Annotated in this window: 48 protein-coding genes, 1 tRNA gene and 1 pseudogene (2 of these 50 cut by a window edge); 41 read left to right on the top strand and 9 right to left on the bottom strand. The window is 42.7% G+C overall.

Going from position 1 to position 57,671, the window contains the following annotated elements:
- Nucleotides 1-463 carry the 5' portion of a LysR family transcriptional regulator gene (locus L2096_RS09510; RefSeq protein ID WP_004936290.1) on the bottom strand. The gene continues 398 nt to the left of window position 1, outside the view, so only the first 463 of its 861 coding nucleotides appear in the window; it begins with the start codon at nt 461-463; its stop codon lies off the left edge, out of view.
- Nucleotides 464-621: 158 nt separating this feature from the next.
- On the opposite strand from L2096_RS09510, the gene L2096_RS09505 reads away from it, so the two are divergent.
- From L2096_RS09505 to L2096_RS16140, 25 genes and pseudogenes are all read left to right on the top strand, one after another.
- The gene (locus tag L2096_RS09505) at nt 622-1,530 is read left to right on the top strand and encodes a DMT family transporter (protein WP_119025510.1); all 909 of its coding nucleotides are present in this window, start codon (nt 622-624) and stop codon (nt 1,528-1,530) included.
- A 253-nt stretch (nt 1,531-1,783) separates the two neighbouring features.
- A complete protein-coding gene (locus L2096_RS09500) occupies nt 1,784-3,814 on the top strand; it encodes an NADPH-dependent 2,4-dienoyl-CoA reductase (RefSeq protein ID WP_250365299.1) in 2,031 nt (676 codons plus the stop codon).
- An 85-nt stretch (nt 3,815-3,899) separates the two neighbouring features.
- Nucleotides 3,900-3,989, top strand: a tRNA-Ser gene (locus tag L2096_RS09495).
- 401 nt (nt 3,990-4,390) lie between these two features.
- Nucleotides 4,391-5,327: pseudogene (locus L2096_RS09490) on the top strand (IS5 family transposase).
- A 290-nt stretch (nt 5,328-5,617) separates the two neighbouring features.
- Nucleotides 5,618-6,382, top strand: coding sequence for an SDR family NAD(P)-dependent oxidoreductase (locus L2096_RS09485; RefSeq protein WP_151795747.1), 765 nt, complete (start codon nt 5,618-5,620; stop codon nt 6,380-6,382).
- A complete protein-coding gene (locus L2096_RS09480; protein WP_250365298.1) occupies nt 6,379-7,572 on the top strand; it encodes an acyl-CoA dehydrogenase family protein in 1,194 nt (397 codons plus the stop codon). Before L2096_RS09485 ends, L2096_RS09480 begins: the two co-directional genes overlap by 4 nt.
- A 3-nt stretch (nt 7,573-7,575) precedes the next feature.
- Complete coding sequence (locus L2096_RS09475; RefSeq protein WP_250365297.1) at nt 7,576-8,640, top strand: phosphotransferase family protein; 1,065 nt, start codon at nt 7,576-7,578, stop codon at nt 8,638-8,640.
- On the top strand, nt 8,637-9,425 hold the full coding sequence (locus L2096_RS09470; RefSeq protein ID WP_250365296.1) for an enoyl-CoA hydratase/isomerase family protein: 789 nt from the start codon (nt 8,637-8,639) through the stop codon (nt 9,423-9,425). Before L2096_RS09475 ends, L2096_RS09470 begins: the two co-directional genes overlap by 4 nt.
- Before the next feature lie 2 nt (nt 9,426-9,427).
- Nucleotides 9,428-10,591, top strand: a complete 1,164-nt coding sequence (locus L2096_RS09465) for an acetyl-CoA C-acetyltransferase (RefSeq protein ID WP_250365295.1) — start codon at nt 9,428-9,430, stop codon at nt 10,589-10,591.
- Nucleotides 10,588-11,562, top strand: coding sequence for an NAD(P)H-dependent flavin oxidoreductase (locus tag L2096_RS09460; RefSeq protein WP_119689656.1), 975 nt, complete (start codon nt 10,588-10,590; stop codon nt 11,560-11,562). Before L2096_RS09465 ends, L2096_RS09460 begins: the two co-directional genes overlap by 4 nt.
- 32 nt (nt 11,563-11,594) lie before the next feature.
- Nucleotides 11,595-12,371: an enoyl-CoA hydratase-related protein gene (locus L2096_RS09455; protein WP_250365294.1), complete on the top strand. Its 777-nt coding sequence runs from the start codon at nt 11,595-11,597 to the stop codon at nt 12,369-12,371.
- A gap of 40 nt (nt 12,372-12,411) precedes the next feature.
- Nucleotides 12,412-13,983, top strand: a complete 1,572-nt coding sequence (locus tag L2096_RS09450; RefSeq protein WP_250365293.1) for an acyl-CoA synthetase — start codon at nt 12,412-12,414, stop codon at nt 13,981-13,983.
- Nucleotides 13,976-15,157 (top strand): acetyl-CoA C-acyltransferase, encoded by a 1,182-nt coding sequence (locus L2096_RS09445; protein ID WP_250365292.1) that lies wholly within the window; start codon nt 13,976-13,978, stop codon nt 15,155-15,157. The genes L2096_RS09450 and L2096_RS09445 overlap by 8 nt, the downstream gene beginning before the upstream one ends.
- A gap of 43 nt (nt 15,158-15,200) precedes the next feature.
- On the top strand, nt 15,201-16,328 hold the full coding sequence (locus L2096_RS09440; protein ID WP_250365291.1) for an acyl-CoA dehydrogenase family protein: 1,128 nt from the start codon (nt 15,201-15,203) through the stop codon (nt 16,326-16,328).
- Between the two features lie 358 nt (nt 16,329-16,686).
- A complete protein-coding gene (locus L2096_RS09435; protein ID WP_151815871.1) occupies nt 16,687-17,553 on the top strand; it encodes a transporter in 867 nt (288 codons plus the stop codon).
- 45 nt (nt 17,554-17,598) lie between these two features.
- Nucleotides 17,599-18,819 carry a cytochrome P450 gene (locus L2096_RS09430; RefSeq protein ID WP_151795738.1) on the top strand — a complete coding sequence of 407 codons (1,221 nt, stop codon included), beginning with the start codon at nt 17,599-17,601 and terminating at the stop codon, nt 18,817-18,819.
- Between the two features lie 10 nt (nt 18,820-18,829).
- Nucleotides 18,830-19,675, top strand: coding sequence for a helix-turn-helix domain-containing protein (locus tag L2096_RS09425; protein WP_119689649.1), 846 nt, complete (start codon nt 18,830-18,832; stop codon nt 19,673-19,675).
- Nucleotides 19,676-19,835: 160 nt separating this feature from the next.
- A complete protein-coding gene (locus tag L2096_RS09420) occupies nt 19,836-21,299 on the top strand; it encodes an aldehyde dehydrogenase family protein (RefSeq protein ID WP_250365290.1) in 1,464 nt (487 codons plus the stop codon).
- A gap of 29 nt (nt 21,300-21,328) precedes the next feature.
- The gene (locus L2096_RS09415; RefSeq protein ID WP_250365289.1) at nt 21,329-22,444 is read left to right on the top strand and encodes an NAD(P)-dependent alcohol dehydrogenase; all 1,116 of its coding nucleotides are present in this window, start codon (nt 21,329-21,331) and stop codon (nt 22,442-22,444) included.
- A gap of 19 nt (nt 22,445-22,463) precedes the next feature.
- Nucleotides 22,464-22,778, top strand: coding sequence for a 2Fe-2S iron-sulfur cluster-binding protein (locus tag L2096_RS09410; protein WP_119689646.1), 315 nt, complete (start codon nt 22,464-22,466; stop codon nt 22,776-22,778).
- Complete coding sequence (locus L2096_RS09405; RefSeq protein ID WP_250365288.1) at nt 22,779-24,020, top strand: NAD(P)/FAD-dependent oxidoreductase; 1,242 nt, start codon at nt 22,779-22,781, stop codon at nt 24,018-24,020.
- 114 nt (nt 24,021-24,134) lie between these two features.
- Complete coding sequence (locus L2096_RS09400; RefSeq protein ID WP_250365317.1) at nt 24,135-24,992, top strand: IS982 family transposase; 858 nt, start codon at nt 24,135-24,137, stop codon at nt 24,990-24,992.
- Between the two features lie 556 nt (nt 24,993-25,548).
- Nucleotides 25,549-25,758 (top strand): cold-shock protein, encoded by a 210-nt coding sequence (locus L2096_RS09395; protein ID WP_004936298.1) that lies wholly within the window; start codon nt 25,549-25,551, stop codon nt 25,756-25,758.
- 217 nt (nt 25,759-25,975) lie between these two features.
- A complete protein-coding gene (mhpT, locus tag L2096_RS09390; protein WP_250365287.1) occupies nt 25,976-27,238 on the top strand; it encodes a 3-(3-hydroxy-phenyl)propionate transporter MhpT in 1,263 nt (420 codons plus the stop codon).
- A gap of 145 nt (nt 27,239-27,383) precedes the next feature.
- Nucleotides 27,384-27,497, top strand: a complete 114-nt coding sequence (locus L2096_RS16140; RefSeq protein ID WP_004936303.1) for a hypothetical protein — start codon at nt 27,384-27,386, stop codon at nt 27,495-27,497.
- Here the strand turns inward: L2096_RS16140 and L2096_RS09385 are convergent.
- A complete protein-coding gene (locus L2096_RS09385; protein WP_250365286.1) occupies nt 27,460-28,899 on the bottom strand; it encodes an aminotransferase-like domain-containing protein in 1,440 nt (479 codons plus the stop codon). The genes L2096_RS16140 and L2096_RS09385 overlap by 38 nt on opposite strands.
- 386 nt (nt 28,900-29,285) lie before the next feature.
- On the opposite strand from L2096_RS09385, the gene L2096_RS09380 reads away from it, so the two are divergent.
- The gene (locus L2096_RS09380) at nt 29,286-29,585 is read left to right on the top strand and encodes a hypothetical protein (protein WP_119025456.1); all 300 of its coding nucleotides are present in this window, start codon (nt 29,286-29,288) and stop codon (nt 29,583-29,585) included.
- A 34-nt stretch (nt 29,586-29,619) separates the two neighbouring features.
- Nucleotides 29,620-31,029 (top strand): S8 family peptidase, encoded by a 1,410-nt coding sequence (locus L2096_RS09375; protein WP_250365285.1) that lies wholly within the window; start codon nt 29,620-29,622, stop codon nt 31,027-31,029.
- A 56-nt stretch (nt 31,030-31,085) separates the two neighbouring features.
- On the opposite strand, the gene L2096_RS09370 is transcribed toward L2096_RS09375, so the two are convergent.
- Nucleotides 31,086-31,961 (bottom strand): LysR family transcriptional regulator, encoded by an 876-nt coding sequence (locus L2096_RS09370; protein WP_250365284.1) that lies wholly within the window; start codon nt 31,959-31,961, stop codon nt 31,086-31,088.
- Nucleotides 31,962-32,309: 348 nt separating this feature from the next.
- Here L2096_RS09370 and L2096_RS09365 point away from each other — a divergent pair, with 348 nt between their 5' ends.
- The 10 genes from L2096_RS09365 to L2096_RS09320 all read left to right on the top strand — a co-directional run bounded on the left by L2096_RS09365 (nt 32,310) and on the right by L2096_RS09320 (nt 44,309).
- On the top strand, nt 32,310-33,467 hold the full coding sequence (locus tag L2096_RS09365; RefSeq protein WP_250365283.1) for a cyanate transporter: 1,158 nt from the start codon (nt 32,310-32,312) through the stop codon (nt 33,465-33,467).
- Nucleotides 33,468-33,584: 117 nt separating this feature from the next.
- Nucleotides 33,585-34,337, top strand: a complete 753-nt coding sequence (hutC, locus tag L2096_RS09360) for a histidine utilization transcriptional repressor HutC (RefSeq protein WP_076032776.1) — start codon at nt 33,585-33,587, stop codon at nt 34,335-34,337.
- Nucleotides 34,334-34,912 carry a HutD/Ves family protein gene (locus L2096_RS09355; RefSeq protein ID WP_250365282.1) on the top strand — a complete coding sequence of 193 codons (579 nt, stop codon included), beginning with the start codon at nt 34,334-34,336 and terminating at the stop codon, nt 34,910-34,912. The genes hutC and L2096_RS09355 overlap by 4 nt, the downstream gene beginning before the upstream one ends.
- A gap of 239 nt (nt 34,913-35,151) precedes the next feature.
- The gene (gene hutU / locus L2096_RS09350; protein WP_151794707.1) at nt 35,152-36,828 is read left to right on the top strand and encodes a urocanate hydratase; all 1,677 of its coding nucleotides are present in this window, start codon (nt 35,152-35,154) and stop codon (nt 36,826-36,828) included.
- Nucleotides 36,829-36,905: 77 nt separating this feature from the next.
- The gene (gene hutH / locus L2096_RS09345; protein WP_076032774.1) at nt 36,906-38,444 is read left to right on the top strand and encodes a histidine ammonia-lyase; all 1,539 of its coding nucleotides are present in this window, start codon (nt 36,906-36,908) and stop codon (nt 38,442-38,444) included.
- A 64-nt stretch (nt 38,445-38,508) separates the two neighbouring features.
- Nucleotides 38,509-39,924: an amino acid permease gene (locus tag L2096_RS09340; RefSeq protein ID WP_250365281.1), complete on the top strand. Its 1,416-nt coding sequence runs from the start codon at nt 38,509-38,511 to the stop codon at nt 39,922-39,924.
- A 50-nt stretch (nt 39,925-39,974) separates the two neighbouring features.
- Nucleotides 39,975-41,195: an imidazolonepropionase gene (gene hutI / locus L2096_RS09335; protein WP_250365280.1), complete on the top strand. Its 1,221-nt coding sequence runs from the start codon at nt 39,975-39,977 to the stop codon at nt 41,193-41,195.
- Between the two features lie 16 nt (nt 41,196-41,211).
- Entirely contained in the window at nt 41,212-42,132 is a 921-nt protein-coding gene (gene hutG / locus L2096_RS09330) for a formimidoylglutamase (protein ID WP_250365316.1), read from the top strand.
- Between the two features lie 135 nt (nt 42,133-42,267).
- Complete coding sequence (locus L2096_RS09325) at nt 42,268-43,527, top strand: putative DNA modification/repair radical SAM protein (protein WP_004936346.1); 1,260 nt, start codon at nt 42,268-42,270, stop codon at nt 43,525-43,527.
- A gap of 2 nt (nt 43,528-43,529) precedes the next feature.
- A complete protein-coding gene (locus L2096_RS09320) occupies nt 43,530-44,309 on the top strand; it encodes a TIGR03915 family putative DNA repair protein (protein WP_250365279.1) in 780 nt (259 codons plus the stop codon).
- A 38-nt stretch (nt 44,310-44,347) separates the two neighbouring features.
- On the opposite strand, the gene L2096_RS09315 is transcribed toward L2096_RS09320, so the two are convergent.
- From L2096_RS09315 to L2096_RS09300, 4 genes are all read right to left on the bottom strand, one after another.
- Nucleotides 44,348-45,049: a VIT1/CCC1 transporter family protein gene (locus L2096_RS09315; protein WP_004946351.1), complete on the bottom strand. Its 702-nt coding sequence runs from the start codon at nt 45,047-45,049 to the stop codon at nt 44,348-44,350.
- Between the two features lie 222 nt (nt 45,050-45,271).
- Nucleotides 45,272-46,696 (bottom strand): deoxyribodipyrimidine photo-lyase, encoded by a 1,425-nt coding sequence (gene phrB / locus L2096_RS09310; protein ID WP_250365278.1) that lies wholly within the window; start codon nt 46,694-46,696, stop codon nt 45,272-45,274.
- Nucleotides 46,697-46,894: 198 nt separating this feature from the next.
- The gene (locus tag L2096_RS09305) at nt 46,895-47,377 is read right to left on the bottom strand and encodes an FKBP-type peptidyl-prolyl cis-trans isomerase (protein ID WP_004936362.1); all 483 of its coding nucleotides are present in this window, start codon (nt 47,375-47,377) and stop codon (nt 46,895-46,897) included.
- 272 nt (nt 47,378-47,649) lie between these two features.
- Nucleotides 47,650-48,960 (bottom strand): D-alanyl-D-alanine carboxypeptidase PBP6B, encoded by a 1,311-nt coding sequence (locus L2096_RS09300; protein WP_004936366.1) that lies wholly within the window; start codon nt 48,958-48,960, stop codon nt 47,650-47,652.
- A gap of 168 nt (nt 48,961-49,128) precedes the next feature.
- On the opposite strand from L2096_RS09300, the gene L2096_RS09295 reads away from it, so the two are divergent.
- Both L2096_RS09295 and L2096_RS09290 read left to right on the top strand, forming a co-directional pair.
- Nucleotides 49,129-50,841 carry a M61 family metallopeptidase gene (locus L2096_RS09295; protein ID WP_250365277.1) on the top strand — a complete coding sequence of 571 codons (1,713 nt, stop codon included), beginning with the start codon at nt 49,129-49,131 and terminating at the stop codon, nt 50,839-50,841.
- A 341-nt stretch (nt 50,842-51,182) separates the two neighbouring features.
- Nucleotides 51,183-53,417: an NADP-dependent isocitrate dehydrogenase gene (locus L2096_RS09290; protein ID WP_004946371.1), complete on the top strand. Its 2,235-nt coding sequence runs from the start codon at nt 51,183-51,185 to the stop codon at nt 53,415-53,417.
- Nucleotides 53,418-53,500: 83 nt separating this feature from the next.
- Here L2096_RS09290 and uraH read toward each other — a convergent pair whose 3' ends face one another.
- Nucleotides 53,501-53,899, bottom strand: a complete 399-nt coding sequence (uraH, locus tag L2096_RS09285; protein WP_004936374.1) for a hydroxyisourate hydrolase — start codon at nt 53,897-53,899, stop codon at nt 53,501-53,503.
- Between the two features lie 113 nt (nt 53,900-54,012).
- Complete coding sequence (locus L2096_RS09280) at nt 54,013-54,807, bottom strand: rRNA large subunit pseudouridine synthase E (protein WP_048765115.1); 795 nt, start codon at nt 54,805-54,807, stop codon at nt 54,013-54,015.
- 715 nt (nt 54,808-55,522) lie between these two features.
- Between L2096_RS09280 and L2096_RS09275 the strand changes: the two genes are divergently transcribed.
- The gene (locus tag L2096_RS09275) at nt 55,523-56,911 is read left to right on the top strand and encodes an L-cystine transporter (protein WP_004936381.1); all 1,389 of its coding nucleotides are present in this window, start codon (nt 55,523-55,525) and stop codon (nt 56,909-56,911) included.
- 126 nt (nt 56,912-57,037) lie between these two features.
- On the top strand, nt 57,038-57,671 hold the 5' portion of the coding sequence (locus L2096_RS09270) for a PhzF family phenazine biosynthesis protein (protein WP_250365276.1). The gene runs 209 nt beyond the window's last position; the window shows 634 of its 843 coding nt (coding positions 1-634); it begins with the start codon at nt 57,038-57,040; the stop codon falls past the right edge of the window.

Here is a 57,671-nt window from a genome sequence, read left to right as displayed (position 1 = left end):
ACTGAAGATGCTTGTGTTTGGGATGACCCAGCACATAGCCAAAATCGAGATGGCCTTGTGAAATTTCATCTTCAATAAAACCGGTCGATCCAGTTTTCATGGTCAGTGCCAAATCGGGATAGGCACTATATAACTGATTAAATGCAGGGTAAAAACGCATTCCACCCAAGCTGGTATTGGTACCAAAACGTAAAGTGGAGTCTTGCTGTTGAATCTTGTTTTCGGTTTCTTCCCAAGTAAACATCATTTTTTTGTACTGTGTGTATAACTGCATGCCAGATTCGGTCAGTTCAACCCCTTTGGGTTTGCGAATAAATAGCTGACGATTATAGTGACTCTCAATTTTTTTGATTTTTGCGGTCATGTTGGATTGTAAATAATTCATTTTTTGTGCAGCGGCTGAAATGCTTTTGAGTTCAGCTACGTTTACAAAGGATCGGATATCATTAATATCAATATTCATGGCCGAACTCCGCATCAAAAAGAACCTAAGATGTATTTTTAGAGAGATGAATACAACAAGGTATTAAAAAAAATGATGCTTATATTAAAACATAACATTATTCATGATGTCATTTCTTTTCTATAATGGCGCATGTTTGTTGTGAAATGGGTGAAAACGTGAATATTCGAGTCATCAGTGCCATCACACTGTTGTGCCTTGTTTGGGGATCATTATGGGGATTGGTCAAACACAGCTTACAGGTGTTTCCTCCATTTTTATTTATTTCCGCACGTTTGATTGTGGCTGCCCTAACCCTGATATTGGTACAGGCTTTACTGAAACGTTCGATTTTGCCTGCACGCCATGAATGGCGAAAAATGATTGTACTCAGTGTCTTGGTTTGTTTTGGATTTTATGCGACCCAAACCTTTGCCATGCAGTTTGTCGACTCAGGATTGTCGGCGGTATTGACTTTTACCATGCCAATTTTTGTAGGTGTTTTGGCGCATTTCTTACTGAATGAACGCTTGAATTTCCAAAAAACGTTGGGCCTGATACTGGGTGTGGCAGGGCTGATCGCGATCATGTGGCCGCAGCTTAAACACATTCAATTTAATCTGTCGGTGGTGGGTGAGTTGCTGTTAATCAGTTCGGGTTTCTTCTGGGCCACGGCGACGGTGTACATTAAGAAAGAATTTGCTGAGTATGACAAAATCAAGTTGACGATTTGGCAATTGCTTCTGGGGGCTGTGGTATTACTCGCTGGTGCACTTGCATGGGAACCGGTTGATTTGAATGTTTGGCTAGATCCATTGAATGCGTCAATCTTGTTCTATATTGCAATTGTTGGCACAGGATTTGCGTTTGTACTCTGGAACTGGATTGTGAGTCAGGTCGATACCTTTGTTGCTTCAATCTCGATTATGAGTATTCCGGTGTTGAGCTTATGCTTTGGTGCGCTGCTCTGGCATGAGCCTTTAACCATGAATATTGTATTGGGTGCGATTTGCATATGTTTAGGCATTGTAGTGAGCTCATTAAAGCTGGGTTCACAGCGACTTGCTGCCATTCAGAGCCATAAATAAACTCAAAAAACAGCTCTGTACAGCAGGGCTGTTTTTATAGATTTACTTATAGATCAAGCTGAATAATCACCGTTAATATGATGCGATTCGAAACAAAGAATAAGACGTAAACCAACCAAAAGAATGTTTTGATAACTAATAAACTGACACTTTTAACACGTAAAAAAAGCACTCGGGTCATCCCAACCCCGATAAAAAGTATTAAAGTATTATGCAACAAGTTGCAAAGCCAATAACAACCTAAGGATTCGTCATGACTAGCTATGCACATATTTTAAAACCACTGCATTTAGGTTTTACAACAATTAAAAATAGAGTCGTGATGGGCTCTATGCATACCGGCTTGGAAGACCGTTTTTATAATTATCCGAAACTTGCAGCCTACTTTGGAGAGCGAGCGAAAGGCGGTGTTGGCTTAATCATTACCGGCGGCATTTCACCTAACCGACAGGGCTGGCTTTTACCCGCAGGTGGAACCATGAATTCTTTGGCAGATATTCCACATCATCGTTTGGTCACGCATGCCGTACATAAGCATGGTGGAAAAATTTTGATGCAGATCTTGCATGCTGGTCGCTACGGTTATCAACCTTTTGTGGTGTCGGCAAGCCCAATTAAATCACCTATTTCACCGTTTAAACCGCGTCAGATGTCGGAAAGCAATATTTTAGACACCATTGAAGATTATGCCCGCTGTAGCGATCTGGCCAAGAAAGCAGGGTACGATGGTATCGAAATTATGGGCTCTGAAGGCTACTTGCTTAATCAGTTCTTGAGCCGTCATGTCAATCAACGAACAGATCGCTGGGGCGGCGAGATTGAAAACCGTATGCGCTTTGCAGTTGAAATTGTAAAAGCGATTCGTGAAAAAGTCGGTGAAAAATTTATTATTAGTTTTCGTTTGTCTATGCTGGATTTAGTTCATGATGGCAATACCATGAGCGAAGTGATTACGGTGGCACAGGCACTTGAAAAAGTGGGCGTTACCTTACTCAATACGGGTATTGGCTGGCATGAAGCGCGTATTCCAACCATTGTCACCTCTGTACCGCGTGCGGCTTTTGTCGATTATACTGCTTATGTGAAACAGCACGTGTCTATACCTGTGATTGCGGCCAATCGAATCAATATGCCAGATGTGGCAGAAGAGATCTTGGCACAAGGTAAAGCCGACATGATTCAGATGGCACGTCCACTTTTAGCCGATGCTTTTTGGGTAACCAAGGTGGCTACCAATCGTGTCGATGAAATTAATACCTGTATTGCCTGTAATCAGGCTTGCCTCGATCATACCTTTAAAAACCAGCGTGCAACGTGTTTGGTCAATCCGCGTGCAGCATACGAAACCGAGCTAACGTATATCAAAACCAAAAAACCGAAAAAAATTGCGGTTGTAGGTGGCGGTGTCGCAGGGCTGTCGGCGGCCACCGTTGCAGCCAGTCGTGGGCATCAGGTGACGTTATTTGAAGCTGCGTCTGAAGTGGGTGGGCAATTTAACTTGGCCAAAGTTATCCCCGGCAAAGAGGAGTTTCATGAAACCATTCGCTATTTCAAAGTGCAACTAGAAAAAACGGGTGTAGATGTTCGTTTAAACACACGCGTCAATCGTGAGCAACTCGAGCGCGAGGGCTATGAAGAAGTGATTGTGGCGACGGGTGTTATTCCACGCCAGCTTCGTATTGAAGGCAGTGATTTGCCACAAGTTCTTTCGTATGCTGAAGTATTACGTGGTGCTCCAGTTGGTGAAAAAGTGGCCGTGATTGGCGCAGGTGGTATCGGGTTTGATGTATCTGAATTTTTACTCAAACCTGCGCATCAGATTCAGCCCCAGCCCTTGGCGGATTGGCAGCGAGAGTGGGGGGTCGACTCTAATCCGAATTACATTACCGAAGGTGGCCTGCAACCTGTCCAAATAGAAGTACCTGTGCGACAAATTTATTTATTACAACGTAAAACCACACCGCTGGGAATTGGTTTAGGAAAAACATCAGGCTGGGTGCATCGCGCACAACTGAAAAAACATGCGGTGCGAATGATGCGTGGTGTGCAGTACAAAGCTGTAACCAATGAAGGCTTGTGGGTGGAAGTAAATGGTCATGATCAGCTACTTCGTGTAGATACGGTTGTGGTTTGTGCTGGACAAGAGTCAGTGAAAGATTTAATGCCTTTAGCACAGGAGGCGACACTGGCACGCTATCATATTATTGGTGGAGCGAAGCTTGCTGCCGAGCTAGATGCCAAGCGTGCCATCCGAGAAGGTGCAGAATTGGCCGCAGAACTGTAATTTTGATGAAACAATATGCAAACGAGTGCAAAGCGTTAAAATTTTTCTTGAATAAAATAAACGGTCTTTGTATTCTTACGCACATGGAAGCGTGGCAGAGCGGTTTAATGCACCGGTCTTGAAAACCGACGAGGGTGTGAGTCCTCCGTGAGTTCGAATCTCACCGCTTCCGCCAAATATTTAAATAAGCCCTTGTTTTTACAAGGGCTTATTTTTTTACTGTAATTCTACCCCTCAACTTACCCCACATTAAATTTTGGATTGAGAGGTATTATTTGATGTTGATTCGGATCACTTAGGACAATTGAAATTTTGAGTTTAAAATTCATTGCACAGTCTAATCATCATCGTTGAAGAATCACAGCTGCTCTCTAGTTGCTTTAGATTCAATTTAAATCAACTAAAACGAAAGATGCAGGGGTGTAGTTCTAATTTTGCTTTAAGGCGATTCTAAGAAGATTTAGGCGTAGTATAGAACAATGAGTGAGATTTTATTTATCTCCTCATCGTTTAAGTTAACTAGGCTTTGTTGCACAAACCTACCGTTAAAGGCTTATTTAACATTATAATTCTCAAATGAATAAGCCCATACCTAAAATCTATCGTACAACCAATTGGCCTTCTTATAACAGAGCATTAATAAATCGAGGAAATATCTCTATTTGGTTTGATCCCAAAACTTAATGGTACGCTCAACCAAAAGCCAAGCATGTACCAAATCAAACCTATTCGATTTAGCGATTCAATACTGTTTAATGATCAAATCTCCATTACGTCTGTCTTTACGTATGGTCACTGGCTTTGTTCAAAGTCTTATTCATCTTTCTAGATTAGATTGGACAGCCCCAGATTATTCCACTATTTGTAGAAGACAAAAGCATATTGATATTGCAATTAACTATCAAAAAAGCAGTAATGGTCTCCACACCTACTCGTTGATTCTACAGGCTTAAAGTTTTTAGGTGAAGGCGAATGGAAACGTAAAAAACATCAGCCTGAATATCGTCGCGAATGGCGTAAATTACAATTGGTATCGATACTGAAACCCTTCAAATACGCACTATTCAGCTCACAACCAACAATGTGAGTGATTCACAGGTGCTTGGTGATTTACTGGATCAGATTCCACAAGAAGAACAGATTGACTCCGTCTCGTCTATACTGATGGGGCTTATGACACCAATCAATGCCGTCAGGTAATCGCAGATCGACAAGCGCATACGGTGATTCCACCCAGAAAAAATGCGAAACCTTGTAAAGATACAAAGACGAGCTCGCTAAAGCGAAATGAATTAATTCGAACAGTTAAACGTTTAGACAGGACACTATGGAAAAAAGGTCAGGCTATCATGCCCGAAGTTTGGTAGAAACCAAGATGCATTTCATCAAATTATTCGGTGATAGGCTTAGCGCAAGGAATTTCCAAAGCCAAGTCAATGAGATGCATGCACGTGTGGCTGTATTAAATAAATTTACGAAGTTGGGCCGACCTCACACCCAAGTTGTCACTTAGATTTGGATAACTTGGGGAAAGTTTAGCTTTTGAATGTTTTTGCAACAAAGACCTTTAAAACTAAGATTTAATTTGGAAAAACTTCTATTTATATCTGAGATTTAAATCAAATCATAATTTATCTATTCTTAAAATAGCTCCGAAATATTTGAAATTACTCTGAAATTTATTTATGTGATCATTTTATTTACTCTTTTTGATCATTCTTTTCATTACGTTGACTTTGATTTATCAGACTCTTATTTTCACTCCTAAGAATAATACTTATTAATGAATTAAATGGAGTAAAAATGCAGCTCAAAGGAAATGTTGTATTAGTAGCAGGTGGTGCTTCTGGTTTAGGCGAGGCAGTTGTACAGCGGCTTGCTAAGCAAGGAGCACAGTTAGTTATTGTCGATTTAAATCAATCATTAGGTGAACAACTTGCGCTTCAGGTCAGTGGTCTATTTGTACAAGCCGATGTAACCAATGAAGAACAGATTAATCAGGCTTTTCAACAGGCTGAAGAATTTTATAAGAAAAAAGTACGTGTGGTGGTGAATTGTGCAGGTATCGGTCCTCCTGGTAAAGCCATTGATCGTGAAGGTAATGCATTGGCTTTATCCGCATTTAGCAAGATTATTAATATCAATCTAAATGGTACCTTTAATGTCTTATCAAAATTTGCAGCCCGATTACATAAAGACGAAGTTATTGGTGAAGAACGTGGTGTGATTATCAATACGGCCAGTGTTGCTGCATTTGATGGGCAAATTGGTCAGCCCGCTTATGCAGCCTCTAAAGCAGGTGTAGTAGGTATGACTTTACCTTTAGCACGTGAGTTTGCACGTTATGGCATTCGAGTCATGACCATTGCACCTGGGATTTTTCTCACCCCATTATTGGCTACTTTACCGCAAGATGTTCAAGATTCATTAGGCGCTCAAGTACCATTTCCAAGCCGTTTGGGACAACCTGATGAGTTTGCTCAATTAGTCGAAAGTATCATTCTCAATCCCATGCTTAATGGCGAAGTTATCCGTTTAGATGGCGCTATACGGATGACAGCAAAATGATGATTGATGATTTAAATCTGGCACATGAAATAGCTATTAAGGTTGAAAAGTTTGTACGTGAAGTGGTGATTCCATATGAGCGTGACCCACGGCGTGATCATCACAATTGTCCAACCGAAGAATTAGTTGTCGAACTGCGAGAGAAAGCGCGTGAGGCAGGGGTTCTTACGCCACATATTTTGCCTGATGGCACACATTTAAGTCAGCGTGGAACAGCGCAAGTTTTGATTAAAACGGGTTTGTCACCCTTAGGGCCTTTGGCTTGTCATACTGCTGCGCCTGACGAAGGCAATATGTATCTGTTAGGTCAAGTAGGTAGTGATTTTATCAAGCAAAAATTTCTAAAGCCTTTGGTAGAAGGGAATGTACGTTCTGCTTTTTTTATGACCGAACCCGCACAAGAAAATGGTGCAGGTTCTGATCCATCTATGATGCAAACGCTTTGTTGGAAAGAGGGTGATGAATGGGTCATTCGTGGCCGAAAAGCCTTTATTACCGGTGCAGATGGTGCACAGATCGGCATCATTATGGCCAAGGCAGAACAAGGTGCTTGTATGTTTCTGGTCGAATTGCCGCATCCTGCGATCCAGATTGAGCAAGTACCGCGTACCATTGACAGCTCAATGCCAGGTGGGCATGCAACATTATGGATGAATGACTTGCGAGTGCCAGCACAACAAATGCTAGGTGAACCGGGTGAAGGTTTTAAATATGCGCAGGTTCGGCTTTCTCCAGCCCGTCTTTCGCATTGTATGCGCTGGTATGGTGCCTGTTTGCGTGCCAATGAAATTGCGACCGAATATGCCAATCAGCGTAAGGCATTTGGACAGTTGCTGATTGATCATGAAGGATGCAGCTTTATGCTGGCCGAAAACCTTATTGATCTAAAGCAGGTTGAACTCATGATTGATTGGTGTGCCTCGGTTTTAGATCAGGGTGAATTGGGTACATTTGAAAGTTCGATGGCAAAGGTATCGGTGAGTGAAACCTTAATGCGAGTGGCTGATCGTTGTGTACAAGTGATGGGTGGCTCTGGTTTGACCGAGCAAACCATTGTCGAGCAAGTATTCCGTGAGATTCGAGCCTTTCGTATTTATGACGGTCCGACCGAAGTACATAAGTGGTCAATTGCAAAGAAAATTAAGCGAGATTGGCTGAAACGAAACAAGCAACAGCAGCAAGGAGGCTGAGTGATGACGAGTTTAAATGCGCAAGCCAATACCGGGGTTTCTGCCGTAAGAGCAGGTATGGAACTGAATAAGCATGCTGTAATTGAATGGATGCAAGCTCATGTGATTGGTTTTTCAGGTGATATTGAAATTAGTCAGTTTAAAGGTGGTCAATCTGTTCCGACGTATCAAATCAAGACCCCTGATGCAAGTTATGTACTGCGTAAAAAGCCCAATGGTGCATTAAAGGGGGCACATGCGGTAGAGCGAGAAGCACGTATTCAAACTACTTTATATCAAACAGGTTTTCCTGTGGCTAAAATTCATGGACTCTGTACCGATACTTCGATTCTGGGAACTGAGTTTTACGTTATGGATAAAGTCGAAGGACGAATTTTTTGGGATGCATCTTTTGCAGAGGTATCTCTACAACAGCGTCCTTTATATTTTGATGCCATGAATCAAACTATTGCTAAATTACATAGCCTCGATCCCATTGCGTTGCAGCTTGAGGATTATGGTAAGTCTGGCAATTATTTTGAACGACAGATTGCACGTTGGTCAAAACAGTATCTTGATGACCCTGAAGCAGGGCACGATTCTAATATGGATATGCTGATTGAATGGTTACCGAAGCACATTCCAAAAGGGGATGAAACTCGCATCGTTCATGGTGATTTTCGCTGCGACAACATGATTTTTCATCCCACTGAACCCAAAATTTTGGCTGTTCTGGATTGGGAGTTATCAACATTAGGTCATCCCCTCGCTGATTTTGCCTACCACGCTATGATGTATCAAATGCCGCCCGACATTGTCGCGGGTCTGGCCGATACCGATATTGAAGCTATGAATATTCCGACAGAGCAAGAATATATAGAAAGTTACTGTGCACGCACAGGCCGACAGAGTATTTCACAATGGAAATTTTATGTCGCATTTAATTTTTTCCGCTTGGCGGCAATTTTTCATGGCATTAAAGGACGTGTCATTCGTGGATCTGCGGCCTCCATTCATGCCCAGGAACGTGCTAAAAGCTTCCCTATCTTGGCACGTCTCGCGCGTGAAGCAATGGAGGCCTGCCAATGAGTCAGCATCTTTTAGTTGAAGTAGAAAAAGGTGTGGCGTATTTAACTTTAAATCGTCCCCAGCAAGGCAATGCAATTGATTTGGCGCTTGCACAAGCGCTACTCCATGCTGCAATTCAATGTGATCAGGATCAAAGCATTCGCTGTGTTGTCCTTACAGGGGCTGGACGTTTTTTCTGTGCTGGAGGTGATATTACCGCATTCACCGAAGCTCAAGCACACATTCCTGCTTTTTTAAGTGAGCTTGCGGGTATTTTACATTTAGCCATTTCGCGATTTATGCGTATGAACAAGCCTTTATTGGTGGTGGTCAATGGGACTGCAGCAGGTGCTGGTATGAGTCTGGCGCTGATTGGGGATGTGGTTATTGCAGTTGAAAATGCACAATTTACACCATCTTATGGGGCGATTGGTTTAAGTCCAGACGCTGGATTGACATGGCATTTGCCTAAATTGGTCGGTTTACGCAAAGCCCAACAGATTTTAATGCTCAATCAAAAACTGAGCGCTGCTGAAGCAGATCAAATCGGTCTGATCAGTGAAGTGGTCACCACTGAGCAACTGCAAAAGCGTCAAACTGCTTTGATTGAGCAATTGCTGAATAGTTCCACACCTGCATTGTCGAATGTTAAACAACTGCTGCTCAATAGTCATCAAAATACCCCTGAAACGCACTTAGAGCTTGAAGCACGCAAAATTGCAGGGATTAGTCTGGGTGAGCCTGCCAAAGAGGGGCTTGCGGCATTTTTAGAAAAACGTATCCCACAATTTAATCAGGATAATTAAATATGAATATTGCCTATATTGTAGATGCAGTACGCACGGCAGGTGGTCGGCGCAACGGTAAACTGGCTAGCTGGCATCCTGTTGATATGGGTGCAGAAGTCATTAATGCTTTGTTGGATCGTACAGGTATTGATCCGAATATTATTGATGATGCGATTTTTGGATGTGTTACTCAGGCAGGTGAACAAACTTTTGCATTTGCCAGAAATATTGTACTTGCTTCCAAATTACCGATTCATGTACCTGGTGTCACAATTGATAGGCAATGCGGTAGCTCGCAACAAGCCGTGCAATTTGCTGCTCAAGCGATTTTATCAGGCATGCAGGATGTTGTGATTGCAGGTGGTGTCGAAAGTATGACGCGTACACCGATGTTGAGTAATGCGAGCTTACATGCTAAAGCTGGACTCCCCGCCGATCCTTTAAGCCCTCGAATTAAAGCGCGGTTTGCTGTTGATGAGTTTAGCCAATTTACAGGCGCTGAAATGATGGCCAAGAAATATGGCTTTAAGCGTGAGCAACTAGATCAATTTGCTTTATTGAGTCATCAACGTGCAATTCAAGCTACCGAAACGGGTGCTTTTGAAAATGAAATTATTGCACTTCAGACAGATGATGAAGTGCATCGTGTTGATGAAGGCATTCGTTTTGATGCCAATCTTGAATCTATCTCAGCAGTTAAACCCTTAGTGGAAAATGGTGTAGTGACAGCTGCAAATGCCAGTCAGATTTGTGATGGAGCAAGTGCTGTACTTATCGTCAGTGAACGTGCGCTTAAAGCGTATGGTCTAACTCCTAAAGCACGCCTAGTACATATGAGCGTTAGTGCAGGTGACCCAGTGATAATGCTGGAAGAGCCAATTTTTGCCACGCAAAAAGCTTTAAAAAAAGCGGGACTTAAAATTACTGATATTGATTTGTATGAAGTCAATGAAGCTTTTGCACCTGTGCCTCTGGCATGGTTACAAGCTTTGAATGCAAATCCTGAAGCGCTGAATATTCATGGGGGGGCAATTGCATTGGGGCATCCACTGGGCTCATCAGGAACCAAACTCATGACCACATTAATTCATGCATTACATAGAGAAGGTAAGCGTTATGGTCTGCAAACTATGTGTGAAGGTGGTGGTATGGCAAATGTCACTATTTTGGAGGCTTACTCATGAAACTGCAAACACGTGTTACCGAGTTGCTTGAAATTGAATATCCGATTATTCAAGGCGGGATGATGTGGGTTGGACGCGCTGAATTGGCCAGCGCAGTCTCCAATGCGGGAGGATTAGGAATTCTAACCGCATTAACGCAGCCAACGCCTGAGGATTTGGTAAAAGAAATTCAACGTTGTCGTGATCAAACTGACAAGCCTTTTGGGGTTAACTTAACTATATTACCTTCAGTCAATCCACCCCCATATGCTGAATATCGTCAAGCGATTATTGAAAGCGGAATCAAAATTGTAGAAACCGCAGGTGGAAAACCACAAGAACACATTCATGAGTTTAAAAAACATGGGATAAAAATTCTGCATAAATGTACATCGGTACGCCACGCAATCTCGGCTGAAAAAATGGGTGCAGATATTATTTCAATCGATGGATTTGAATGTGCGGGACATCCTGGTGAAGACGATGTACCCGGCTTAGTGTTGATTCCTGCTGCAGCCAATCAAATAACGATTCCAATGATTGCCAGTGGTGGGATTGCTGATGGTCGCGGGTTGGTGGCTGCTCTAGCTCTAGGAGCCGAAGGTATTAACATGGGTACACGTTTTTGTGCCACCAAAGAAGCGCCAATCCACGAAACGATTAAGCAATTTATTGTAAATAATGATGAGCGTTCAACCCATTTAATTTTCAGAAAATTTCACAATACTGGACGAGTTGCTAAAAATAGTGTGTCAGATCGTGTGGTCGAAATTTCAAGCCAGCTTAACAGTCAGTTTGAAGATATACGGGGTTATGTATCGGGTATTAAGGGTCGTCAAGCACTGGAAACTGGTGATTTGAATGCGGGTCTGATCTGGGCTGGGCAAGTACAGGGCTTGATTCAAGATATTCCGAGTTGTCATGAATTACTGCAACGCATTGTTAGTGATGCCAATCAGATTATTCGTGAGCGTCTTAACCAATTTATTTAAATTATCAATTAAAAAATCTAAGGAGAGTGGCAATGGAATACCACTTTATTCAGGTTGAAAAACAGCAACATTTAACAATTATTACTCTCAATCGTCCTGCAAGTTTTAATGCATTAAATGCATCTGCCCATGAGGAGTTGGCTCAAGCTTTTGATCAATTTCAAAATGATGATGAGCAATGGGTTGCGATTGTGACGGGTATGGGGGAAAAAGCGTTTTGTGCAGGTCATGATTTAAAACAACAAGCAGCAGGTGGTGGTCTGGTGACACCGCAATCAGGTTTTGCAGGTTTAACAGCACGTTTCGATTTAACTAAACCTGTCATTGCTGCTGTAAATGGCGTCGCAATGGGTGGTGGGTTTGAGCTGGCTTTAGCTTGCGACTTAATTATTGCATCTGAAAATGCTGTTTTTGCTTTGCCTGAGCCAAGAGTCGGTTTGGCTGCCTTGGCAGGTGGAATGCAACGTTTACCTCAAGTCATTGGGTTAAAAAGAAGTATGGGAATGTTATTTACAGGACGTCGGGTATCGGCAAAAGAAGGATTCGAGCTTGGTTTTGTCAATGAAGTAACCAGTGGATCTGTACTTGAAGCAGCGAAAAGATGGGCAAATGAAATCTTGGCATGTAGTCCACTAGCGATACGTGCTACCAAGCAAGCTGTGTTAAGAGGATTGGAGAGTTCGGTTGAACAAGCCATGCAGGAGCAATGGCAATATGATGCGATGCAACGCATGCTGAATTCAGAAGATGCCATTGAAGGGCCGAGAGCATTTGCCCAGAAACGTGTACCAGAATGGAAAGGACGTTAATTTTCAAATTAAAAATGTCACATGGAATGAGGATCAAAAGATGCATCCAATGGTTCATGCACAGAACACCCCAGATAAAGCTGCTTGCATCTTTGCCAGTACGCAACAGGTACTAAGCTATGCACAAATGAATGCATTGGCAAATCGCTGCGCACATTTATTTCGTCAACACGGCCTCAAACGTGGTGATGTTGTTTCAATATTGCTTGAAAACAGTATTGATATCTTTACGGTGGCGTGGGGAGCACAGCGTTCAGGACTTTATCTTACCGCGATTTCGTGTAAAACCTCCGCAAAAGATCTGGCTTATATTTTAGATAATTCAGATAGCAAGATATTGATTGTCTCAAAATCATTGGTCGATACCGCTTTAGAAGCACTCAAACTGAGTCAGCTGGATTATGTCTATTTATATGCCACAGGACCAAAAACCTCAGTGGCTTCTTTCACACAGGCACTCAGCCAGTGTTCGGAAGGTGATATTACAGACCCAAGTCCAGGCGGAGATATGTTGTACTCCTCTGGTTCTACTGGTCGCCCTAAAGGTGTACGTCCGCCTTTACCTGAAGGTGATTTGATGCAGCCAGTGCCACTGATGTCGATGGGACGTACTTTATACCAAATGGGTCAAGACACTTTGTATTTATCGACCTCACCGCTTTATCATGCTGCGCCGTTACGATGGGCCCTAGCTGTTCATCGTTTTGGTGGAACTGTTGTGATAATGGATAAGTTTGATGCAGAGCAAACACTCAATTTAATTGAGCAATATCAGATCAGTCATGCCACCTTTGTGCCGACACATTTCATTCGTTTACTTAACTTGCCAGAAACCAGACGTCTGAGTTTTAATTCATCCTCGCTCAAAGCTGTCATTCATGCAGCTGCACCATGTCCTGTACCAGTTAAGCAAGCAATGATTGAATGGTGGGGCCCACTTCTCCATGAATATTATTCAGGCACTGAACAATGTGGGATTACTGCATTGGATTCAGTTGAATGGCTCAATAAACCAGGCTCAGTGGGTAAAGCAGTACTAGGAAAAATTAAGATACTTGATGAACAGCAGAACGAACTGGCTGTGGGGCAAATTGGTGATATTTATTTTGCGGATGGCCCACAGTTTGAATACTACAAAGACGCTGAAAAAACTAAAACAGCCTATAGCAAGCAAGGTTGGGCCACATTGGGCGATATTGGCTGGATGGATGAAGATGGCTACTTATATCTGACCGATCGTAAAAACTTCATGATTATTTCGGGTGGAGTCAATATTTATCCTCAAGAAATCGAAAATCTATTAATAACACATCCTGATGTAAATGATGCCGCCGTTTTTGGTATTCCTGATGACGAAATGGGCGAAAAAGTGGTTGCGGTTGTTCAGCTCAAAGCCTGTATTTTGTCCAGTGCAGATGAAGCCCAGAAACTCAAACAATTTGTGCGTCAATCTTTAGGAAGCGTGAAATGCCCACAGGTTTTTGAGTTTAGTCAAAACTTTCCAAGAGAAGCGACGGGGAAAATACTGAAACGTAAACTGATTGAAGATTATAAAGTGTATTTGGCTTCTTCAACCCAGACTCGATATGACACAGGAGATGGCCATGCATGACGATATCGTGATTTTAAGCGCAGTGCGTACTCCAATCGGTGGATTTCTAGGCGAATTACAAAGTTTAACGGCCAGTGATTTAGGTAAATTCGTCATACAACAAGTCGTCAAACAAAGTTGCATCGATCCAAAGCAGGTTGATCAGGTAATCATGGGCTGTGTCCTTCCTGCTGGACAAGGGCAGGCACCAGCTCGACAAGCCGCATTAAAAGCACAATTACCTCCTTCCGTAGCCTGCACGACCATCAATAAAGTTTGTGGTTCGGGTATGCAAAGTTTAATTTTTGCAAAAAATCTAATTCAGACCGAACAAGCCAAAGTGGTCATTGCAGGCGGTATGGAAAGCATGTCCAATACACCTTATTTGCTCAATCGCGCTCGTTCAGGCTATCGCATGGGACATAACAAATTACTGGATCATATGTTTTTAGATGGTCTAGAAGATGCATATACTTCTGGTCGCCTCATGGGGAGTTTTGCCGAAGATAGTGCACAATATTATCAGTTTGACCGTGCACAGCAGGATGCCTTTGCCATTGATTCACTCCAACGTGCATGTGATGCGATCAAAACTGGTCAATTTGCTGCTGAAATTGTGCCAGTGACCGTGCAGCAAAAAACACAAGCACTCACGATTCATCAAGACGAACAACCGCTTAAAGCCAAACTAGACAAAATTCCACAATTTAAACCTGCTTTTCGCGCAGATGGAACCATTACTGCTGCGAATGCCAGTTCGATTTCAGATGGTGCAGCAGCACTTTTACTGACACGTGCAAGTTATGCTAAGGCTAAGGGATTTCAGCCTTTAGCACGCATTGTGGATCAGGCAGTGTATGCGGGTGAAACACATTTGTTTACCACCGCCTCCGTATTCGCGATTCAAAAATTGCTTCAACAGTGTAACTGGACGATTGACCAAGTCGATTTATTTGAAATCAATGAAGCATTTGCCATTGTTCCAATGATTGCCATGCATGAGCTAGATATTCCACATGAAAAACTCAATATTCATGGTGGTGCATGTGCCCTAGGACATCCACTTGGAACATCGGGTGCAAGAATCGTAGTAACACTGATCCATGCCCTTAAACAACATAAACTAAAACGCGGGATTGCGGCTATTTGTATCGGAGGTGGAGAAGCCTTAGCAATGGCAATTGAACTGATGTAAATCACTTTGGCTTAATCATTTATATTAATTATAGGGACAGCAGATGATTCTCAGCGAAGCACAACAACAAATCCGTGATATGACGCAACAATTTGCTCAGGAAAAAATAAAACCCCACTCTTCAGAATGGGACCGAACACGCCGATTTCCAATAGAGATGATTCAAGAAATGGGGCAATTAGGCCTGATGGGAATGCTTGTTCCAGAAGTATGGGGCGGATCTGATACAGGCTATGTGGCATATGCTAGTGCGATAGAAGCGATTGCTTCAGCAGATGGTGCTTGCTCAACTATCATGAGCGTCCACAACTCCGTCGTGTGTATGCCGATTTTAAAGTATGGTAGTGACCAGCAAAAACAACAATTTTTGATCCCTTTGGCACAAGGGGAAATGCTTGGTGCGTTTGCTCTGACCGAGCCACAAGCAGGGACAGATGCTAGCCATCTAAAAACCAGAGCAATTAAAAAAGGTGATGATTATATTATTACGGGTAGTAAGCACTTTATTACCTCAGCACAGCATGCTGATGTGGTGATTGTGTTTGCAGTGACAGATCCTGAGAAAGGTAAAAAAGGTATTAGTGCATTTCTTGTCCCTACAGATATTGCTGGTTATTCAGTACTACGACTTGAAGAAAAGATGGGACAGCATGCTTCAGATACAGGGCAAATCCAACTAGATCAGATACAGCTTTCCAAAGATTATTTGCTTGGTGAAGAGGGCGAGGGATATAAAATTGCATTGGATAATTTGGCTGGTGGACGCATCGGAATTGCCTCGCAATCCGTAGGAATGGCGCAGGCTTCCTTAGATGAAGCGGTACGATATGCGAAGGAACGTTATGCATTCGGTCAACCAATCATTAATCATCAGGCTGTAGCTTTTAGATTGGCGGATATGGCGACTCAAGTGGCGGTAGCACGACAAATGGTTTGGCATGCAGCAAGTTTACGAGAAGCTGGACAATCTGCTTTAGTGGAAGCATCAATGGCAAAACTGTTTGCCTCTGAAATGGCTGAGCGCGTTTGTTCAGGTGCTATTCAAACCTTGGGAGGATATGGTTACTTAAAAGATTTTCCTCTTGAGCAAATTTACCGGGATGTAAGAATTACGCAAATTTATGAAGGAACTGGTGATGTACAGCGGATGGTGATAGCTAGAGGCTTGTAAAGAAGTTACTCATCAAATGAAGCCGCTTTTATTTCAAATCTCAAGCTTATCCAGACAAATCAGGCGTATTTTAGCCTGATTTTTTTATTTAAAGGTTGAAAACACTTCAATTGTACTTAAATTTTTCTTCTTCTTTTTTTGATATTTAAGGGCGCAAAAAAGTGCAAATTTAGCCGTTAGATTGTGCATTGATTACTTAGGGCGGAACTTTATACTGCTAAATAAGGGCTTTAGGAATAAGCCTTAAACAGATGCTCAAGGCTTGAAATAACCAGTTATTTTCATACCAAGACACATAAAAAAGGTTAGCAATTTGCTCACCGAGATAATACGAAAAAGGAATAGGAAAGGAGAGGTTATGAAGGTTCAACATTGCCTATTATTAGGTTCATTATGTTCTACCATTTCAGTAAGCAGTTATGCTTTTGATATGTTGCCTGGTGATTTTACTTGGCTAGGAGATGGTACAAAAGTCGGTCTGGCTTACTTTGCTTATCAAGATGCCAGTACATTAAAAGTCGATGGGGTTGGTAAAATTCCACAATCCGATGCTCAGGTTTATGCTGGAATTTTACGCGCAGTAAGTTGGCAGGAAATCGCAGGTTATAAAACAGTCATACAAACATTTTTAACTTCGGGTTATGTCGACAAAGCAACGGTAGGTGGAATTGATCAACCTGATAATTCTGGTTTAGGTGATCTTAATTTTGGTTTTACTTTATATCCCACAGCCTCAAATGAACCCACAGGCACAACGATTGCATTAAGTGGTTACGTGACAGCACCGACAGGCGATTATGATGTTGGTAAGGTGAATATTGGTACAGGCACTTGGGTGCTTACGCCACAGATTGGTTTAATTCAAGGATTAGGCAAAGGGTTTCTAATTGATGCTGCTTATGATGTTGGATTTTATAAGACTAAAGATCACAATGGTTTTGAAGTTAAAACAGATCCATCCTCACAAGCACAGGCTTATTTGCGCTATCAGCCTAGTGCACAGACCAACTATGCGATTGGTTTTTCAAAGAAATTTGGTGGCAAACAGTTTCTAAACGATCAATACACAGGCATGAAAACGGATGTAACACAACTTCGTTTAACCACGACTCATGCATTTAAAAATGGTGTCATCGCTACAGGCATGTTGGCACGCGATGTACAGGTTGAAGGGGGCTTTAAAAATGATGTTTCCATGCTGTTACGTATTGGGAAAGCATTTTGAAACATAAAATCTCACAATAAAATAATGAATATTAAGGAGCAAGGAATGTCTCGAATTGATTTGAAAGATCCTGATTTATATCAGCAGCGCGTCCCTCATGATTTATTTGCGCAGCTTCGTAAAGAACAACCTGTTTACTGGAATGATGAAGTTGATGGTTCAGGTTTCTGGGCCGTGATGAAACATAAAGATATTTGTGAGGTATCTCGTAATCCTGCCGTATTTTCATCGGCTTATGAAAATGGTGGTCATCGTATTTTTAATGAAAATGAAGTCGGTCTGACAGGTGCAGGGGAATCTGCAGTTGGAATCCCGTTTATTTCGATTGACCCACCGCTTCACACTCAATATCGCAAAGCAATCATGCCAGCATTGTCACCAGCGCGACTTGGCGATATTGAAAATCGAATTCGTGAACGAGCCAAATTATTAATTGAACAAATTCCATTTGATCAGGAAGTGGATATTGTGCAGTTATTATCGGCACCGTTACCATTACTGACACTCGCAGAATTATTGGGCGTTAAACCAGATGTTTGGAAAGATCTTTATCACTGGACCAATGCTTTTGTCGGTGAAGATGATCCAGAATTTCGACAATCACCAGAAGCCATGCAGCAAACCATGATTGAGTTTATGGGCTTTTGTCAGGCATTGTTTGAAGAGCGACGTGCTCATCCAGGACACGATATTGCAACGTTGCTTGCAACGGTTCCTATTGATGGTAAAGCGCCTGTATTGCGGGATTTTATTGGAAATCTGATTTTAACATTGGTTGGTGGCAACGAAACTACTCGTAACTCTATGAGTCATACCATCGTCAATTTTTGCAAAAATCCAGAGCAATGGGACAAAATTAAACAAAATCCTGAACTACTTAAAACGGCAACAGCCGAGATGGTACGTCATGCTTCACCTGTATTGCATATGCGCCGTACAGCAACCCAAGACACCATGATTGGTGAGCAAAAAATTGCCAAGGGTGATAAAGTTGTTCTATGGTATTCCTCAGCAAATCGTGACGAAGATGTGTTTGAACGTCCTGACGAATTTGACGTTACACGTAAAGGATTTCAACATGTGGGATTCGGTTTTGGTCAGCATGTATGTGTCGGTTCACGTTTAGCTGAAATGCAACTGCGAGTCGTGTTCGAGTTGCTTGCAGAACGGGTAGAGCGTTTCGAATTAAAATCTGAACCAAGACGCTTTCGTTCTAATTTTTTAAATGGATTAAAGAATCTCAATGTGGTGCTTGTCGCCAAATGAGGAGATCATCATGCAAGGATTAGCACTTCGTAACGAAGATGTCGTCAGTCAAACTTTGGGTTGTCGCCCAGAAGTGAGTTATGTCAACAAACAAAGTGACTGGCAAATGATGCGTTGGCGTCAGTTCGTGGGTCACTATAATTTAGACGCATTGCCAGAGCCAATGCTGGTTGCTCATATTGGTGGTAAACAGCAGGTACATATGCGTGACGGTCAATGTTGGAGTCGTACAGGTTCTAAACCTAGTGATATGACCAATATGCCTGCACATGTTGCTTCTGGCTGGCTAGTGAATGGTGAATTAGATGTTGTCACCCTGACCTTACCACGCGCAATCCGAGATTTCGTTACAGACGTCCGTTTTGCATACAGAGATACGTTGGGTATTGCGTTGATTAGACAAATGCTGGCCAGTTTGTATGAAGCACAAAGTGTAGAACGTGATCAATATATTGATTTGCTGATGACCACTTTTGTCGCACATTTAAATCGTGCTGATACTCAACTGACGGATCAAATTCCAAGAACAAGTTGTTCTGCGCACAGATTGCATCATATTTTAAATATGATCCGTGAACATCCTGAGCAAGAGTTTAGTTTGGATATCCTTGCAAGTGAAATTGATTTAACGCCTGCCCATTTTTGTCGTATGTTCCGCGAGGCAACGGGGATTACTCCTCACCAATATATCTTGAAATGTCGTTTACAGCGGGCAGAGCATTTGTTGAATAATTCCGATCTATCTATTTCCATGGTGGCTGAGGCGTCAGGATTTAATTCACAATCACATTTTACCCGATTGTTTTTAAAAAAAATGGGGAAAAATCCGTCAGACTTAAGGCGACGGCTGCATTAGGAAATGAGTAATACAAGGTCAATCACGAGATACTAAACGACATGCTTTAGCCTTTAGTTTGACCTCTAATATTAATTTTATACACGAATTTTTAAAGGTTGCATTTGAGCAAACTCAAATGCACTTGAGAAATTCGTCCCAAAAAAATTAGGGACCCAACATGAATGCCAGATTTCAAGAACTTTTACCTGAATTGGCTTTGTATGCAGGCAGTAAAAAACTGGATGTTAATCAGACCTTTCAGGATATAAACCCCTGTGATGAAACCTTGATTGCACATATTCCAAAAGCATCTGTGGAAGATTTGAATGCGATTGTCGCAGTAGCGAAACAGGGATTAAATAGTACAGCCTGGCATGAGGTGGCGCCATTACAACGCGAAAATTTAATTCGACGTTTTGCCGATGCAATTGAAAAGGATAGCACTCGTTTGGCGCAATTAGAGTCGATAGATGCTGGCAAACCGATTTCAATCACACAAACAGTAGACATTCCCGCCGTAGTGGCTTGGCTTAAATATTATGCAGGTTGGGCCAGTAAAATTATGGGTAGCGCAGGTGAGCTAAGCAATGTTGCGGGTTCATTTCATGCGTATAGCCGTCGTCAACCTGTTGGGGTGGTGGCCGCAATCACGCCGTGGAATTTTCCAAGTGTTTTGTCAATGTGGAAAATTGCGCCTGCATTAGCAGCAGGCTGCTGCATTGTACTGAAACCTGCGTCAGACACACCCCTCACAGCTTTACGTTTGGCAGAAATTGCACGAGAGATTGGTTTTCCCGAAGGCGTTTTTAATGTCGTGACCGGTAACAGTGATATTGGTCAAGCTTTGGCTACTCATCCGGATATTGCTAAAGTTGCCTTTACAGGATCAACTCAAACAGGACGTTCTATTTTACAGGCCAGTATCGCCGATTTTAAACGTGTAACGCTAGAACTTGGCGGAAAGTCTCCAGTCATTTTGCATAAAGATGCAGATTTGGATAAAGCCATTCCAACCATTGCGATGGGCTGTTTTTTTAATACAGGACAAGTCTGTTATGCAGGAACACGTTTGTACGTGCATCATGACATTTATGATGAGGTGTTAGAGCGTTTAATAGCATTTACCAAAACCCTGAAAATAGGGTCTAGCGATGATCCAAATACGCAATTGGGGCCCGTAGTTAATGCTCGTCAACAGCACAGTATTCAAGAATTTTTGAATAAAGCAGAGCAACAGGGAATCGAGTCACTGGATTTATCCGCAATGACTTTACCCGAACAAGGTTTTTACGTTCGTCCAGCCATTTTAAAAAATGTTCCTGCACATGCCGCGATTATGAAAGAAGAAGTATTTGGGCCAGTACTTGCCACTGCAGCATATCAGAGTTTAGATGAAGCCATTCAACTGAGTAATGACAGCATTTATGGTTTGGCAGCACATCTTTGGACCCGAGATTTATCCATTGCCCATCAAGTTTCAGCAGCGCTGGATGCGGGTACCGTGTTTGTGAATTGTGCTTTATTGGCAGATCCGAACTTCCCATTTGGAGGCTTTAAGCAATCTGGAATAGGTCGTGAAAATGGACAGGAAGTTTTAGATGCATATCTGGAGTCTAAGTCTGTGATTATGGCTTTAAGTTAAAAAATTAAATGGATTAAGGGAATAATACAATGAAAATTACAGCAGCTGTGGCGCGTCAAGCGCATCAGGATTTTACTATTGAACAGGTTGAACTTGATGAGCCTAAAGATCATGAAGTCTTGGTCCGTATTGAAGGTGTGGGGTTATGTCATACCGACTTAGTCGCTCGTGATCGTTTAATTCCGATTCCACTCCCCGCAGTTCTTGGGCACGAAGGGGCAGGTGTGGTTGAAAAAATTGGTAAAGCAGTGACCAAAGTAGCCGTGGGTGATCATGTCTTAATGAGTTTTAACAGTTGTGGTGAATGCCCACGCTGTAAAGAACAGTTACCACCGTATTGTACTCAGTTTCCGCAGCTCAACTATGTCGGTGCGCGCCCAGATGGAAGCTCTACGCTAAAACAAAATGATCAGGCGGTATCGGGTTATTTCTTCGGACAATCTTCTTTTGCCAGTCATGCGCTTGCCAATGAACGTAACATTGTTAAGGTTGCTCAGGATTTACCGATCGAAATTTTAGGACCACTCGGTTGTGGTTTACAAACAGGTGCAGGAGGGGTGATGCGTTCACTGGCTTGCCCTCCAGGTTCGACTATTGCGATTTTTGGCGGGGGGCCTGTTGGTTTGGCAGCGGTGATGGGAGCCGTCATTCAACAGTGCGCAACCATTATTTTAGTTGAACCAATGGCTTCACGTCGTGAACTGGCCCTTGAGTTGGGTGCGCATCATGTGATTGATCCAGCACAGGGTAATATTACCGAACACATCCGCAATATCTTACCGCAAGGTGTCGATTTTGCATTTGAATCGAGTGGACGAGGTGAAGTGGTTGAAGCGGCACTGGCATCATTGGGCAGTCATGGTTTACTTGGACTAGTTGGAGTTCCGCCCAGTGTAGAAACGACACTCAATGTCAATCTGGTATCACTCATTACTTTTGGTCACCGTATTCATGGCATTATCGAAGGCGATAGTGATCTGGATACCTTCTTGCCAGAATTGATTGAACATTATCAAGCAGGCAGATTTCCTTTCGACAAACTTATCAAAAAGTATGCACTAAGTGAGATTAATCAGGCCATACAAGACCAGGCACAAGGCCGCTGTATAAAAGCGGTTCTCATTCCTGAACATGTCCATCATTAGAAAAAAAAAGGAGAGTTTTATGCCAACGATTGCCATTGTCACTCGTGAGGGTGAACGCACCTCGGTTACCGTTGAAAATCAACTTTCACTCATGGAGAACTTGCGAAATGCGGGAGTTGGGGATATTAGCGCTTTATGCGGTGGTTGTTGTTCTTGTGCTACTTGTCATGTGTACATTCTGGAGGGCTATGCTCATTTAAACCCATTGGGTGATGACGAAAATGACATGCTCGATAGTAGCTTATCACGCCGCGAATCTTCTCGTTTAGCCTGTCAGGTCATCATTGATGAACAATGTGATGATCTTGTAGTTGAAATTGCACCGGAGGAATAAATGTCAAATTACGATGTGATTATCGTGGGCACAGGGCACGCAGGCGCACAAGCGGCTGTTGCACTCAGACAACAAGGATTTACTGGATCAATTTTGATGATAGGTGAAGAGTTACATTTCCCTTATGAGCGACCACCATTATCAAAAGAGTATTTTTCTGGTGAAAAAACGTTTGAACGAATTTTGCTGCGTCCAGAACAGTTCTGGCAAGACAAAAAAATTGATCTAAAGCTTGGACAACGCGTGACTCAGATTGATGCTCAGTCACATCGTATTTTAACGCAGCAAAACTACGAATATCACTATAATAAATTGATTTGGGCCACGGGTGGAAAACCACGTCGGCTAAGTTGTGAAGGTGCGGCTTTAGAAGGTATTCATTATATTCGTAATCGTGAAGATGTAGATCGCATTAATCAGGAGCTAGATCGAGTTCAAAAATGTGTGATCATTGGTGGTGGATATATTGGTTTAGAAGCTGCCAGTGCATTACGCAAAATTAATAGAGATGTGACTTTGATTGAAGGACAGTCAAGAGTGTTGGCGCGTGTTGCAGGGCTCATAATATCTGATTTTTATCAGCAATATCATCAGAAAAAAGGAGTTAAACTTTATTTAGGGCAAGGAGTGGATTATCTAGAAGGTGATCAGGGGCGAGTGCATACGGTGATACTTGCCAATGGAACACGAATTGCTACGGATATGGTGATTGTTGGGATAGGGTTGAACCCTGAAGTGAATGTCTTAGTCGAGGCAGGTGCAGCTTTTAGTAATGGAATTGAAACGGATCGCCGTTGCCGAACTTCTCTGGTTGATATTTTTGCAATTGGTGATTGTGCTAATCATGAAAATATTTTTGCCGATGAACAGCGTATCAGACTCGAATCTGTACAAAATGCCAATGATCAAGCAATGATTGTCACCAAAGAAATCTTGGATAAAGGCGAAGACTACGCAGCTGTACCGTGGTTTTGGTCAAATCAGTATGATCTGAAACTACAAACGATTGGGCTTTCAATTGGCTATGACCAGGAGGTTGTACGTGGTGAACCAGCGTCAGGTTCATTTAGTGTTATTTATTTACGTGAGGGTAAAATCATTGCAATTGATTGTGTCAATCGACCCGCTGATTTTATACAAGGAAAGGCGATTATTCAGCAATCAATTTATATTCCAATAGAGCAATTAAGCGATCACAGCCAGGCGCTTAAAGATATGATATTGCGTTATAAAACTATATAACCATATATTTAAACCCTATCATAACCCGAATCGCGGATAAGAAATTGACTTGAAAAATAAGAGAACTAGAGCCATCAGTTGAGTTACCACACCAAACTCACAACTCTAGTCCTGATGTTCAATAGTACCGAATTATTCTGCGTAATTGATGATTTTTTTCTTAAATTTGAATCAACTTATTGGGAGTTTCTTAAACAAAACCGTGGTTCCCTAAGAATCAGAACTGCTCAACTTAAAATTTCAGAAATCTGCTTTATTGCCATTTGGTACAAATGCTCTCATTTCAATAATTTCAAAGCCTTTATCACTTGGTTAAAAGAAGACAAAAGCCATTTATTTAAGTACTTGCCTTGCTATCAAAGGATGATTCATCTGATCAAAAGGCATGAATTGGCACTGCATGCCCTACATGTGGCACTGATGAAAGGCCAAGGTACACAATATTTATGGATCGATTCAACCACTCTGCCAGTTTGTAAAAATCAACGTATTCAGCGTCATAAATCATTAGTCCAAATTGCATCACGTGGTAGAAGCTCAATGGGCTGGTTTTATGGCTGTAAATTACATATTGCGATGAATCAATTTGGTGAAATTGCCTGTTCTGCTTTATCGAATGGACATATTGCTGACATAAAAATGGTTGAGCAATTGGTTGCTGGCCTAAACGGAAAACTTTACGGGGATCGAGGTTACATCAGCCAAGAATTAAAAATTAGATTGAAAGATCGAGGTATTGATTTAATTACATATCATCGGAGGAATATGCAGGCTATTCAACTCTGTGTATCAGATAAATATCACCTAAGGCAACGCAATAAGATAGAAACATTATTCAGTTTATTGAAGGGGCAATACAATTTAGTGACGAGTAAAGCACGTAGTCTTCATGGATTTCTGAGTGGAATTTACGCCTCACTATGTGCATATCAATTAACCCATGGAAATAAGCCAACAATTCAAATTAAGTAATCATCGGCTTAAGCAGGATTCGGGTTAATTATGATTGCTGGTTTTTGTATTGGATTATTTGCATCATTTAGAGAAGAAGGTGATTTTTCAATTTCTTAAGCATTAATGATTAGTTTCATTGTTGGAATTGTGGTGAGTTTACTTATATTTTTAATTGAAATATTTGCAAATTATCTTGATAAAAAATAGTAATGCTGACAATCTTAATTGAAAGTCTTAGGTGCACAAAGATTTAAATCGTGCTGGTGATTTGTTTTTTAAGTTTGAACACGATCTCATCTAATCCCTATTGCTGGATTCACAAGGCTTTGAGCGAGTAACCAACAAAATCCCGAATGAAGTTGCGAAACAGACCCAAGATACGGTTGAATAATTTCATTTTTGCTGTATGCTAATTGCAACTAGAAAAATTAGACGGTTAGTTCAATCTTCTTTAAGTATCGTAGTTTTAGTCTTAATCCTTCGTTTTATAGATCTTAAGCTCAATTTGTTCAATTTTTACAGTTAAATAGTCATCTCGCATGACGCTCCACCCTTAAAATTTATAGGATAGATTATGTCTAACACAGCTACTGGTACCGTTAAATGGTTCAACGAAACTAAAGGTTTTGGTTTTATTCAACAAGATTCTGGTCCAGACGTATTTGCTCACTTCAAAGAAATCGCAACTGACGGTTTCAAAACTTTGCATGAAGGCCAGCGCGTTTCTTTCAACATCGTTGAAGGTAAAAAAGGCCCAAGCGCAGTGAACATCACTCCGCAATAAGGACATCTGTCCAAACAAGAGCACCTTCGGGTGCTTTTTGTTATTTAGAATGAAGTTTTAACTCGCTCGTAGGAGTGATCCAAACAAGATCAATTGAAATAATTATGCTACTCATAATTTAATTCACTATTGTGTAAATAAATAATCTTTGTTAGTTTGAAAAAAATCAAAAACAGCTCGGAAAGCTGATTTATACAAAATAAAAAGGAAGATAAACATGCAAACGGTTGAATCCGGTCTCAAACAGCCTCTTCATTCATCTCATGTAATGATCATTACTTTGGTCTTGTGTTTTATTTTTGCGATTATTGAAGGTTTTGATTTGCAGTCTATGGGTGTTGCCGCCCCACGTATGAAAGCAGAAATGCTGTTGTCGAGCGCCGAGATGGGTTGGATCTTCAGTGCTGCTGTTTTGGGGACTTTACCTGGTGCATTAATTGCAGGACGTATTGCCGATGTGATAGGTCGCAAAAAAGTGTTAATTGCCTGTGTCATTATTTTTGGTGCAATGTCTCTCATTACGCCTTTTATGCAGGAATATACAGCTTTATTAGCGATTCGCTTTCTGACTGGTATCGGCATGGGTGGCGCACTGCCAATTGTGATTACCATGGTGTCTGAGGCGGTTCCCGATAAACATAAGGCCACGGCAGTTAGTTCAATGTATTGTGGTATGCCAATTGGCGGTTTTTTGACTTCCGTAGTTGCACTAGGCCTAGATGCAGATCATCAATGGCGACATATTTTCTATCTGGGGGGCGGGGCGCCACTTCTTTTAGCCGTTGTTCTTTATTATTTTTTGCCTGAATCGAAAGCCTATCTGAAAAGCCATCAACGGCAAAGTACAAAATACAGTATGTCTGAGGTGTTATTTTCTCAAGGACGAACCCGCACCACCGCCAGTTTATGGATCAGTTTTTTTGGAACCTTACTGGTGCTGGCCTTGCTACAAAACTGGCTTCCTACACTGATTGCCGGTTTAGGATTAACTAAGCATCAAGCAAGTTATATTCAAATGGGATTTAATCTGGGAGGTTCTGTTGGGGTGTTAGTTCTGGGCCTGATGCTCGATCGTTTCAATAAAATTATGATTGCGATGTGCGCATATACCGGAATCTTCCTGTCATTGATTGGTTTGGCCTATTCGCATACGACTGTTGCCTTCACGCTCTCCGCCGCAGGGTGTGGTATGTTTGTTATTGGGTGTCAGTCGATTTTGTATACATTGGCTGCAACATATTACCCTACAGAAATGCGGGGGACTGGCGTTGGTGCGGCAGTGGCGTTAGGACGAGTTGGCGCATTTATCGGGCCACTTTTCGCAGGCTATTTACTGAGCGTTGGCCAAAGTGAAATCTTTGTAATTGCCTCCAGTATTCCCATGATTTTAATTGCTGCACTCTCCGTACTGTTTTTACTGTACCGACCAAATCATCAGCCAGTTACCGACACGGTGGCATCTTCACTTAAATCTTCCTGATCGGCTAAACCTAAAGCTTGACTCATTCAGCGCCTCTTGTGCGCTGTTATGGTCTGTTATAGTGTATTCATCAAAAATTGTATCTACCAGTTTTCCTATGGTCTGCCACACTCTGAAGTGTCATATTCAATCAGGAGTGGACAGCATGAACTTTTTATTTCGTAAAAATAAAGCCTGGTTTGTTTTTTTTATCATTACATTTTACTCATTTCTGGGCTTTTTTATGGGTTATCTGATTTGGGAATATGCATTGAATTGAGTGCAAATTGTCGCTTAATCGACTGTGCGAGTTGTTGAAGTGCCTGCTCAATGGTGGCGTCAATTTCAAACGAACAGTTTAAGCGCAAATGATGCGCATGTTCGGGACGCTGATTAAATAAATAACCTGGCGCAATTCCAATCTGGTGCTGTAGAAGATCTTGGTACAACTGTTGACTGTCTAGCTGTTCTGGAAGAGCAATCCACAAAAAATATCCAGAAGGATAATAATGTATGTGGCAAGTCGCTGGTAGTCGCTGTGTCAGTATTTCGTAATATTGATCTTTAAGACGTTTTAAGTTGCTACGCAACTGCTTTAAATGTTTGTCGTAATAGCGTTGAGACAGATATTCGACCAATGTACTTTGAATCAGCGCATTCACAGAGATGGTGCTCATCAGTTGTAAATGCTGAATTTGCGCCGAGAATTGTGCAGCATACACCCAACCTACACGAAATCCTGCGCCTAATGTTTTAGAAAATGAACTACAGTGTATCACTCGATGATGTCGATCAAAGAATTTCATCGAGTGTGGTTTGTGTACGCCGTAATACAACTCCTCATAGACATCATCTTCAATCAAGTACACATCATGCTCGTATAGTAATGCTGCAAGCTGTGCCTTAATTTCATCACACACGGTAAAACCAATTGGATTCTGGCTATTGAGCATCAATAAACATACTTTTATAGGGTAGGTGATCAGTGCTTGCTTAAAAGCCTCTAGATCGAGTCCGTATTCAGGATGATCCGGTAATATGATCACATTTAAACCCAGATTTTCTGCGGCTTGCCAAGCACCATAAAAAATGGATTCTTGTAGCAAAATATAATCGCCTGCCTGAGTAAGCGCGCGTAGTGAAAGATTCAGTGCATCTAACCCACCCGAAGTGATCACGATATCTTCTGGGTCTGTCGGAATACCCTGCATGCAATAGCGCTGCGCTATGTATTTGCGTAATGCATAATTTCCTGGTGGAAGGCTTGGCATTTGCTGATAAGCCGCTTTATGTTTAGCTTGTCGAGCCAATGTATGCATCAGCTGCGCTGAATAAAGTAAACGGCTGTCAGGAAAGGCACTTCCAAATGGCACAATATGCTCAGACTGAATCGACTTTAAATAACGAAATACCCGTGAATTGATTTCGATATTGGTACTCTGAACCATGTTATGTGTGCCCGATGCAGGCACTGGAGGGACAGCAACAAAGTATCCAAGCTTTGATTTAGAATAAATTAACCCTTGAGCTTCGAGCTCCTGATAGGCATTTAAAACGGTCATTAAGCTAAATCCTGAAATTTGGACTTGCTGTCTAAGCGAGGGAAGTTTGTCATGGGCTTTCCATGTCCCTGTTTCGATCAATCGCTTTAAGCTCAGTGCCAGTTGTTTGGATTTTTGCATATGATGGTCATGTGATTTGTCTGGATGACTATAACAGATTGTGTATGGATGCTTAAACCAGCGTTTTTTACTTGGATAATTTGGAAGTGCTCAAATGGTTTCAGGCCTTAGGTAAATTTCAAAGATAAAATTATTTGTGTAACAAAAAATTTAAATGACATATTTATTACAGCATAAATAACTTCAAGATAATTGAATTTAAAGCGTTTTTTTATTTTATAAAGATATGATGATTTTAACTTAGTATTTTCAAGAATTCTTCGTCAGTTTGTAGCTAGTTTTGATAATGATTCTCAGGTATGTTCGCTTGAAATTTGATCATGGATGATCTGGTTTTATCGATAGATCAGCCCATCACATCAACCTCAATTCTACACGGATGAAACATGCGAATTGCTTCTATTTTGCTATTAGTTATTGTGCTTCTGACGTTATTGTTTTTTTATTTTCAACCATCTGAGACAGCTATCCCAATCAAGCAAAGTACTGCACAAGCTCAAGCAGGGCAGCTTGATCAGCCATCTCACCTAAATAATATCACTACTCAAGACGTGACATCTCATTCAGTTACTCAAGCAGAGCGGCAAGCATCCGACAGCGCGCCACTTGCCGATACCAAAAGTGATCTGAGCATTCAGCCCATAGATCCAGAAAAGGACCCGGGTAATCAAATTATTAAACCCTAACGTTTCTTCACCCAACAAAAATGGAATTAAACACATGCATAAGTACATGCTATTCATTGTAAGTATTGGATTGGGAATAACATCAGCGCACGCTCAGCTTTCATCTGAACAAGCTCGGGCGAAACTGTCTGCACAGGCACTACAAAAAGTTGCACAAGGTAAAATTAATCTGGATGCACTATTGAATAATGCATCCAATGATTTGATTGTCGAGACGAATCATGCACAGCCATTAACAAGCACATCCTTAATTACACAACTACATCAACAAAAACAGAATTTAAGACAACGTCTATACGTACTTGGCGGTGTGCAGTTAATGCGTGATTACAATGCATTGCCTTTGACTTTTTATCGAATTCAACAGCGTGATACTTTGGTAAAGTTGCTCAATGATCCAGAGGTCAAAGCGGTTTATCCGAATACAGCGTCTAAAACCATGGCCAATGAAAATCTGAATCTGATTGGCCAACCAGCAGTAAAATCTAAAGGCTATACTGGTCAGGGAACATCGGTGGCAATTTTAGATACTGGTGTAGATTATCGTTTAAATGATTTTGGAAACTGCACACGTGCCGGCACACCAGCCAGTTGTCGGGTCAGCTATGCTATGGATATGGCACCAGAAGACAATCAACTTGATGACAGTGAAAAACACGGCACCAATGTTGCAGCGATTGCTGCCACAGTCGCGGCAGACACCAAGATTATTGCTATGGATGTTTTTCGTGGCAAACTGGCGTATGACAGTGATATTGCAGCGGCATTAAACTGGGTGACCAACAATGCCAAAACCCTCAATATCAAGACTGCAAACATGAGTCTTGGGGGAGATTTAAATACTTCGACCTGTACAGGCTCATTATCAAAAAGCTTTCAAACGCTACGTGAAGCAGGTGTATTACCCGTCGTTGCGGCTGGAAATTCGGCTAAATCCAATGCCATTTCATATCCGGCCTGTTTACAGGGAGCAGTCAGTGTAGGAGCAGTGTACGACTCAAATATTGGCCGTGTCATGTATAGTTCATGTACCGATAGCAGTTCTTATGCAGATAAAGTCGCTTGTTTTAGTAACAGTTCTGCAAATTTAACATTACTTGCACCGGGTGTTCGAATTTCAGGTGGTGGCATTGTTATGAGCGGTACTTCTCAGGCAACACCGCATGTAGCGGCTGCACTGGCCATTATTCGAGCCAATAATGCCTTTGCAAATGATAGCCTCGACGAGAGCGTCAATCGACTCAAAAATAGTGGAACATTGGTGACCGATACTCGAAATGGTTTACGTTTTTCTCGTCTCAATCTGGCCGCAGCATTAAGTAGTTTAACAGGCACTCCAACGCAAAATAACACGGCAACGTTTGATCAGAACAACAGCACAGCTGCACCTGCGACACCAACAAAATGTACCAGAACATTATTTTTTACCAGTTGCCGCGGCTAGCTTGAATCATTGAACTGAGTGTGATCGCTCAAAATGCGTGGCGATCACATTTCCTTTTACTCAGCACTTATCGATGTGGATGACGCAAACTGATGCAAACGATTTTGTAATATTTGTGCCATTTGTGTGGCTAGTTCTGAGATAACGCCATCTTTTTCCCAGCGATAAAGCGATACCGCCATAGCGGGTGCTCGCCCAAAGACGCTGTATTCGCGAACATTGTATCCTTGTGTGGCTGCCACGGGCAAAAGCGAGATGCCTAATCCTGCTTCAATACCGACCAAAACACTGGCAAGGCTATTGCTTGAAAAAGCGACATACCAGTGTTTACGTTCACGTTCAATAAAATCAAACATTTCGTCGCGGTACAATCCACCTTGCGGAAAGGTTACCAAAGGAATGGGATCGGGCCATACTTGACTAAAATGCTGACTTTCAAACCAGGCAATTGCTTCTGGAAATGTTGCAAAATGATCTGCACTGGCCATCGGTTCCTTCACAACCACTATATCAAATTGTCCTGCGCGATAGCGTGTCATTAAATCACGACTTAATCCTGCCGTGACATCAAGCCGGATTGAACGGTGTGCTTCACTAAAGCTATGCAGTAATCTCGCCATTTCCGTATTCATAATATCTTCTGGTACTCCAATACGGATGGGAATACTGCCTGTGGTTGTGCTCAGTACATTTTGTGCTTCAAGTTGCAAGGCCAGAATACGTCTGGCGTATCCCAAAAGCGACTCGCCCGCTGTGGTCAGTTTTAAAGAACGGGACTGGCGCTCAATCAAAGGCTTACCGACAGCGTGTTCTAGCCGAGCCAGTTGCTGACTGATGGTCGATTGGGTCATATGCAGTTGATCTGCCGCCAAGGTAAAGCTTCCCGTTTCAACAATCGCCACAAATGCCCGAAGTAAACGAGGATCAAACATGTGGTGCTCCCAAATCGCTACAACGATCCTAAAAGTAAGTATTTATAATCTTAATGTATTCGATTAAATAATTTAATTTCTAAATATAAAAGATCATGTTTATGCTGAGTAATGAGAATGTACAGAACGGTTTTGCTGAGTAGTATAAGAAACAAGAATATCTAAAAACTTGAGGAACATTTGAGTGAATGTGGATCGTGAGTTTTTACGCCATTTGCCAAGCAATCGATGCAAATTTGTTATGTTCCTACTCGCCCAGAACATCTCCCAGAGATCTATGCGTACTGGCAATCCATTAACATACCCAATCAACAGTGAGTAAATCAGGTGACCAATCGAGCTTTATTGATGATAACAGTGGCTTTAGTGGGGTTAAATTTGCGGCCCTTTATGACCAGTATTGGCCCTGTGGTCAATCGGATTAAAGCCGATATGGGCCTTGGTTTACAAGGGATTGCACTGCTGACATTGGTTCCTATGCTGCTCATGGGGGTGATTGCGCTGCTGGGCCCGTGGATACACAACACTTTGGGTGAGCGAAAAGCCAGCCTGATAGCTTTAACTCTGATTTGTATAGGATGTGCGTCTCGATTTATCGCGCCGAATGGCTTATTACTGATTGGTACGGCAGGCGCAATTGGGCTGGGTGTTGCGATGTTGCAAGTGACATTTCCAAGCTTGATTAAACGAGAGTTTGCCGATCAGATGGGACCCATGATGGGGCTTTATTCTGCCATGCTCATGGGAGGCGGCGCGCTTGGCGCATTTTTAACGCCTCTGATCACAGCACAATATGGATCGTGGCAGTTTGGCCTTGCAATTTTTAGTGTTTCGGCACTGGTTGCGCTGCTTCTTGCGGCACGTTATTTAGCTCAGCCATCACAGCATAAGCTTCAATCAGCTTCGATTTCGCTGTTTTTATCACAACCGCGCACGTGGTTGCTGATTGTATGCTTTGGGCTGATTAACAGTGGTTATACCAGCATTGTGGCATGGCTGGCACCTGCTTACCAAGAATTGGGCTGGAGTGCTAAATCAAGCGGAAACCTCATGGCGATTTTAACGCTTTGCCAAGCCATTTCCGCTTTAGTTTTGCCTTATTTGGCCCGGAAAAATCAAGATCGTCGGCTATGGCTCAGTGCGGCACTGGTGATGCAAATTGTAGGTTTTGCTGGCTTGGTTTTTATTCCTCAGATGTTTGCCTATGTATGGGTAATGCTGATTGGCGCAGGTTTAGGAGGCTGTTTTGCACTGATGATGATTATTGTGCTGGATCACTTATCTGATCCAGTCATGGCAGGTCAGCTTTCTGCACTCATGCAAGGGGGCGGTTTTTTAATTGCCGCAATTGCGCCATGGTGGGTTGCCATTTTGCATGATATAACAGCGAGCTATACCACCGCTTGGATGCTACAGTTGTTCATGGTGATTGTGGTCACTACTTTGGTGTATAAATTTAATCCTCGCCATTATGCCGATGTAATCGATGTAGAGGGAAAAAGATGAATTTAAAGCGATGAAAAAGCTACAATCAAATAAAAATTCATATGTACAGTCTTGTATATACAATTAAAGCTAAATCACGCTAAAATATACGAGTAAATATTCTATGAGCCGGAACTGATGTCAAGACCTACCACACACAATGATCTGGAACTCTCGCTGGCACAAGACAGCCCTGTTCCGTTATATCTGCGTGTAAAGCACATGATTTCACAGCGTATTTATGACGGGACTTGGCCTGTAAACAAAAAGATTCCATCTGAAAGTGAATTGGTCAATTTGCTTGGCTGTAGCCGGATGACAGTAAATCGAGCACTTCGAGAGCTGACCACTGAAGGCTTACTGGTTCGTATTCAGGGCGTTGGGTCATTTGTTGCAGAAGGACAAGGGCGAACTGCGTTATTTCAGGTCAATAATATTGCTGAAGAAATATTGGCTCGAAATCATAAGCATCATGCCCAAGTACTGGTGCTTGAGAAAATTCAGGCTAATGCCGAACAAAGTGTGTTAATGCAAATTCGTGAAGGGCAGACACTGTTCCACTCGATCATTGTACATTTTGAAAATGATGTACCTGTCCAAATTGAAGATCGTCTAGTCGATCCGGTCATCATTCCTAATTATCTTGATCAAGACTTTCAAAACATTACACCTAATGCATATTTGATGTCTAAGGCCCCGGTAACTGAAGGTGAACACGTGGTCACTGCCATTCTCGCAACAGCACAGGAATGTAAATGGCTTAAAATTAATAAAACTGAACCGTGCCTGCTGATTCGGCGTCGTACATGGTCGAACAAGCAATTGGTTTCAAGCGCAAGATTGATTTATCCGGGCAGTCGCTATTTTCTGGAAGGTAAATTTACCCAATGATGAAACATCTTCTGGCCTCAGACTATAAAAAAATGCGCTGGAAGAATGGTTTGGGATATACGCTGGAATTGGCTCGAAGTGCTGGCGATGATCTGGCGCATTTTGAGTGGCGAATTTCCATGGCGGATGTTTCTGCATCTGGTGCATTTTCCAACTTTTTGGGAATGCAACGCATCTTGAGTGTATTAGAGGGTGCAGGGCTTTGTTTGAACATTGAGGGGATTGTCCATCAACTCAATAAGGGCCAAAGCATTTGCTTTTCTGGCGAGCGTAACGTATTTGCCGAATTGTTAAATGGGCCGGTTCGTGACTTTAATCTGATTTATAACCCAAATCTTTGGCAAGCGCAGCATGTACGCTTGGCTGCAAAGTCGGCGCAAACTCGTCATATTTCGGCAGATCTTATTTTTCTGTTTAATGCCTCGACCGAGCCTCAGGTACTACAAATAAATGGAAAATCCTGCCTGCTTCTGCATTATGAAAGTATACTTTTAGATCGGCAAGAAGCGGTAAAATCCATACTGACGATTTCTGGAATTTTTAAGAATTTGTGCATAATTGAATTAAGAAAGTAAATTTTTGAATGGATCAAAGCAACACATACAGCCCTAGGTTGTATGTGTTTTTTTATGGTGTATAAAAATTAAAACAATAAAAAACATTGTCTTATATATTAATTTCCACAATTTTTAAAAAAGCATCTTTTCATTAAAAAGGATTTGTGTAGTATATGGATGTATATACAAGTTAATACATCACTATACGGTGAAGTGAGATTAAATTTCACTTCAAACTCAAAGGAAGGAGTCCTCTTGTGACCACAGCAACAACCAAATTCCGTGATATCGAAATTCGTGCACCTCGCGGTACAAAGCTCAACACCAAAAGCTGGCTGACCGAAGCACCATTACGCATGCTGATGAACAATCTTGATCCAGATGTGGCAGAAAATCCGAAAGAACTGGTGGTTTACGGAGGGATTGGTCGTGCTGCACGAAACTGGGAATGTTTCGATAAAATTGTCGAAACCCTTAAAAATTTAGAAATTGATGAAACTTTATTGGTTCAATCGGGCAAGCCTGTCGGCGTGTTTAAAACCCATCAAGATGCGCCACGCGTCCTAATTGCAAATTCAAACCTTGTGCCGCACTGGGCCAATTGGGAACATTTTAATGATCTCGATGCCAAAGCCTTGGCAATGTACGGGCAAATGACAGCAGGCTCTTGGATCTACATTGGTAGCCAAGGAATTGTGCAGGGAACCTATGAAACTTTTGTAGAAGCTGGTCGTCAGCACTACAACGGCAATTTGAAAGGGCGCTGGGTATTGACCGCAGGTTTGGGGGGAATGGGCGGTGCTCAGCCACTTGCTGCAACGCTGGCAGGTGCTTGTTCTTTAAATATCGAGTGTCAGCAGGCGAGTATCGATTTTCGTTTACGCACACGCTATGTCGATGAGCAAGCAACAGATTTAGACGATGCACTGGCGCGTATTAAAAAATACACTCAAGAAGGTCAAGCTGTTTCTATTGCCTTGCATGGAAATGCAGCAGAGATTTTACCTGAACTGGTGCGCCGTGGAGTACGTCCAGATATGGTGACAGATCAGACCAGTGCACATGATCCGCTCAATGGTTATTTACCTGTAGGTTGGACATGGAATGAATACCGTGAGCGCTCTAAAATCGAGCCAGAGCAGGTGGTTCAAGCTGCTAAAAAATCGATGGCGCAGCACGTTCAAGCCATGCTTGATTTTAAGAATATGGGCATTCCAACCTTCGACTATGGCAATAATATTCGCCAAATGGCCAAAGAAGTGGGTGTAGAAAATGCATTCGATTTTCCAGGTTTTGTACCGGCCTATATTCGTCCACTTTTCTGTCGTGGAATAGGGCCATTCCGCTGGGCTGCACTTTCGGGAGACCCAGAAGATATCTATAAAACTGATGCGAAAGTGAAGGAGTTAATTCCTGACGATGCGCATTTACATCGCTGGTTAGATATGGCACGTGAGCGAATTAGCTTCCAAGGTTTACCTGCACGTATTTGCTGGGTCGGGTTGGGCCTGCGTGCCAAACTCGGATTGGCATTTAACGAAATGGTTCGTAGTGGTGAGTTGTCAGCACCAGTGGTCATTGGGCGTGATCATCTCGATTCTGGCTCGGTGGCAAGTCCAAACCGTGAAACCGAATCGATGAAAGATGGCTCTGATGCTGTATCGGACTGGCCACTTTTAAATGCACTACTGAACACAGCAGGTGGTGCGACATGGGTATCATTGCATCATGGTGGCGGTGTCGGAATGGGCTTTTCTCAGCATTCAGGTGTGGTGATTGTCTGTGATGGCACAGACGAAGCAGCAGCACGTATTGCACGAGTTTTAACGAATGACCCTGCAACTGGTGTAATGCGTCATGCCGATGCAGGCTATGAAATCGCAATTGATTGTGCCAAAGAGCAAGGATTAAACTTGCCAATGATCACGCAATAACTTGCTCAAATTGAGGTGATAGATGCTGATACCGAATCAGCATCTAAAATAAATATAGCGCAAACAGGACGCCAAACATGGAACTCTTACTTCAACCGGGCAAACTCACCCTCGCAGATTTACGCCAAGCTTATCATCAGCCGATTAAGGTAAAACTCGATGAGAGCGCATCTGCGGCGATCAATGCCAGTGTGGCCTGTGTCGAAAAAATCGTAAACGAAGGTCGCACGGCCTATGGCATTAATACAGGTTTTGGCTTACTCGCATCGACCAAAATTGCACCTGAAGATTTAGAAAAATTACAACGCTCATTGGTGCTGTCACATGCAGCAGGGGTGGGCGAACCACTCGATGATGCTATGGTGCGCTTAATTATGTTGCTTAAAGCCAATAGTTTAGCACGCGGTTTTTCAGGCATTCGCCGTAAAGTGATTGATGCACTGCTCGCGCTGATCAATGCGGAAGTCTACCCGCATATTCCCTTAAAAGGCTCTGTGGGAGCTTCGGGCGATTTGGCGCCACTGGCCCATATGTCGCTGGTATTACTTGGTGAAAGTAAAGCGCGCTATCAAGGACAGTGGATTTCAGCAGTTGAAGCCCTTAAAATAGCCGGCCTTGAGCCGATTTCACTGGCAGCTAAAGAAGGTCTGGCGCTGCTCAATGGAACACAGGCCTCTACTGCCTATGCCTTGCGCGGACTCTTTGAAGCAGAAGATCTCTTTGCAGCAGCAACCGTATGTGGTGGTTTAAGCGTTGAAGCCATGCTCGGATCACGCGCGCCGTTTGATGCAAGAATTCATGAGGTACGTGGTCAGCGCGGGCAAATTGATGTTGCAGCAGCATATCGTGACTTACTGACAGAGTCGAGTGAAATTGGGTTGTCGCACGAAGAGTGCAGTAAAGTTCAAGATCCGTATTCACTACGTTGTCAGCCGCAAGTAATGGGAGCGTGTCTGACGCAAATTCGTCAAGCAGCTGAAGTTCTTGAAATTGAAGCGAATGCAGTGTCTGACAATCCGCTGGTCTTTGCGGCAGAGGACGATGTGATTTCGGGAGGAAACTTCCATGCAGAGCCTGTGGCGATGGCTGCAGATAATTTGGCACTGGCAATTGCGGAAATAGGCTCGTTGTCAGAGCGTCGTATTTCCATGATGATGGATCGCCATATGTCACAGTTACCGCCTTTTCTGGTGGCCAATGGTGGTGTCAACTCTGGCTTTATGATTGCACAGGTGACAGCAGCTGCATTGGCAAGTGACAATAAAGCACTTGCACATCCTGCCAGTGTCGATAGTCTACCGACGTCTGCCAATCAGGAAGACCACGTATCCATGGCACCAAATGCCGGAAAACGCTTGTGGTATATGGCCGACAACGTACGTGGCATTCTGGCGGTAGAGTGGCTCGGGGCATGCCAAGGACTTGATTTCCGTGAGGGATTGAAAAGTTCACCAAAACTTGAGCGCGCGCGGCATTTATTGCGTGATCAAGTGCCTTATTACAGCGAAGATCGCTTTTTTGCACCTGATATCGAGCAAGCCAGCGCGCTACTCGCAAGCGGGTGCCTAAATGCGTTAATTCTTCCAAAATTATTGCCGAGTTTGTCTGAAGTGTGATCTATAAATCGGTCACATGGAGTGGCCGAATCTAACTGAATTTCCTCAAGGATTGGAGATTAAAATGTCACAACACTCCACATTACAGCGGGGGTTGAATACCCGTCATATCCGTTTTCTGGCCTTAGGCTCTGCCATTGGAACGGGTTTATTTTATGGTTCAGCAACAGCAATTAAAATGGCAGGCCCTTCGGTCATCTTGGCGTATATCATTGCCGGAATTGCAATTTATATCGTAATGCGGGCGCTGGGCGAAATGGCGGTACATAACCCAGTATCGGGTTCATTTAGTCATTATGCCTCGCAGTATATTGGGCCGCTCGCCGGCTTTACCACCGGCTGGACTTATGTGTTTGAGATGGTGATTGTGGCACTGGCCGATGTCACCGCATTTGGGATTTACATGGGGTTTTGGTACCCCGATGTACCGCGCTGGATCTGGATCATGTCATTGATCATGTTTCTGGGCGGGATTAACCTCATTCACGTTAAAGTATTTGGTGAGCTTGAGTTCTGGTTGTCAATTGTCAAGGTCACTGCCATTATCGCCATGATTGTGGGTGGTTTGGGCCTGATGCTTTACGGTTTTCATGCAGATCATTCGAGCTTTACACCGGGATTACAAAATCTCTGGATTCATGATGGCTTTATGCCAAACGGCATTGCAGGACTGATTGCCTGTTTGTCGGTGGTGGTGTTTGCTTTTGGAGGCATCGAGATTATTGGGATTACCGCAGGTGAATCACAAGATCCGAAAAAGACCCTGCCGAAAGCCATTAATGCAGTACCGGTACGTATTTTACTATTTTATGTGCTGACTATTTTTGTATTAATGTCGATCTTTCCATGGAACCAGATTGGCAGCCAGGGTAGTCCCTTTGTACAAATTTTTGAAAATTTGGGCATTGGTTCCGCTGCCACGATTTTAAATATAGTGGTGATCACCGCTGCAATTTCGGCCATTAACAGTGATGTATTTGGTGCAGGGCGTATGCTGTACGGCATGTCGAGTCGCGGACAAGCCCCTCAAATCTTTCAAAAGCTTTCTAAGAACGGCGTGCCATGGATGACCGTGGTCGTTATGGCGGGTGTGTTGCTGGTTGGCGTCATTTTAAATTATCTTATCCCTGAAAATGTATTCATCATTATTGCCTCGATTGCCACTTTCGCGACGGTGTGGGTATGGTTGATGATTTTGCTTTCACAAGTCGCGATGCGTCGCAAACTTTCTGCGGCTGAAATCAAAGCGCTCGATTTCCCAGTGATTGGCTGGCCAATTGCACCAGCCTTCGCAATCATATTTATGCTGTTTATTTTGGCGATGATGGGATATTTCCCAGACTCCCGACCTGCGATTTATGTGGGTGCCGGCTGGCTGATTTTACTCTGGATTGCTTACATGATTTGGGTGAAACCCAAGCAAGGTCATCTAGAAGAAGACACCCCAGCGCTTGAGCACCGTGCAGAAATGGAACGATAACACTTAAGCAGCATCCGTATCATGTGCGTGTGCTGCTTCAGGAAAAAACAATGAAAACGCTTTGGAAAAACTGTCACATGGCAACTATGCGTGACGGTCAATATTCAATCATAAAAAATGCGGCATTGATCAGTTCAGGTACACATATTGACTGGATTGGTCGAGAACAGGACTTGCCTGATATTACACATATACAGGTCTGTGACTTGCAAGGACGCTGGGTGACACCGGGACTCATTGACTGCCATACCCACAGTGTTTTTGGTGGCGATCGAAGTTTAGAGTTTGAGCAGCGTCTTGAAGGGGTGAGCTACGCCGAAATTGCAGCACAAGGAGGGGGGATTGCCAGCACTGTGCGTGCAACCCGCGCCGCCACTGAAGATGAATTACTGGCTTCGGGTCTCAAGCGCGTTCGTGCCCTGTTAAGAGACGGTGTGACCAGTATTGAGATTAAGTCGGGCTATGGGCTGGACTACACCAACGAACGAAAAATGCTGCGGGTGATTCGTCAAATTGCCAAGCAGCTCCCCATGACCGTGAAGAGTACCTGCCTTGCGGCACACGCCATGCCACCAGAATATAGCAGCACAGATCAAGATGCATATATCGATCATATCTGTAACGAGATGCTACCTAAGCTACATGCCGAAGGCCTGATCGATGCGGTAGATGCATTTTGTGAATATCTGGCTTTTACGCCAGCACAAGTGGAGCGCGTGTTTCAAACGGCGCAGCAGCTCAATCTGCCAGTCAAGCTTCATGCAGAACAGCTTTCTGCATTGGGGGGAGCCACACTGGCAGCACGTTATCAGGCACTTTCAGCAGATCATCTGGAGTATTTAACCGAGCAAGATGTGATTGCGATGGCAAAAAATAACACCGTTGCGGTTTTATTGCCTGGTGCTTTTTATTTCTTACGCGAAACAAAATATCCACCAGTGGCTTTGTTGCAGCAACATGGTGTGCCAATTGCCTTGTCGAGTGATCTAAACCCAGGAACATCGCCTGCGCTTTCTTTAAGACTGATGATGAACATGGGCAGCACCTTGTTTCGACTAACACCTGAACAGACACTGGCTGGTGTAACCCTACATGCCGCACAGGCTTTGGGTTTACAACATTCACACGGTAGTCTGGAAGTGGGTAAGGTGGCCGATTTTGTCGCCTGGGAGATCGAACACCCCTCAGAACTGACCTACTGGCTGGGCGGAGATTTGTCCAAGCGAATTATTCGTCATGGTCAGGAAATTGAATATTCAGTTTATGCATGAGGTAAAGGGAATGACAATTCACCCAAGCTTTCAGTGGAAAGGGCGTCACGATGGTGATGGCACAGCGCATTTACGCTTTCACCATCTTGTGGGGCAAAGCACGACGGCTACGTATACGCTGATCGGGTTTGCATCCGATGAAGGTGTACGACGAAATCATGGCCGGATGGGAGCGTCGCTTGCGCCAGATGCAATTCGCACTCAGTTCAGTAATTTGCCGGTTCATCAAAGTATTTCGATTTCAGATTGGGGCACGATTTACTGTGAAGATGCTGCACTTGAAGCTGCGCAGGAGCAACTTGCGACAGCAGTAGATGCATGTTTGCAACAGGGCAGTAAACCTGTGGTACTCGGTGGCGGTCACGAGGTGGCTTTTGGAAGTTTTTCTGGGTTATTTCGGCATGTCTTAAATCAAGATTTAAATAAAAAAGTTGGCGTCATTAACTTCGATGCTCACTTTGATTTGCGTGAAGCCACTCAAGTCACATCAGGTACGCCTTTTTACGATGCCGCAATGCTATCTGCACAACATGGTCAAGAGTTTCATTATTTATGCTTAGGCGTTGCCAAACATTCAAATACTCAAGCCTTATTTGAAACAGCCGAGCGGCTTCATTGCGACTATTTGTTCGATCATGAGCTAAATAGCAGCAATCTTGATGCGGTATTGCGAAAAATAGATACCTTTATAGCGCGTGTAGATGAGCTTTATATCACGATTGATCTCGATGTTTTTCATGCCAGCATCGCTCCGGGCGTAAGTGCACCGGCCGTTAAAGGAATCGATCTGGCTATTTTTGAACCCCTGCTGCAACGCATCAAGGCAAGCGGAAAAGTAAAAGTTTTGGACGTTGCAGAATGTAATCCAAATTTTGATCTCGATCATCGGACAGCGAAGCTTGCGGCGTACATTATTTATCTGTACATGACAGATTGAGGCGGTTTGCTGCAACGCAAAGTTGTTTACATTTAATGCGACATCTGGTGTCGTAAATACATCAAATGCATGTCTACACTGACCGGCGATTTTTTATAATAGCGCTATGGGCAATCGCAGATCAGGTAGACATGCATGACAGATCGTATTCGTGAAAAGCTGCAAATTCTTGCAGATGCAGCCAAGTATGACGTTTCATGTTCATCAAGCGGCAGTGATCGAAAAAACAAAGACAAAGGGTTGGGAAATACCGGATCGGGTATTTGCCATAGCTATACCGAAGACGGCCGCTGTGTCTCGCTCCTTAAAATTCTATTTAGCAATGTGTGTATTTATGACTGCTCTTATTGCGTATCCAGACGTTCAAATGATGTCAAACGAGCTGCATTTACAGTGCAAGAAGTGGTCGATCTGACTATTAATTTTTATCGTCGTAATTATATAGAAGGGTTATTTTTAAGTTCAGGAATTTTTAAGTCTGCCGATTACACCATGGAGCGAATGCTTCAAGTGGTCAAAAAATTACGTTTGGAAGAAAATTTCAACGGTTATATTCATTTAAAAACCATTCCGGGTGCTTCACCAGAGCTGATTACCGAGGCGGGGCTTTATGCCGACCGTATGAGTATTAATCTTGAAATGCCGACTGAAGCAGGTTTAAAACAATTTGCACCTGAGAAAAGCCACGCCGAAGTACAAAAAGATTTAGGCATTGTTCGAGACCGCTTAATTCAGTTTAAAGATGAACGCAAGCTGATTCGCTCTGTGCCAAAATTTGTACCTGCGGGTCAAACTACACAAATGGTGGTAGGTGCCTCAAATGAGACCGATTATGATGTCATGATGATGGCCGATCAGCATTATAAAGATTACAAGCTTAAACGGGTTTACTACTCAGGTTATATCCCAATTAATGATCAAGACAAGGCTTTGCCAGCGATTGGTTCTGCACCCCCGTTATTACGTGAAAATCGTTTGTATCAGTCTGATTGGCTGATGCGCTTTTATGGCTTTGCTGCCAATGAGATTGTCAATCCGCAGTTTCCTAATCTGGATTTGGAGGTCGATCCAAAGTTAAGCTGGGCACTTCGACATCCCGAATATTTTCCTGTCGATATCAATCGAGCAGACTATCAAATGATCCTACGAATTCCGGGCATTGGGGTACGTTCGGCCAAAAAAATTATTCAGGCGCGTCGTTTTGGTCCACTACGTACCGACCAACTTAAAAAAATGGGTGTAGCCTATAGCCGCGCGCAGCATTTTATGTTTTGTATCGACACGCCAGCCTATAAAAAAGAGCTACATCCGACACAGGTTCGACAGCAAATTCTGCAATCAGGTCAATCTAAATATACCAAGCAATTATCACCACAATTGGGGTTTGGCTTTTAGCGATGGTGATATATCAGTTTGATGGCACAATGACTGGGCTTTTATGCTGTATCTTTCGTGCATTTCAATTTAAAGAGTTTGAGGTGATGTTGGCGCTTGAACATCAGGCTCAAGACTCGTTGCTTGCCGAAACAATTGAGATTGCGAGCCATGAGGCACAGGCCAAACGCGTTTGGGAAGGTTTATGTCAAAAACTCTCAAATGAAGGCTTGAAACGCTTTTATTACAGCTATTTGTCTGAGCAACTACCGGCTTATCAGCATTTGTTTAATTTTGCCGTCTATGTCTTTCAAAGTCATATTTCGATTGAAAAAAATTATGGCAATCCAGATGTGTTAGGTGTTGCACAGTGGACCAAGCAAGTGGGACGTGAAAAACATCGTATGGAAGCATTTGTACGGTTTAAAAAAACCAAAGAAGGACTTTTTATCAGTCTGGTTCGTCCAGATTTTAATGTATTGCCGTTGATTCAACGACATTTTAAGGCCCGTTACCAAGATCAAGAGTGGCTGATTTACGATGAAAAACGCCACTACGGTATTTATTACGATTTAAATACCATTCATCAAGTCGAACTCAATGCGAGTACCATCGATAAAAATATCGACAATGGCTTTAGTCAGAATTTTGACCTTGAGCTGGATGAGCAGGAGATGCTCTACGACCAGCTCTGGAAAGACTACTTCAACAGCGTCAATATTCAGGCCCGTAAAAACATTAAATTGCATATTCAGTATGTGCCAAAGCGTTACTGGCGATATATGAATGAAAAGATCATCTAATGTTGTTTGAGGCCTGATTGATCATTTGCAGCTCAAGATTAAATAGGTCCGACCTGAAAAAATGACCCAACCCAGCTTGAAAAGGCCATCGCCAAAATGCCCCAAAGTGTAATCCGTAAGCTGCCTTTCCAAAGTGCTGTACCGGCAAAATAACTCGACAGTGCCCCCATGATTGCCAAAGAACATATACCAACAATCAACACCACGATCGACACCAAATGTTCAGGACTCAGCAAAATAGCCAGCATCGGGCAAAGTGCGCCCAATGAAAAAGACAAAGCCGATGAAAACGCGGCTTGAATAGGACGTGCCGCTGTTTGCTCAATAATACCAATTTCATCGCGCGCATGTGCTTCAAGTGCATCTTTCTCGGTTAACTGAATGGCAACTTCTTTGGCCAGTTCTGGGCTTAAGCCGCGGCGCATGTAAATGATGGTTAACTCTTCTAATTCAAGATGAGGATTCTTTTCAAGCTCTCTTGCCTCAAACTTCAAATCGGCATGCTCAATGTCCTTTTGCGACTGAACCGAGACATATTCACCTGCGGCCATGGACGTTGCACCCGATATCAAACCGGCCAGACAAGCAATAAACAAGGTATGAGAGCTTGCACCACTCGCGGCCATTCCCATGACTAAGCTGGTCACTGAAATAATCCCGTCGTTCGCCCCTAGCACAGAGGCACGTAGCCAACCGGTACGATGAATATAGTGATCTTCTGCATGATGCGAGTAGGTCATAGGCTTACCTGAATACATAAATCGATGAGATGAGTAAAACGGTTTATTCTTAGTTTTTACTTATTCAAAATAAAACAAACGCATATTTTTATTAAACGTTATCACAATATAGCAAGTCAGCTGTTTTTTCTATTTTATTTTATGGCATGACTTGAGTTCCGGTTTGAATGGGGTAAAGCTTCCAGAAAAACATAAATAGCCTTCTGAAAGCCAACAGATGAGTTAATTATTTTTAAATACTTCAATCGCCTCTGCACGACTGGCTTTTAAATCGACAATCGGTTTTGGATAGTTGAGCTTCGAGATTTGTTTACTCGCGTATGGCTCATGGATTTGAGTGTTATCCAAATGTTTGAGTTCGGGGAGCCATTCTCTAAGAAATTTCCCGTCTGGATCGAATTTTTCCGATTGGCTGACTGGATTAAAAATACGGAAATAGGGTGCGGCATCGGTGCCCGTCGAAGCACTCCATTGCCAGCCGCCATTATTGGCCGCAAAATCACCATCGATCAAATGTTGCATAAACCATTGTTCGCCTTTACGCCAATCGATCAGTAGGTTTTTGGTCAGAAACATCGCACAAATCATACGGACACGGTTATGCATCCAGCCTGTTGCCTTGAGCTGACGCATGGCGGCATCGACAATCGGAATGCCGGTTTGACCTTGTGTCCATGCTTCAAAATGCGCGTCATTGTCTTTCCATGGAATGGTTTTGGTTTGATCTTGAAAGGGCTGATGGCGCGACAGCTTTGGAAAGTCAAACATGAGTTGCTGATAAAACTCGCGCCAGAGTAACTCATTGAGCCAAACTTCCTGACCTTTATTTTCTAATAAAAACTGGCCCTGATGTTTTGCAAAAATTGCCTGTACACACTGACGAATAGACACCAGACCAATGGTCAAATACGGTGAAATACAACTGGTTCCTTCAGCGGCCGGATAGTCACGCAGCTCGTGATAGTGATTGATTTTATCTTTTATAAACGCTTCAAGACGCTTATGCGCTGCTTTTTCACCAACGGGCCAGAGGGCTTGGGTTTTTTTATCGATTTCGTCATAACCCAAGTCCGTCATGGAGGGAAGTTTTGAGTCATCTGCTTTGATTTTTGGTGCATCCGACTGAGCTTCGGGTTGCGGAAAGCATTGAGGAAGACTGATATTGAGCAGTTCGTAGCAGTTTTTCTTAAATGGCGTATACACCTGATAAGGCGCGTCACTTTTATTACGAATACTGCCTAAAGTGAATAGGGTTTTATCTTGATATAGTTTTAAATCTTTTTGAATGGCATTGAGTGCTGTTTGAGCCTGATGATCCCGCTCAAGTTCATTAATGCCTACTTCGACATTGGCATAAACATTTTCAATCTTGTAGTGCTCTACCAGCTTGAGTAGCTCGTCTGGAATAGCTTTCCATAATGGAATGGTTCGTACAATTAGCGGAATATTGAGTGCTGTTAAATCGTCTTTAAGCTGTGCAAGTTGACGTAAATAAAAATCGATTTTTATCGGCGCATCATCATGACGTTGCCATTGCTCAGGAGAGAAAATAACCAATGCAAGCGTTGTACCGGCCTGTGTTGCATGCCATAGCGCAGATTGATCGTTTAACCGAAGATCATTTCGAAACCAGATCAATTGATTCATCTGTAGACCTATTTAAAGTGTTTAAATTTATAAAGTGTGTGAAAGCGAATTGTCTTTAATCTTATAAGTAAAAAAGTGAGCGAGATGTGAAATGCTGTTTAATTTTAGTTCATGCTCTATTTTTATCATTTTTTGTGTGTTGGATGCATAAAAAAAGGTAAGACCGAAGTCTTACCTTTTATACTGGATATTTCCAGCTTAGTGGTGGTGACCACCTACACCGTGAACGTGTCCGTGATCTAACTCTTCTTGAGTTGCATCACGAATTTCAACGATTTCAACTTCAAACGTTAAATCTTGACCAGCAAGCGGGAAGTTGGCATCAACAACAATGTTGTCGCCTTCAACAGCTTTAACTGTAACGATCTGAACGCCGTCATCAGTTTGCGCTTGGAACTGCATGCCCGGTTGAATGTTTTCAACACCTTGGAACATTTGAGCTGGAACTTCTTGAACGAGATCAGGATTGTACTCGCCATAACCTTCAGCAGCTGGAACATTCACTGTAAATTTGTCACCAACAGCTTTACCTACAAGTGCATTTTCCAAACCTGGGATGATGTTACCTGCACCGTGCAAATAGGCAAGTGGTTCGCCTTGAGATTGGTCAAGGGTTTCACCTTCAGCATTCGTTAATTTGTAGTGGAATGAAACCACGTGGTTATTTGCAATAGCAGTCATGTTTGTTGATCCATTCAATCAATTTAAGTTCACATCATAAAGTGAAAAAGCAGATTTGTAGATTAAAAATCGCAAAATCTCACAAATTTCACATTTAAGCGTTCATTTTTTCTTAGTTGGAGACGATTTTTAGCTTTTCAATGCGATTTATCAAATTTTATTGAGTTTTCTGCTCAAAATGTCTTAATTCGAGTTGAAAATGGCATTTTTATTGAGGTTTTTGCAAAAATAAAGGCAGCCGAAGCTGCCTGAATATATCTGACGATTACAACTTAGTGCAGCGGATACAGCTTTGCTGTTTGCTGGTCATGCCCAAACAGATTAAACAAACCCTTTACCCACATAAAGAAACGTTCAAAGAAATTTGCTTCTTCGATATGCACTGTATCGTTAATCTGAATGCTGTGAATCAATTGGTTGTTTTGATAAATCTGAACCGTAGCCAAATTGATTGCTTTCATTAAAGGCGCGGTTAACTGTTGTTCATTCAGTTCTACATTAATACGCGTATTGGTGGTTTGTAAGGGTTCAATCCATTGCTTTTGACCGTTGGCCATTGGCGTAAACAAACGCTGAGAAATGTTATCAAAGTTGTTGAGATCAATTGGCTGTGCCAGATTGTAAAGCGATGTAGTCACAATGGTTGGCGTATGTGTTTCGACCTTAAACATTTTTAAGGTGGATTTCACAACAGGCAGCTCAGCAATCAATTGCTTGTTTTTGATCACTTCTTCATCACGGGTATAGGCGTAGGCCAAATTCATAAGTTTATTGGCCACTTCGGCACGTTTAAATGCATTTTTAGTGCCGAGTACCACCACAATCAGTCGACGCTCAGGCAAATCGACATTCATGGTTGGGCGCTTCGCAGTTAATGCCAAGTTAAATCCAGCAGCTTTGGTGTAACCTGTTTTTAGGCCGTCAGCAGTAGGGTCCATTTTAAGCGCCAGATTGGTCGCACGATGAAAGCGCTGCTGATAGCGAAAACTTGGAAGTTTCGAGTAATTTAAGTAATCGGGTGTTTCTTTGACAATTGCCTGTGCAAGCAGGCTCAAATCATGCGATGTAGAATAGTGATCGGTCATGGTGACACCCGCCGGGTTGGAAAAATGAGTATCTTTCATTCCCAGTGCGCGTGCTTCTTGATTCATACGTGCCACAAAGTTGGGGACGTTACCTGAAATTTTTTCACCTAGACTGACCGCAGCATCGTTGGCTGACATCACAATTAAACCGGCAAGCAATTGATCGATTGAAATCTGCTCACCCGGCTTGAGATACATTTGTGATTCATCCCACATCACCATATTGACCACAGGTGTTGCCGTGAGAATGTCATTTTTGTGGAGCTTTCCTGCTTTTAGCTCTTTTAAGGTAATGTAAGCCACCATCATTTTGGTTAAAGATGCTGGTGCCCGTTGTACATGGCTGTTGTGCTCGGCAATGATTTGACCAGATTGCGCATCCACAATACTCCATGCTTCTGCCTCAACACTCTCGGGTGCAATATTAAGCAAATTTGCATGTGCAACAGATGCACATAAAAGGCTAAATAAAGAAATAATGGTCAGTATCAGTCGCACGTGTTCACCTTAGGTTGCCATCCTCTAGCAGGAAATGCCAAAACACACGCATGCTATGCCTTTTTTAGGTTCAAGGCTAGTGACTTTTGCAGACAAATAAGACAACTACGCAAGACTTTGTAAAAAAATGCTAAGCTAAGATCATCTTGCTAATTCTTATGTAGAACTATGTTGCATTATCAAATCGAATTTGACGACTATCGTCAGCATCTCGTTCATGTCACCTTACGTTTTCTTGCAGACCCCAATCAGGAGTTATGGCTTCCAACTTGGATTCCGGGCAGTTACCTGATTCGTGAGTTTGCCAAACATGTTGAGTCGGTTCGTGCATACGATGAAGCGGGTCGTATTTTACAAATTAAAAAAGAGCAAAAAAACCGCTGGAGGCTCTTTAACAACGATCACGAGCTCATCACGGTTGAATATGATGTTTATGCTTTTGATCTGTCGGTGCGTGGGGCCTATGTTGATCAGACCCGTTTATACGTCAATCCAGCTTGTGTGTGTATGGGGCTTTCTAATCAAGAAGAAAAACCATGTGAAGTTGAGCTTTTTCTACCAGATGAGCTCAAACACTTTCAGTTGGCTACGGGTTTACCTGCAAAAAGCTTGGTGAGAGGGCGCTTTACACTCAAAGCCGAAAATTATGATCAGTTAATCGATAGTCCATTTGAATTGGCTGAACAGACGCGCTTTGAATTTGAAGCAGCAGGAATTCAGCATAAAATGGTGATTTCTGGTCAACACAATACCAATGTCGAGCGCCTAAAATCAGATTTAGAGAAAATCTGCGAGACTGAAATTGCAATTTTTGGCTCGGCACCTTTTAAAGATTACACCTTTATGACTATGGCCACTGGCAATAGTTATGGTGGTCTTGAGCACTGTAACAGTACCAGTTTAATTATTCCGCGTACCGATTTGCCACAGCCGAATGAAGCAGAAGAACCGTCTGAAGATTACCAGCGCTTTTTGGGCTTGTGCAGTCATGAGTATTTTCATTCGTGGCTGGTCAAATTTATCCGACCAGAAACTTTTGCCCAGTATAATTTGCATCAGGAAGGTTATACGTCATTGCTCTGGATTTTTGAAGGCTTTACATCGTATTACGATGATTTGGTCCTGCTCAGAAGTGGCGTCATTTCACAGGCATCGTATTTAAAATTACTCAAAGCACAGATCGACCGCTATTTACAAAATCCGGGAAGATTTGTTCAGACTGTGGCAGAGTCAAGTTTTGATGCATGGATCAAGTTTTATCGTCCAGATGAAAACTCCAACAATGCCGGTACCAGTTATTACAACAAGGGCTGCTTGGTTGCACTTTGTCTCGATTTAGGCCTGCGCTTACGTGGATCGAACCTCGATGCACTGCTACAAAAAATGTATGCCAATACACAAAATGGTGTTCAGGTGAATGAGCGGACCATTTTTGAATTGTGTGAACAGTTAACTGGTGATAACTGGCTTGAGCAGATTAATCATTTAATCAATACCACAGATGAATTGCCACTCGATCAGCTTTTACCAGAATTTGGTCTGAACTACAGCATTCAGCGCGACAAACAATTACCATTTGGTATGAAGTTGGCTGACAAACCAGAAGGTGTGTTGGTACAACAGGTAAACCGTAGTGCTGGTGCAGCCAAAGCAGGCCTTTCTGCGCAAGATGTGATTGTTGCGATTGATGGTTTAAAAGCGACTGAAAAGCTATTGGCACGTTATGCCAAGGCATCGGGTGAATATGTTGTACATGCGTTTCGTCGAGATGAGCTTATGACTTTTACAATAAGTGCCGATGCGCTTGAACTGCATGAAGTTCAGTTAACTGTTGAAGATCAAAATAAACTGGATAAATGGTTAAAATTCACTGCGCCATAAGCTTATAGAAGATAAACAAATAAAAACCGGTGACAATCACTGGTTTTTATTTGGGTGTGTTTTTTGTTGCGAGCATATGCATATCATGACAACAGCCCATAAAAAATATGAAAAATAAGAGTTTCAAACAGTTAAATTTCTCAATATGTGCAATTGAACCGATACAAAATCTGATAGTCGAACACTATTTTTTTTCGAAATGTGGATATCACTAGATATGACGTTGACTGAACAGTCGTGACAGCGGATACTCTCAGGGTTTTTATTTAAGCTAATCGGTTTCAGGGAGTGAATCTTGATCATCGCTCCTAAAAAAACTCAATCCAAAGCAGGAGATATATATGGCTGGTGGAAAGTCAACAATCATTTACACACTGACCGACGAGGCGCCGCTATTAGCGACTTACTCACTGCTGCCGATCATTGAGACTTTTACTAAGCCTGCAGGCATAGAAATTGCAAAAAGTGATATTTCTGTAGCTTCTCGCGTTCTTGCAGAATTCTCTGATTATTTAAGTGATGAGCAAAAAGTTCCAAACAACTTGGCTGAGTTGGGTCGTTTAACTCAAGATCCAGACACCAATATCATCAAATTGCCAAACATCAGTGCCTCTGTAGCACAGCTCACTGCATGTATTAAAGAGCTTCAATCTAAAGGTTTTGCGATTCCAAACTATCCTGAGAATCCAACAACTGAAGAAGAAAAAGAAATCAAGGCACGCTATGGCAAATGCTTAGGTTCAGCAGTAAACCCTGTACTTCGTGAAGGTAACTCAGACCGCCGTGCACCTGCAGCTGTAAAAAATTATGCGAAAAAACATCCACACTCAATGAGTGAGTGGAAGCAATGGTCGCAAACTCATGTTTCGCATATGGAAGAAGGTGACTTCTATCATGGCGAAAAATCGATGACACTTGACCGTGCGCGCAACGTTAAAATGGAGTTGATCACCAATCGTGGCGAAACGATTGTACTCAAACCAAAAGTAGCGTTGAAAGACGGTGAAATCATCGACTCAATGTTTATGAGCAAAAAAGCGCTGTGCGATTTCTATGAAAAGCAGCTCGATGATTGCCGCGAAGCAGGCATCTTGTTCTCTTTACACGTAAAAGCAACCATGATGAAGGTGTCTCACCCAATCGTGTTTGGTCACTGTGTGAAAATTTACTACAAAGACGCTTTTGAAAAACATGGCAAGCTGTTCGATGAGCTTGGCATTAATGTCAATAACGGTATGGCAGGTCTTTACGAAAAAATTGAAACATTGCCAACATCGTTACGTGAAGAAATCATTGAAGATCTTCATGCATGTCAAGAACACCGTCCAGCATTGGCAATGGTGGATTCTGCAAAAGGCATCACCAACTTCCATTCTCCAAACGACATCATTGTTGATGCATCTATGCCAGCCATGATTCGTGCAGGCGGTAAAATGTGGGGTGCCGATGGCAAGCAATACGATGCGAAAGCCGTTATGCCTGAATCAACATTTGCGCGTATTTACCAAGAAATGATTAATTTCTGTAAATGGCACGGTAATTTTGATCCGAAAACCATGGGAACAGTTCCTAACGTTGGTTTGATGGCTCAAAAAGCTGAAGAATACGGTTCGCACGACAAAACTTTTGAAATCCCTGAAGCGGGTATTGCCAACATTACCGATCTTGAAACGGGTGAAGTATTGTTGACGCAAAACGTTGAAGAAGGCGATATCTGGCGTATGTGTCAGGTAAAAGATGAACCGATTCGTGACTGGGTAAAACTTGCCGTTACACGTGCACGCAACTCAGGCATGCCTGCAATTTTCTGGCTCGACCCGTACCGTCCACACGAAAATGAGCTGATCAAAAAAGTTCAAAAGTATTTGAAAGAACACGACACAGAAGGTTTGGATATCCAAATCATGTCGCAAGTGCGTGCAATGCGTTATACGCTTGAGCGCGTTGTTCGCGGTTTAGATACTATTTCGGTCACTGGTAACATCTTGCGTGACTATCTCACCGATTTGTTCCCGATTATGGAATTGGGTACTTCTGCAAAAATGCTTTCAATTGTGCCGTTAATGGCCGGTGGTGGCATGTACGAAACAGGTGCGGGTGGTTCTGCACCGAAACACGTACAGCAGTTGGTAGAAGAAAACCACTTGCGTTGGGATTCACTGGGTGAGTTCTTGGCGTTGGCAGTTTCACTCGAAGAGTTGGGCATTAAAGAAGACAATGCGCGCGCTAAACTTCTTGCCAAGACACTTGACCAAGCAACGGGTAAATTACTCGATAACGGCAAGTCTCCATCGCGCCGCACAGGTGAAATTGATAACCGTGGCAGTCATTTCTACTTATCTTTATACTGGGCACAAGCACTTGCTGCACAAGACGAAGATGCTGAACTCAAAGCCAAGTTCGAACCACTTGCAAAACTATTAAGTGAAAACGAAGACAAAATCGTGGCTGAGCTTTCAGAAGTACAAGGCAAGTCAGTAGATATTGGTGGCTATTACGCGATTGATCCAGCTAAAGTGAATGCATTAATGCGTCCAAGCGAGACCTTTAATTCTGCGCTTTCAACAGTGGCTTAAAACACTTAAAAACTAAAAAAACCGATGCCTAGGCATCGGTTTTTTTATCTGTTCAAATTTTAAAAAGATTGCTTTTCTTGTACTCAGTTACCCCGATACGTCGAGTAACCGTAAGGGCTGATTAACAGTGGAATGTGATAATGTGGCAAAGAACCATCGATGACAAAGACCACGGGCACCTCTGGAAAAAAGCTACGCTGATTTTTTTGGCGAAACCATTCACCTGTTTTGAAGGTGACCCGATACACGCCTTTATCGAGGGTTTTATTTTCCGGATAAAGTGCCTCGATCCGACCGTTATCGTCGGTCGAGCCTGAGTTGATTTCGACCCATTTGTCATTTTGCTGTGCTTCTAGCACTACATTCACGTGTGCTGATGGTAGACCGGTATCTAAATTTAATACATGCACACTTAATGGGTTTTGTGCAAAAACAAATCCCGAAAAACCAAGTCCAATGAGAGGAAGCAGCTTTTTTATCATCTGATTGATCTCAATATTCAAATGGTTATGGTATCGATTCGGCATAAATTCGTGAAGTAAAAAATGTAACATCATAAAAAAAGGATGCCTAAGCATCCTGTTTTTTTAGCAGATTAACGTGCTCGGCGGCCACGACTCTTGGTGTTAGGTCTTGTGGTGCCGTTGGTCTTACGACGTGGCTTTTCACTTTCGTCCATTTGCCAAATACGAGTGGTACCTGATTTCTTTTTCGCAGGATCTTTTTTGTCGCCTTCTTTATTTTTTTGATGCAGCGGCTTGCCTCCTGTGCCACCCGGCTTTTTCACATAAGAACGCGAGCGAAATGGCTTGTCTTCAGGGACATCTTTGAAGTCTGGATAAAGTAACGGTTCAATTTCCTTTTGCTCACCCGGTTGTAGCCCCAAGCGCTCAAGATCAATTGAGCCAATTTTGGTTCGAATGAGGCGTAGTGTCGGGAAGCCTACTGTTGAGGTCATGCGACGAACCTGTCGGTTGCGGCCTTCACAAATCTGGATTTCTACCCAAGAGGTCGGAATACTGGCACGATAACGCACTGGCGGGTGACGTTCCCAGAGCCATTCAGGCTCAGAGACTTTAATGGCTTTCGCCGGAAGGGTCATGCCATCGGCTAGTTCAACACCCTTGCGCAGCTGTTCGAGTGCTTCTTCGGTAATATCACCATCTACCTGAACCAAATAAGTTTTGTACTTTTTATTGTTTGGATGAGTAATGTATTGGTTTAAACCACCATGATCGGTCAAAAACATCAGACCTTCGGAATCGAGGTCTAGACGTCCTGCAATTCGTAAATCTGGATCATTGATAAAACTTGATACGGTCGGATGCTTACTGTCTTCTCGAAACTGCGACAACACATCATATGGTTTGTTAAATACAACTATTTTCATAAAATTTACTGCTTAAATCTTTTGATGTGAAAAAGGTGAGGGAGACTTAAACTTGATCGCTCGATGCGGATGATTTAAGCACTCAGCCCATGGCTTCATGACATCGTTTAAGGGAGTGATCTAAATAACTCAGCCCCATGTCGATCTTTTTGTATGACCTGTGGCAGAGGAGAATACAAATCGAGTTGAGCACACGCGACTGATGATTTGCGTATAACCCTAGATTTGCTTAAATATTAATCGAGACCGTTCGCTGGCTTCAACCTTTGCGGGGTATTAGATGATTCAACTGACATAGGGTAACCAACCGATGTAGTGAGCTCAAAACCAATACATGGATGATAAGGCGATCAATCCTTGGCGCGTAGGTGTTTTGCTTCATGACCAAGATTATAGCGTGTGCCTGACGCAATTGCTATCTAGCAACCACATCGATGCCATAACATTCAAGATTTACAGATGGAATTGGGTAAAAAAACCACATAGTATAAGTCTTAAGATCAATCCGTAATATAATCTCGATGAAGAATTAAACAGGGTGGAGTTTAAATATCTAAATAAAAATTATATAGATAACATAATAATTTATATCAGATAATTGAAAATATTCTCCATACTATGCGGCTTTGATTGAATAAAAAAACTGGCGTGGTAGATTCACGCTATGGTCAAATAGTTGAAGTTAAACGTTTTAAATTAAATTAGGAGTAGAGGAATGAATTGGCCTCTAATCGTCAATATTCTTGTTTTTATCGCCGCTTTGCTGCTGCTTGCACAAACCAGAAAAACCAACTGGAGTTTGGCAAAAAAAGTACTGGCAGGTTTGCTGCTGGGTGTCGTATTCGGTCTGGGTTTGCATCTGATCTATGGCGGTGGAAATGTCATTCTTAAAGATTCGATTAGCTGGTTCAATATTGTGGGCAATGGTTATGTAAAATTGCTGCAAATGGTGGTAATGCCGCTGGTATTTGTTTCAATTTTAGGTGCAGTCACCAAGTTGCATGAAGCATCTGCACTGGGCAAGATTAGTTTTTATAGTATTGGAACCTTGCTGTTTACAACATTGATTGCAGCACTGGTGGGTGTTGGGGTCACCAATTTATTTGGCTTGTCTGCGCAAGGATTGGTTCAGGGTGCAGCCGAAACGGCTCGCTTAAGTGCAATTCAAACCGATTATGTGGGCAAACTGACCGATTTGACTGTGCCACAAATGGTACTGTCTTTTATTCCGAGTAATCCATTTGCAGAGCTGACAGGTGCAAATCCGACCTCAATTATTAGTGTGGTAATTTTTGCAGTCTTCTTGGGTATTGCGGCTATTCATTTAATTCGCGATGACCAAGCCAAAGGCGAACGTGTTTTGCATGCAATTCAGATCTTACAATCATGGGTGATGAAACTGGTCCGTTTGGTCATGATGCTAACACCTTATGGTGTATTTGCCTTAATCACCAAAGTCGTTGCCAGTTCGAACATTGCGGATATCCTCAATTTAGGTAGTTTCTTAATTGCTTCTTATCTTGGGCTGGGCATCATGTTTGTGGTGCATGCCATCTTGTTATTGTTTGTGGGTGTTTCCCCAGCAAAATTCTTTAAGAAAGTTGCACCTGTTTTAACCTTTGCCTTTACCAGCCGTTCCAGTGCTGCAAGTATTCCGCTCAATATCGAAGCCCAGACACGTCGTTTGGGGGTTCCAGAGTCAATTGCGAGTTTTTCTGCTTCTTTTGGTGCCACAATTGGTCAAAATGGTTGTGCCGGTTTGTATCCAGCCATGTTGGCAGTGATGGTGGCGCCAACGGTTGGCATTAACACGCTCGATCCAGTTTGGATTGCAACCTTGGTGGGTATAGTCACGCTCAGCTCAATTGGAGTGGCGGGTGTGGGTGGTGGTGCAACGTTTGCTGCCTTAATTGTACTACCAGCGATGGGCTTGCCTGTAACACTGGTGGCACTGCTGGTTTCGATTGAACCGCTGATCGATATGGGGCGTACTGCCTTAAATGTAAATGGTTCAATGACAGCCGGCATGGTGACCAGTCAGATTTTAAAACAGACCGATAAAGATGTATTTGATCGTGACGATGTCATGCTCGATCAGTCTTAAATTCAATTCAAAAAGCTCTAGATTGTTCTAGAGCTTTTTTCTGTGCTGGTTTTTTTTTAAATACTGTATCTGTTATTTTTCTTCCTAATTGCGAAAATAGACTAAAACGAACAAGAGATGATATTCATGAAAATGTACCAAGTTGATGCATTTACACAGCATCTTTTTAAAGGAAATCCTGCTGCGGTCATTATTCGAGAAGACTGGCTTTCAGACAGCCTCATGCAATCTATCGCACTTGAAAACAATTTGTCTGAAACTGCTTTTGTAAAAGTTTTGGATCATCAGAATTTTGAAATTCGTTGGTTTTCTCCAATCAGCGAAGTTGCATTTTGTGGGCATGCCACGCTGGCCAGTGCTTTTGTATTATTTAAAGATTACACCACAGCCAAAGCGCTCCAGTTTCACGTAAAAGATTTAGGCATTTTTATCGTATCGCAAGCACAAGATGGCAAGATTCAAATGAATTTTCCTGTTCGACCAGCGCAGAAACTTGACGATTACCCGGCTATCTTAGATGAAGCGCTTCAAAAGCCTTTTAAGGCTGTGTATCAAAATGCACAGGCTTATATTGTGGAATATGAAAGCGTGCAAGATGTACTCGATGAAGTGCCAGATTTTTCAAAGTTAAAAACGCTTGGGAAAACCAGAACGGCCATTACGGCGTCTGATGCAACACTGGATTTACTCATCACTGCACCAGATACACAGCAATACGATTGTGTATCACGCTACTTTGCTCCAGCTATTGGAATAGATG

Origin of the sequence: Acinetobacter sp. ACZLY 512 (genome assembly GCF_023614015.1) — a bacterium.
GTDB classification, from domain to species: Bacteria; Pseudomonadota; Gammaproteobacteria; order Pseudomonadales; family Moraxellaceae; genus Acinetobacter; species Acinetobacter soli.
Note: the sequence above shows the minus strand (reverse complement) of the source record. Positions and strands in the feature narration are given on the sequence as shown.

What these genes read in the sequence shown, in the direction of transcription:
- L2096_RS09500 (WP_250365299.1), top strand. Translation starts at nt 1,784, where the DNA reads ATGACTAGCTATGCACATATTTTAAAACCACTGCATTTAGGTTTTACA.
- L2096_RS09280 (WP_048765115.1), bottom strand. Translation starts at nt 54,807, where the DNA reads ATGAAAATAGTTGTATTTAACAAACCATATGATGTGTTGTCGCAGTTT.
- L2096_RS09425 (WP_119689649.1), top strand. Translation starts at nt 18,830, where the DNA reads ATGCAAGGATTAGCACTTCGTAACGAAGATGTCGTCAGTCAAACTTTG.
- L2096_RS09420 (WP_250365290.1), top strand. Translation starts at nt 19,836, where the DNA reads ATGAATGCCAGATTTCAAGAACTTTTACCTGAATTGGCTTTGTATGCA.
- L2096_RS09480 (WP_250365298.1), top strand. Translation starts at nt 6,379, where the DNA reads ATGATGATTGATGATTTAAATCTGGCACATGAAATAGCTATTAAGGTT.
- L2096_RS09470 (WP_250365296.1), top strand. Translation starts at nt 8,637, where the DNA reads ATGAGTCAGCATCTTTTAGTTGAAGTAGAAAAAGGTGTGGCGTATTTA.
- L2096_RS09395 (WP_004936298.1), top strand. Translation starts at nt 25,549, where the DNA reads ATGTCTAACACAGCTACTGGTACCGTTAAATGGTTCAACGAAACTAAA.
- L2096_RS09315 (WP_004946351.1), bottom strand. Translation starts at nt 45,049, where the DNA reads ATGACCTACTCGCATCATGCAGAAGATCACTATATTCATCGTACCGGT.
- L2096_RS09475 (WP_250365297.1), top strand. Translation starts at nt 7,576, where the DNA reads ATGACGAGTTTAAATGCGCAAGCCAATACCGGGGTTTCTGCCGTAAGA.
- hutH (WP_076032774.1), top strand. Translation starts at nt 36,906, where the DNA reads ATGGAACTCTTACTTCAACCGGGCAAACTCACCCTCGCAGATTTACGC.
- L2096_RS09275 (WP_004936381.1), top strand. Translation starts at nt 55,523, where the DNA reads ATGAATTGGCCTCTAATCGTCAATATTCTTGTTTTTATCGCCGCTTTG.
- L2096_RS09465 (WP_250365295.1), top strand. Translation starts at nt 9,428, where the DNA reads ATGAATATTGCCTATATTGTAGATGCAGTACGCACGGCAGGTGGTCGG.
- L2096_RS09450 (WP_250365293.1), top strand. Translation starts at nt 12,412, where the DNA reads ATGCATCCAATGGTTCATGCACAGAACACCCCAGATAAAGCTGCTTGC.
- L2096_RS09410 (WP_119689646.1), top strand. Translation starts at nt 22,464, where the DNA reads ATGCCAACGATTGCCATTGTCACTCGTGAGGGTGAACGCACCTCGGTT.
- L2096_RS09340 (WP_250365281.1), top strand. Translation starts at nt 38,509, where the DNA reads ATGTCACAACACTCCACATTACAGCGGGGGTTGAATACCCGTCATATC.
- uraH (WP_004936374.1), bottom strand. Translation starts at nt 53,899, where the DNA reads ATGATAAAAAAGCTGCTTCCTCTCATTGGACTTGGTTTTTCGGGATTT.
- L2096_RS09460 (WP_119689656.1), top strand. Translation starts at nt 10,588, where the DNA reads ATGAAACTGCAAACACGTGTTACCGAGTTGCTTGAAATTGAATATCCG.
- L2096_RS09305 (WP_004936362.1), bottom strand. Translation starts at nt 47,377, where the DNA reads ATGACTGCTATTGCAAATAACCACGTGGTTTCATTCCACTACAAATTA.
- phrB (WP_250365278.1), bottom strand. Translation starts at nt 46,696, where the DNA reads ATGAATCAATTGATCTGGTTTCGAAATGATCTTCGGTTAAACGATCAA.
- L2096_RS09430 (WP_151795738.1), top strand. Translation starts at nt 17,599, where the DNA reads ATGTCTCGAATTGATTTGAAAGATCCTGATTTATATCAGCAGCGCGTC.
- L2096_RS09295 (WP_250365277.1), top strand. Translation starts at nt 49,129, where the DNA reads ATGTTGCATTATCAAATCGAATTTGACGACTATCGTCAGCATCTCGTT.
- hutI (WP_250365280.1), top strand. Translation starts at nt 39,975, where the DNA reads ATGAAAACGCTTTGGAAAAACTGTCACATGGCAACTATGCGTGACGGT.
- L2096_RS09290 (WP_004946371.1), top strand. Translation starts at nt 51,183, where the DNA reads ATGGCTGGTGGAAAGTCAACAATCATTTACACACTGACCGACGAGGCG.
- L2096_RS09325 (WP_004936346.1), top strand. Translation starts at nt 42,268, where the DNA reads ATGACAGATCGTATTCGTGAAAAGCTGCAAATTCTTGCAGATGCAGCC.
- L2096_RS09375 (WP_250365285.1), top strand. Translation starts at nt 29,620, where the DNA reads ATGCATAAGTACATGCTATTCATTGTAAGTATTGGATTGGGAATAACA.
- mhpT (WP_250365287.1), top strand. Translation starts at nt 25,976, where the DNA reads ATGCAAACGGTTGAATCCGGTCTCAAACAGCCTCTTCATTCATCTCAT.
- L2096_RS09365 (WP_250365283.1), top strand. Translation starts at nt 32,310, where the DNA reads ATGATAACAGTGGCTTTAGTGGGGTTAAATTTGCGGCCCTTTATGACC.
- L2096_RS09405 (WP_250365288.1), top strand. Translation starts at nt 22,779, where the DNA reads ATGTCAAATTACGATGTGATTATCGTGGGCACAGGGCACGCAGGCGCA.
- L2096_RS09435 (WP_151815871.1), top strand. Translation starts at nt 16,687, where the DNA reads ATGAAGGTTCAACATTGCCTATTATTAGGTTCATTATGTTCTACCATT.
- L2096_RS09400 (WP_250365317.1), top strand. Translation starts at nt 24,135, where the DNA reads ATGTTCAATAGTACCGAATTATTCTGCGTAATTGATGATTTTTTTCTT.
- L2096_RS09370 (WP_250365284.1), bottom strand. Translation starts at nt 31,961, where the DNA reads ATGTTTGATCCTCGTTTACTTCGGGCATTTGTGGCGATTGTTGAAACG.
- L2096_RS09385 (WP_250365286.1), bottom strand. Translation starts at nt 28,899, where the DNA reads ATGCAAAAATCCAAACAACTGGCACTGAGCTTAAAGCGATTGATCGAA.
- hutC (WP_076032776.1), top strand. Translation starts at nt 33,585, where the DNA reads ATGTCAAGACCTACCACACACAATGATCTGGAACTCTCGCTGGCACAA.
- L2096_RS09355 (WP_250365282.1), top strand. Translation starts at nt 34,334, where the DNA reads ATGATGAAACATCTTCTGGCCTCAGACTATAAAAAAATGCGCTGGAAG.
- L2096_RS09455 (WP_250365294.1), top strand. Translation starts at nt 11,595, where the DNA reads ATGGAATACCACTTTATTCAGGTTGAAAAACAGCAACATTTAACAATT.
- L2096_RS09485 (WP_151795747.1), top strand. Translation starts at nt 5,618, where the DNA reads ATGCAGCTCAAAGGAAATGTTGTATTAGTAGCAGGTGGTGCTTCTGGT.
- L2096_RS09415 (WP_250365289.1), top strand. Translation starts at nt 21,329, where the DNA reads ATGAAAATTACAGCAGCTGTGGCGCGTCAAGCGCATCAGGATTTTACT.
- L2096_RS09380 (WP_119025456.1), top strand. Translation starts at nt 29,286, where the DNA reads ATGCGAATTGCTTCTATTTTGCTATTAGTTATTGTGCTTCTGACGTTA.
- L2096_RS09320 (WP_250365279.1), top strand. Translation starts at nt 43,530, where the DNA reads ATGGTGATATATCAGTTTGATGGCACAATGACTGGGCTTTTATGCTGT.
- L2096_RS16140 (WP_004936303.1), top strand. Translation starts at nt 27,384, where the DNA reads ATGAACTTTTTATTTCGTAAAAATAAAGCCTGGTTTGTTTTTTTTATC.
- L2096_RS09445 (WP_250365292.1), top strand. Translation starts at nt 13,976, where the DNA reads ATGCATGACGATATCGTGATTTTAAGCGCAGTGCGTACTCCAATCGGT.
- L2096_RS09440 (WP_250365291.1), top strand. Translation starts at nt 15,201, where the DNA reads ATGATTCTCAGCGAAGCACAACAACAAATCCGTGATATGACGCAACAA.